The 47,500-nt window shown below is 58.1% G+C and carries 41 protein-coding genes, 1 tRNA gene, 2 rRNA genes and 1 pseudogene (2 of these 45 cut by a window edge); 30 read left to right on the top strand and 15 right to left on the bottom strand.

From position 1 onward, the window contains the following. From I6L37_RS03785 to tcdA, 4 genes are all read left to right on the top strand, one after another. A 23S ribosomal RNA gene (locus tag I6L37_RS03785) occupies window positions 1–1,313 on the top strand (it extends 1,576 nt beyond the left edge of the window). A gap of 107 nt (window positions 1,314–1,420) precedes the next feature. Beyond that, window positions 1,421–1,535 (top strand): 5S ribosomal RNA (gene rrf / locus I6L37_RS03780). A 97-nt stretch (window positions 1,536–1,632) separates the two neighbouring features. After that, window positions 1,633–1,709, top strand: a tRNA-Asp gene (locus I6L37_RS03775). Between the two features lie 165 nt (window positions 1,710–1,874). Further along, window positions 1,875–2,699: a tRNA cyclic N6-threonylcarbamoyladenosine(37) synthase TcdA gene (gene tcdA / locus I6L37_RS03770; RefSeq protein ID WP_216993316.1), complete on the top strand. Its 825-nt coding sequence runs from the start codon at window positions 1,875–1,877 to the stop codon at window positions 2,697–2,699. Between the two features lie 27 nt (window positions 2,700–2,726). Here the strand turns inward: tcdA and I6L37_RS03765 are convergent, their stop codons facing one another. Further along, window positions 2,727–3,161, bottom strand: coding sequence for a SufE family protein (locus tag I6L37_RS03765; RefSeq protein WP_216993315.1), 435 nt, complete (start codon window positions 3,159–3,161; stop codon window positions 2,727–2,729). Between the two features lie 13 nt (window positions 3,162–3,174). After that, window positions 3,175–4,395, bottom strand: coding sequence for an aminotransferase class V-fold PLP-dependent enzyme (locus I6L37_RS03760; RefSeq protein WP_216993314.1), 1,221 nt, complete (start codon window positions 4,393–4,395; stop codon window positions 3,175–3,177). A gap of 165 nt (window positions 4,396–4,560) precedes the next feature. Between I6L37_RS03760 and rep the strand changes: the two genes are divergently transcribed. Further along, on the top strand, window positions 4,561–6,573 hold the full coding sequence (gene rep, locus I6L37_RS03755; protein ID WP_042072437.1) for a DNA helicase Rep: 2,013 nt from the start codon (window positions 4,561–4,563) through the stop codon (window positions 6,571–6,573). On the opposite strand, the gene I6L37_RS03750 is transcribed toward rep, so the two are convergent. From I6L37_RS03750 to I6L37_RS03730, 5 genes are all read right to left on the bottom strand, one after another. Further along, window positions 6,570–8,852 carry a bifunctional diguanylate cyclase/phosphodiesterase gene (locus I6L37_RS03750; RefSeq protein WP_042072439.1) on the bottom strand — a complete coding sequence of 761 codons (2,283 nt, stop codon included), beginning with the start codon at window positions 8,850–8,852 and terminating at the stop codon, window positions 6,570–6,572. The two genes, rep and I6L37_RS03750, sit on opposite strands and share 4 nt — an antisense overlap. Before the next feature lie 84 nt (window positions 8,853–8,936). Next, the gene (locus I6L37_RS03745; RefSeq protein WP_216993313.1) at window positions 8,937–9,392 is read right to left on the bottom strand and encodes a cytochrome c5 family protein; all 456 of its coding nucleotides are present in this window, start codon (window positions 9,390–9,392) and stop codon (window positions 8,937–8,939) included. 196 nt (window positions 9,393–9,588) lie between these two features. Then, window positions 9,589–10,617, bottom strand: coding sequence for an L-threonine 3-dehydrogenase (gene tdh / locus I6L37_RS03740; RefSeq protein ID WP_042027022.1), 1,029 nt, complete (start codon window positions 10,615–10,617; stop codon window positions 9,589–9,591). Window positions 10,618–10,673: 56 nt separating this feature from the next. Beyond that, a complete protein-coding gene (locus I6L37_RS03735) occupies window positions 10,674–11,864 on the bottom strand; it encodes a glycine C-acetyltransferase (RefSeq protein ID WP_216993312.1) in 1,191 nt (396 codons plus the stop codon). 115 nt (window positions 11,865–11,979) lie between these two features. Continuing rightward, a complete protein-coding gene (locus tag I6L37_RS03730; protein WP_216994111.1) occupies window positions 11,980–12,624 on the bottom strand; it encodes a TetR/AcrR family transcriptional regulator in 645 nt (214 codons plus the stop codon). 156 nt (window positions 12,625–12,780) lie between these two features. Between I6L37_RS03730 and rfaD the strand changes: the two genes are divergently transcribed. From rfaD to I6L37_RS03680, 10 genes are all read left to right on the top strand, one after another. Next, the gene (rfaD, locus tag I6L37_RS03725; RefSeq protein WP_124239144.1) at window positions 12,781–13,737 is read left to right on the top strand and encodes an ADP-glyceromanno-heptose 6-epimerase; all 957 of its coding nucleotides are present in this window, start codon (window positions 12,781–12,783) and stop codon (window positions 13,735–13,737) included. Between the two features lie 107 nt (window positions 13,738–13,844). Beyond that, complete coding sequence (locus I6L37_RS03720; RefSeq protein WP_216993311.1) at window positions 13,845–15,605, top strand: polysaccharide deacetylase family protein; 1,761 nt, start codon at window positions 13,845–13,847, stop codon at window positions 15,603–15,605. A gap of 3 nt (window positions 15,606–15,608) precedes the next feature. Then, window positions 15,609–16,820 (top strand): O-antigen ligase, encoded by a 1,212-nt coding sequence (locus I6L37_RS03715; RefSeq protein WP_201983390.1) that lies wholly within the window; start codon window positions 15,609–15,611, stop codon window positions 16,818–16,820. After that, on the top strand, window positions 16,817–17,503 hold the full coding sequence (locus tag I6L37_RS03710) for a glycosyltransferase family 25 protein (RefSeq protein ID WP_216993310.1): 687 nt from the start codon (window positions 16,817–16,819) through the stop codon (window positions 17,501–17,503). Before I6L37_RS03715 ends, I6L37_RS03710 begins: the two co-directional genes overlap by 4 nt. 18 nt (window positions 17,504–17,521) lie before the next feature. Beyond that, window positions 17,522–18,541: a glycosyltransferase family 9 protein gene (locus I6L37_RS03705; RefSeq protein ID WP_216993309.1), complete on the top strand. Its 1,020-nt coding sequence runs from the start codon at window positions 17,522–17,524 to the stop codon at window positions 18,539–18,541. 28 nt (window positions 18,542–18,569) lie between these two features. Further along, window positions 18,570–19,667 carry a glycosyltransferase family 9 protein gene (locus I6L37_RS03700; protein WP_216993308.1) on the top strand — a complete coding sequence of 366 codons (1,098 nt, stop codon included), beginning with the start codon at window positions 18,570–18,572 and terminating at the stop codon, window positions 19,665–19,667. A gap of 152 nt (window positions 19,668–19,819) precedes the next feature. Next, window positions 19,820–21,022 carry a 3-deoxy-D-manno-octulosonic acid transferase gene (locus tag I6L37_RS03695; protein WP_216994110.1) on the top strand — a complete coding sequence of 401 codons (1,203 nt, stop codon included), beginning with the start codon at window positions 19,820–19,822 and terminating at the stop codon, window positions 21,020–21,022. 145 nt (window positions 21,023–21,167) lie between these two features. Continuing rightward, window positions 21,168–22,298 carry a PotD/PotF family extracellular solute-binding protein gene (locus I6L37_RS03690; RefSeq protein WP_216993307.1) on the top strand — a complete coding sequence of 377 codons (1,131 nt, stop codon included), beginning with the start codon at window positions 21,168–21,170 and terminating at the stop codon, window positions 22,296–22,298. Window positions 22,299–22,552: 254 nt separating this feature from the next. Then, the gene (locus I6L37_RS03685) at window positions 22,553–22,915 is read left to right on the top strand and encodes a cystatin domain-containing protein (protein WP_216993306.1); all 363 of its coding nucleotides are present in this window, start codon (window positions 22,553–22,555) and stop codon (window positions 22,913–22,915) included. Window positions 22,916–23,041: 126 nt separating this feature from the next. Further along, the gene (locus I6L37_RS03680) at window positions 23,042–23,554 is read left to right on the top strand and encodes a cupin domain-containing protein (RefSeq protein ID WP_216993305.1); all 513 of its coding nucleotides are present in this window, start codon (window positions 23,042–23,044) and stop codon (window positions 23,552–23,554) included. Between the two features lie 104 nt (window positions 23,555–23,658). Here I6L37_RS03680 and I6L37_RS03675 read toward each other — a convergent pair whose 3' ends face one another. Then, complete coding sequence (locus I6L37_RS03675) at window positions 23,659–24,159, bottom strand: DUF1993 domain-containing protein (protein ID WP_124239135.1); 501 nt, start codon at window positions 24,157–24,159, stop codon at window positions 23,659–23,661. A 267-nt stretch (window positions 24,160–24,426) separates the two neighbouring features. Between I6L37_RS03675 and ydfZ the strand changes: the two genes are divergently transcribed. Next, window positions 24,427–24,624, top strand: a complete 198-nt coding sequence (ydfZ, locus tag I6L37_RS03670; protein WP_026456493.1) for a putative selenium delivery protein YdfZ — start codon at window positions 24,427–24,429, stop codon at window positions 24,622–24,624. A gap of 149 nt (window positions 24,625–24,773) precedes the next feature. On the opposite strand, the gene I6L37_RS03665 is transcribed toward ydfZ, so the two are convergent. Then, window positions 24,774–25,115 (bottom strand): SH3 domain-containing protein, encoded by a 342-nt coding sequence (locus I6L37_RS03665; RefSeq protein ID WP_216993304.1) that lies wholly within the window; start codon window positions 25,113–25,115, stop codon window positions 24,774–24,776. 197 nt (window positions 25,116–25,312) lie between these two features. Here I6L37_RS03665 and I6L37_RS03660 point away from each other — a divergent pair, with 197 nt between their 5' ends. After that, a complete protein-coding gene (locus tag I6L37_RS03660; protein ID WP_216993303.1) occupies window positions 25,313–25,750 on the top strand; it encodes a DUF2846 domain-containing protein in 438 nt (145 codons plus the stop codon). 80 nt (window positions 25,751–25,830) lie between these two features. Continuing rightward, window positions 25,831–26,103, top strand: a pseudogene (locus I6L37_RS03655) (DUF2846 domain-containing protein); the annotation flags it as partial. Window positions 26,104–26,273: 170 nt separating this feature from the next. Here I6L37_RS03655 and I6L37_RS03650 read toward each other — a convergent pair. After that, window positions 26,274–27,281: a hypothetical protein gene (locus I6L37_RS03650; RefSeq protein ID WP_216993302.1), complete on the bottom strand. Its 1,008-nt coding sequence runs from the start codon at window positions 27,279–27,281 to the stop codon at window positions 26,274–26,276. A gap of 657 nt (window positions 27,282–27,938) precedes the next feature. Here I6L37_RS03650 and I6L37_RS03645 point away from each other — a divergent pair. Continuing rightward, entirely contained in the window at window positions 27,939–28,967 is a 1,029-nt protein-coding gene (locus I6L37_RS03645; protein WP_216993301.1) for a hypothetical protein, read from the top strand. Window positions 28,968–29,161: 194 nt separating this feature from the next. Here the strand turns inward: I6L37_RS03645 and uvrD are convergent, their stop codons facing one another. Beyond that, a complete protein-coding gene (gene uvrD, locus I6L37_RS03640) occupies window positions 29,162–31,333 on the bottom strand; it encodes a DNA helicase II (protein WP_216993300.1) in 2,172 nt (723 codons plus the stop codon). 510 nt (window positions 31,334–31,843) lie between these two features. Here uvrD and I6L37_RS03635 point away from each other — a divergent pair. The 6 genes from I6L37_RS03635 to I6L37_RS03610 all read left to right on the top strand — a co-directional run bounded on the left by I6L37_RS03635 (window position 31,844) and on the right by I6L37_RS03610 (window position 38,990). Then, window positions 31,844–32,842 (top strand): BMP family protein, encoded by a 999-nt coding sequence (locus I6L37_RS03635; RefSeq protein ID WP_216993299.1) that lies wholly within the window; start codon window positions 31,844–31,846, stop codon window positions 32,840–32,842. An 86-nt stretch (window positions 32,843–32,928) separates the two neighbouring features. After that, the gene (locus I6L37_RS03630; protein ID WP_216993298.1) at window positions 32,929–34,509 is read left to right on the top strand and encodes an ABC transporter ATP-binding protein; all 1,581 of its coding nucleotides are present in this window, start codon (window positions 32,929–32,931) and stop codon (window positions 34,507–34,509) included. A gap of 180 nt (window positions 34,510–34,689) precedes the next feature. Then, a complete protein-coding gene (locus I6L37_RS03625; RefSeq protein WP_216993297.1) occupies window positions 34,690–35,808 on the top strand; it encodes an ABC transporter permease in 1,119 nt (372 codons plus the stop codon). A 2-nt stretch (window positions 35,809–35,810) separates the two neighbouring features. Next, window positions 35,811–36,776 (top strand): ABC transporter permease, encoded by a 966-nt coding sequence (locus tag I6L37_RS03620; protein ID WP_042027341.1) that lies wholly within the window; start codon window positions 35,811–35,813, stop codon window positions 36,774–36,776. A 223-nt stretch (window positions 36,777–36,999) separates the two neighbouring features. Further along, the gene (locus I6L37_RS03615; RefSeq protein WP_124238647.1) at window positions 37,000–37,632 is read left to right on the top strand and encodes an SCO family protein; all 633 of its coding nucleotides are present in this window, start codon (window positions 37,000–37,002) and stop codon (window positions 37,630–37,632) included. Next, a complete protein-coding gene (locus I6L37_RS03610; RefSeq protein WP_216993296.1) occupies window positions 37,629–38,990 on the top strand; it encodes an MATE family efflux transporter in 1,362 nt (453 codons plus the stop codon). Before I6L37_RS03615 ends, I6L37_RS03610 begins: the two co-directional genes overlap by 4 nt. A gap of 10 nt (window positions 38,991–39,000) precedes the next feature. On the opposite strand, the gene trmL is transcribed toward I6L37_RS03610, so the two are convergent. The 3 genes from trmL to I6L37_RS03595 form a co-directional block, all read right to left on the bottom strand. Then, a complete protein-coding gene (gene trmL / locus I6L37_RS03605) occupies window positions 39,001–39,465 on the bottom strand; it encodes a tRNA (uridine(34)/cytosine(34)/5-carboxymethylaminomethyluridine(34)-2'-O)-methyltransferase TrmL (protein ID WP_042072469.1) in 465 nt (154 codons plus the stop codon). A gap of 63 nt (window positions 39,466–39,528) precedes the next feature. Next, entirely contained in the window at window positions 39,529–40,899 is a 1,371-nt protein-coding gene (locus tag I6L37_RS03600; protein WP_216993295.1) for an ATP-binding protein, read from the bottom strand. Then, window positions 40,881–41,576 carry a response regulator gene (locus I6L37_RS03595; protein WP_201943094.1) on the bottom strand — a complete coding sequence of 232 codons (696 nt, stop codon included), beginning with the start codon at window positions 41,574–41,576 and terminating at the stop codon, window positions 40,881–40,883. Before I6L37_RS03595 ends, I6L37_RS03600 begins: the two co-directional genes overlap by 19 nt. Before the next feature lie 85 nt (window positions 41,577–41,661). On the opposite strand from I6L37_RS03595, the gene I6L37_RS03590 reads away from it, so the two are divergent. The 4 genes from I6L37_RS03590 to I6L37_RS03575 all read left to right on the top strand — a co-directional run bounded on the left by I6L37_RS03590 (window position 41,662) and on the right by I6L37_RS03575 (window position 45,064). Next, window positions 41,662–42,573, top strand: a complete 912-nt coding sequence (locus tag I6L37_RS03590) for a cation diffusion facilitator family transporter (RefSeq protein WP_216993294.1) — start codon at window positions 41,662–41,664, stop codon at window positions 42,571–42,573. Between the two features lie 10 nt (window positions 42,574–42,583). Continuing rightward, window positions 42,584–43,363: a serine O-acetyltransferase gene (cysE, locus tag I6L37_RS03585; RefSeq protein ID WP_124238642.1), complete on the top strand. Its 780-nt coding sequence runs from the start codon at window positions 42,584–42,586 to the stop codon at window positions 43,361–43,363. A gap of 21 nt (window positions 43,364–43,384) precedes the next feature. Beyond that, on the top strand, window positions 43,385–44,665 hold the full coding sequence (locus tag I6L37_RS03580; protein ID WP_216993293.1) for a hypothetical protein: 1,281 nt from the start codon (window positions 43,385–43,387) through the stop codon (window positions 44,663–44,665). A 189-nt stretch (window positions 44,666–44,854) separates the two neighbouring features. Further along, a complete protein-coding gene (locus I6L37_RS03575; RefSeq protein ID WP_005307594.1) occupies window positions 44,855–45,064 on the top strand; it encodes a cell division protein ZapB in 210 nt (69 codons plus the stop codon). Window positions 45,065–45,136: 72 nt separating this feature from the next. Here I6L37_RS03575 and elbB read toward each other — a convergent pair whose 3' ends face one another. After that, the gene (gene elbB / locus I6L37_RS03570) at window positions 45,137–45,787 is read right to left on the bottom strand and encodes an isoprenoid biosynthesis glyoxalase ElbB (protein WP_216993292.1); all 651 of its coding nucleotides are present in this window, start codon (window positions 45,785–45,787) and stop codon (window positions 45,137–45,139) included. A gap of 399 nt (window positions 45,788–46,186) precedes the next feature. Here elbB and polA point away from each other — a divergent pair, with 399 nt between their 5' ends. After that, window positions 46,187–47,500: the 5' portion of a DNA polymerase I gene (gene polA, locus I6L37_RS03565; protein WP_216993291.1), read on the top strand. It continues 1,437 nt past the right edge of the window; only the first 1,314 of its 2,751 coding nucleotides appear in the window; the start codon lies at window positions 46,187–46,189; the stop codon falls past the right edge of the window.

Genomic DNA, 47,500 nt, shown 5'->3' with positions numbered 1-47,500 from the left:
ACAAGTCATCGTACCCCAAACCGACACAGGTGGTCGGGTAGAGAATACCAAGGCGCTTGAGAGAACTCGGGTGAAGGAACTAGGCAAAATAGTACCGTAACTTCGGGAGAAGGTACGCTCTTGTTGGTGAAGTCCCTTGCGGATGGAGCTGACGGGAGTCGCAGTGACCAGATGGCTGGGACTGTTTATCAAAAACACAGCACTCTGCAAACACGAAAGTGGACGTATAGGGTGTGACACCTGCCCGGTGCCGGAAGGTTAATTGATGGGGTTAGCGCAAGCGAAGCTCTTGATCGAAGCCCCGGTAAACGGCGGCCGTAACTATAACGGTCCTAAGGTAGCGAAATTCCTTGTCGGGTAAGTTCCGACCTGCACGAATGGTGTAACCATGGCCATGCTGTCTCCACCCGAGACTCAGTGAAATCGAATTCGCCGTGAAGATGCGGTGTACCCGCGGCTAGACGGAAAGACCCCGTGAACCTTTACTACAGCTTGGCACTGAACATTGAACCTACATGTGTAGGATAGGTGGGAGGCTTTGAAGGCGTGACGCCAGTTGCGCTGGAGCCGTCCTTGAAATACCACCCTTGTATGTTTGATGTTCTAACGCAGGCCCCTGAATCGGGGTCGCGGACAGTGCCTGGTGGGTAGTTTGACTGGGGCGGTCTCCTCCCAAAGAGTAACGGAGGAGCACGAAGGTTGGCTAATCCTGGTCGGACATCAGGAGGTTAGTGCAATGGCATAAGCCAGCTTAACTGCGAGACGGACAGGTCGAGCAGGTACGAAAGTAGGTCATAGTGATCCGGTGGTTCTGAATGGAAGGGCCATCGCTCAACGGATAAAAGGTACTCCGGGGATAACAGGCTGATACCGCCCAAGAGTTCATATCGACGGCGGTGTTTGGCACCTCGATGTCGGCTCATCACATCCTGGGGCTGAAGTCGGTCCCAAGGGTATGGCTGTTCGCCATTTAAAGTGGTACGCGAGCTGGGTTCAGAACGTCGTGAGACAGTTCGGTCCCTATCTGCCGTGGGCGTTGGATGATTGAAGGGAGTTGCTCCTAGTACGAGAGGACCGGAGTGAACGAACCTCTGGTGTTCGGGTTGTCACGCCAGTGGCACTGCCCGGTAGCTAAGTTCGGAATCGATAACCGCTGAAAGCATCTAAGCGGGAAGCGAGCCCTGAGATGAGTCATCCCTGACCCCTTGAGGGTCCTAAAGGGCCGTTGGAGACCACAACGTTGATAGGCGGGGTGTGTAAGTGCAGCGATGCATTGAGCTAACCCGTACTAATTACCCGTGAGGCTTAACCATACAACACCCAAGAAGTGTTCTGGGCCTTGTAGCGAATGAGCGAACTACTAATTCAGTGATAGCGACCAGTCGTTATTCACGTCAGCTTTCCAAGATTGAAGAATTTGCCTGGCGGCCATAGCGCCGTGGAACCACCTGAACCCATGCCGAACTCAGAAGTGAAACGCGGTAGCGCCGATGGTAGTGTGGCATTCGCCATGCGAGAGTAGGACACTGCCAGGCACCCAATTAAACAGTGATGTGCAAAATCACGTTACTGGCTGCGAGGATGACACCTCAGAATAAGCAGCAAATGATTTAGCGAAAGCTAACCGAATGCGGAGCGGTAGTTCAGTCGGTTAGAATACCGGCCTGTCACGCCGGGGGTCGCGGGTTCGAGTCCCGTCCGCTCCGCCACTAACAAGAAGCCCAGTCGATTGACTGGGCTTTTTTCATTTCAGTTTGCTCCCATCTCATCTTTATTTGCCCGCTTATGCTGTACGACCCAGATTCACAGCCATCTGACATTCGCCGCCGTCCATGGTTGTCGCTATAATGGCCGCCCTCAAGCAAGGTGGTGGTATGAAAGCAGAGTATCTACAGCGATTCGGGGGCATTGCCCGTCTTTATGGTCAGAGCGCGCTTCGCTCCTTCAGCCAGGCGAGAGTCTGCGTGGTCGGGATCGGTGGCGTCGGCTCCTGGGCGGCGGAAGCCTTGGCCCGTGCCGGCATCAACCAGATCACTCTGATCGACATGGACGATATCTGCATCACCAACACCAATCGCCAGATCCACGCCATGCAAGGGACAGTTGGCCGCCTCAAGACAGAGGTGATGGCCGAGCGTATCCGAGCCATCAACCCGGATTGCGAGGTGATCGAGGTGGATGACTTCGTCACAGCAGACAACCTGGCTGAGTACATCAAGCGGGAGTTTGACTATGTGGTGGATGCCATCGACTCGGTCAAGGCCAAGGTGGCGCTGATTGCCTTCTGCAAGCGCAACAAGATCCCGGTGATAGTAGCGGGTGGTGCAGGCGGGCAGATGGACCCTACCCAGATCACCGTGGCCGATCTGGCCAAGACCATTCAAGATCCACTGGCCGCCAAGGTGCGCTCAGATCTGCGTCGGCTGCACAACTTCAGCAAGAATCCGGCGCGCAAGTTCGGTGTGGAGTGTGTCTTCTCAACCGAGCAGCTGAGCTACCCGGATGGCAATGGCGGTACCTGTCAGGCCAAGGCGGCCAGCGATGGCAATATGAAGATGGATTGTGCCTCCGGCTTTGGTGCCGTGACGCCGGTGACGGCGACCTTTGGTCTGGTGGCCGCGTCCCGGGTATTGAAGAAGATTTCCGAGCGCGGGGCTCGCGCCGAGAAAGAGATGGTCGGGCCGGTTAGCGAGGCGTAATCGGCCATTGAAGCCAGGAATGTGCGGCTATACCACTTGCTCCCGGATTGCCAAGACGATTGCCCTGAGCCCGTTGCCCCGCGACGGGCTCAGGTGTTTCTCGAGCCCTAGCTCGCTGAAATAGGCATCCATATCGAAAGCCTGGATAGCGTCGGCAGTCTGATGATTGAGCGCTGCCAGTACGATGACGATCAGGCCGCGCACGATGCGGGCGTCGGAATCGCAGGCAAAGTGCCAACGGCCATCCTCGCTCTTCTCACCCTTCAGCCAGGCCTGGCTCTCACACCCTTTCAGGCGGTGCTCTTCGGTCTGCCATTCTGCGGGCAAGGCGGGTAGTAGCTTGCCTAGCTGGATGATAAGCCGGTACTGGTTCTCCCAGCCATGGGTGGTGGCGAATTGCTGGCGTATAGTGTCAGCGTTGGGTTCCAGGCCGATCTGGGTATAGGTTGCGAGGCTACTCATGAAATTGTCTGCCTTAAAAGAAGTCGCTTAACTTATGCAGGGCGGCCAGCAGGGCGTCCACATCGTCCCGGTTGTTGTAGCAGGCCAGCGAGGCACGTATGGTGCCGCCAATACCGAGCGAGTCCATCAGCGGCATGGCGCAATGGTGGCCGACTCGCAGGGCGATCCCCTGCATGTCGAGCAGGGTGGCGGCATCCTGCGGGTGGATATCCTCCAGCAGGAAGGAGACCGCACCGGCACGCTGACCGGGTTCGCCGACCAGATGCAGCCCCGGCACCTGACGCAGGCCGGCGACCAGATAGTCGGTCAGCACCGCTTCATGGCTGGCCAGCAACCCCCGGTCTTGCTCCATCACAAAGTCGATGGCGGCGGCCAGGCCAATGGCCCCGGCGATATGGGGGGTGCCTGCCTCGAACTTGAAGGGCAGGGTATTGAAGCTGGTGCCGCTGAAGCTGACCCGATCGATCATCTCGCCGCCGGCCTGCCAGGGGGGCATCCGCTCCAGCAGCTCGGAGCGCCCCCACAGCACGCCGATACCGGTCGGGCCGTAGAGCTTGTGGCCGGAGAAGGCATAAAAGTCGCAACCGATGGCCTGCACATCCACGTCGAGATGGGCCACTGCCTGGGCACCGTCGATCAGGGTCAGGGCGCCGACTGCCTTGGCTGCCGCCACTATCTCGGCAACAGGGTTGACGGTACCGAGGGCGTTAGAGACATGGGCCACGCTCACCAGTCGGGTACGTGGTCCCAGCATGGTCAGATAGGCGGCCATATCGAGATCGCCCCGCTCATCGAGGGGAATGACCCGGAGCACGGCGCCGGTGCGCTGGGCGACCAGCTGCCAGGGGACGATATTGGCGTGATGCTCCAGGGTACTGAGCAGGATCTCATCCCCAGCCTTAAGCTCGCTCATCCCCCAGCTCTGGGCCACCAGATTGATCGCCTCCGTGGTGCCGCGGGTCCAGATCACTTCGTGACTGCGAGGCGCATTGATAAAGCGGGTCACCGTCTCGCGGGCGGCCTCGAAGGCCCGGGTGGCCCGGCCGCTCAGCGCGTGGGCGGCACGGTGCACGTTGGCGTTGTCGGCCCGATAGTAGTGATTGATCGCATCCAGCACCGCCAGCGGCTTCTGGGTGGTGGCGGCGTTGTCCAGATAGACCAGCGGGTGGCCGTTGACCTCCTGCGCCAAAGCCGGAAACTGGCTGCGCAGCCGGTCGTGCTGTTGCTGGTTCATGCTCCCCTCACTGTCTGGAAAAGTGGTCATCATCTCGAAAAGTCGGTCATGATCCTGAAAACCGCCGCCGAACACAAGGCATCTGGCGAGCTATTGCTCGATGGGGCTGGCCGGGTGATTTCTGTTACAATGCCGCCCCTCATCATAAGCCAAGAGATCCGGCCCATGAAGCTCAACCCCAATCAGAACGAAGCGGTCAAGTATGTCTCCGGCCCTTGCCTGGTGCTGGCGGGTGCCGGATCGGGCAAGACCCGCGTCATCACCAACAAGATCGCCTATCTGGTGCAGCAGTGCGGCTACAATGCGCGCAACATCGCTGCCGTCACCTTTACCAACAAGGCGGCGCGAGAGATGAAGGAGCGGGTCGGACAGACCCTGGGCCGCAAGGAGGCTAGGGGGCTGATGGTCTCCACCTTCCATACCCTGGGCCTCGAGATCATTCGCCGCGAGCACAAGAGCCTGAATCTGAAAGCGAACTTCTCCCTGTTCGACGATACCGATCAGCTGGCTTTGCTCAAAGAGCTGACGGAAGCCGAACTCGACAACGACAAGGACAAGCTCTCGGCCCTCATCAGCCAGATCTCCAACTGGAAGAACGACCTCATCCTGCCGGCCAGAGCCATGCGCATCGCCCGCGGGCCGGAAGAGGTGTTGATGGCCCAGCTCTACGAGCGTTATCACCGCCAGATGGTGGCCTACAACGCCCTGGATTTCGACGACCTCATCGTGATGCCGACCCTGCTGCTCAAGAGCAACCAGGAGGTGCGCGAGCGCTGGCAGAACAAGATCCGCTACCTGCTGGTCGACGAATACCAGGACACAAACACCAGCCAGTACGAGCTGGTGAAGCAGATTGTCGGCGAGCGGGCCCGCTTCACCGTGGTGGGGGATGATGACCAGTCCATCTACTCCTGGCGTGGTGCCAAGCCGCAGAACCTGGTGCTGCTGAACGAGGATTTCCCCAATCTGCGGCTCATCAAGCTGGAGCAGAACTACCGTTCCAAGCGGCGCATCCTCAAGTGCGCCAACATCCTGATCGCCAATAACCCCCACGTCTACGACAAGGCGCTCTTCTCCGAGCTGGACGAGGGGGTGAAGCTCAAGGTGCTGTTCGCCAAGAACGAAGAGCACGAGGCGGAGCGCATCGCCGCCGAGCTGATGGGCCACAAGTTCATGAACCGCACCCGCTTCAAGGATTACGCCATCCTCTACCGGGGCAACCATCAGTCGCGCATCTTCGAGAAGGCGCTGATGACCAACCGCATCCCCTATCGCATCTCGGGGGGCACCTCCTTCTTCTCCCGCACCGAGATCAAGGACATCATGGCCTACCTCAAGTTGCTGGTGAATCCGGACGAGGACACCGCCTTCCTGCGGGTGGTGAACCTGCCACGCCGCGAGATAGGCCCCACCACGCTCGAGAAACTGGGCCAATATGCCAATCAGCGCGGCAAGAGCCTGTTTGCCGCCAGCTTCGAGCTGGGGCTGGAGCAACACCTCTCCGGGCGTGGCCTCACCGCGCTGCAGGTCTTCACCAACTGGTTGGTGCGGCTCGGCGATCAGGCCCAGCGTGGCAATCCGGTGGAGGCCGTGCGGGACATGATCAAGGAGATCCACTACGAGGAGTGGCTCTACGAGACCTCTCCCAGCCCCAAGGCGGCCGAGATGCGGATGCAGAATGTTTCCACTCTCTATCGCTGGATCACCGAGATGCTGGAGGGGGACGAGCTGGAAGAGTCGATGACACTCGCTCAAGTCGTGACCCGTCTCACCCTGCGCGACATGATGGAGCGCAACGAAGGGGAGGACGAAGCGGATCAGGTGCAGCTGATGACATTGCACGCCTCCAAGGGGCTGGAGTTCCCCTATGTCTACATGGTGGGCATGGAGGAGGGGTTGCTGCCTCACCAGACCAGTATCGACGAGGACAACGTGGAAGAGGAGCGGCGTCTCGCCTACGTAGGCATCACCCGGGCCCAGACTGAACTCACTTTTACCCTTTGCAAGGAGCGGCGCCAGTTTGGTGAGTCGGTGCGACCGGAGCCGAGCCGCTTTCTGCTGGAATTGCCCCAGGATGATCTGGAGTGGGAAAACCAGAAGAAGGTGACCGCCGAGGAGCGCCAGCAGAAAGGACAGATGGCAGTGGCCAACCTGAGGGCCATGTTCAAGAAGGATTAGGCCTGCGGGCTGTCCGGGGTCAACAAGGGGATGATGTCCGTTCCCGGCATGGGGGGAGATATATAGCGGCCTTGCCCCATCTGGCAGCCGATATCGATCAGCTTCTGCAACTGCTGCTGGTTCTCGATCCCCTCGACTACCATGGTGTAATCGAGATCCTGACAGATATCCCTCATGGCGCGGATCAGGGCCAGATCCTTGGGGGATTGCAGCATGCGCTGGGTGAAGCTGTCATCCACCTTGATGTAATCCACCGGGAAATGGAACAGGGCGTTGAGGGAGGAGAAGCCGGTCCCGAAGTCATCCAGGCTGATCTGGATTCCCTTGGCCCTCAGATCGTGCAGTGATGCCAGGGCGTCCGAGTCTTGCCGCGACAGCTCCCGCTCATTGAATTCAAAGATGAGGTAGCCGTGGGAGATCCCTTCCTCCTCGATGATCTTCATCAACCGCATGATGTGCTCATGGTTGACCAGATGCTTGCCCGAGAGATTGATCGCCACCTTGAACTTGCCTTGCCCTGACAACGGCAGCCAGTTTTTCAGCTGTTGGCAGGTGTGGCGCAGGATTTGGTAATCCAGCTCCAGGATCAGGCCGCACTGCTCTGCCAGCGGGATGAAGTCGAAGGCATCCTTGATAACCCCCTCTTCGGTCAGCCAGCGGGCCATCACTTCCAGCCCGGTCAGGCGGCTGTCCTGCAACCGGATCACCGGCTGGAAATAGGGTACGATCCGCCCGTCCCGCAGGGCCCTGGCCAACATCTCTTCCGGCGAGTTCCAATTCTGGCTGATGCACTCTTCCGAGTAGGTGACGATGCGGCTGCGACCATTGCGTTTGGCCTGATACATGGCGAGATCGGCCTGATGGAGCAACTGGCTGATGTCCGTGGTCTGCTCGGATACGCTTGAAACTCCCAGGCTGACGGTGATGCCCAGTTCGTTGCCCATCAGCCGGAACGGGTAGGAGAGCCGGCTGACGATGCGGTTGAGTACCGGGCTGATGTCATCTTCGTGCCTGCTGTTGTCCAGATAGATGACGAACTCGTCTCCCCCCAGCCTGGCCACCATGTCATTTTGCCGGATGCAGGTCTGCAGGCGGCGGCTGATCTCCTTGAGCAACATGTCTCCCGCGCTATGGCCTAGGGTGTCGTTGATCTGCTTGAAATGATCCACATCGATGAAAATCAGGGAAAATCCCGGCGACTTGTAGCGATTGAAGTGGGTCATGGCGTGGTTGAGGTGGTTCATCAGCAGCGCCCGGTTGGGTAGCTGGGTCAGCGGATCGTGGAGGGCGTCGAATTGCAGGCGCCGTTCCAGCTCCTGATGCTGCTTGAGCTGCTTCTGCAGCCTTATGTTGGTTTGGCGCAGCTGTTGTAGCCGCTGGTTGATGGACTCTTCCGAATTGATTTCATGGAGCTGCTGACGGATCCGCTTCAGTTCCAGCAACAGGGTCAGTTGAGCGCGAAGGAAATCGAGAAACAGCTTGTCGTCTGTCTCCAGTGGCTGGGATGTGCTGATGATGAAATGAGCGAAATATTGTTGCTGTAGCCGCAGCGGCATGCTGTGCCAATAGTGTGACTCCCGGTTGACCTCGATATTGCTGGTGCCATGGCACAGTCCGCTGATGAAGGCGTCACTCTGGTGAGGGTGAGCGGGGTAGATCCGTTCCAGCTTGTGGTTGTTGAGCCGTACCAGCAGCATGTCATCGATGGCCAGCATTTGGCGCAAAACGGCTTCCAGCTGGGAAAAGAGCGCCTGACCGGGTAGGGTATTGGCCAGTCGCATGATGCGGCTGATGCTCTCTATCTTTTTTTTCCAGTTCGGATCCTTGCGGATCAGGGGGGAAGGAGGCTCGGCAAGGTGGGTGCCCGCCTGGGTTTCGGTCAACCGCTTGGCCAGACACTCCAGCAACAGACGCAGAGTCGGGAGATCGGCCGGGGTGCCCCGTGCCAGCAGCCACTGCACCTGGCCATGTTCGATAGGGAATACGCACCAGCCTTCCACTTCGTCCAACTGGGTGAGCTGTTCCGTGATGCGGGACTGCTCCCGCCCCAGCTGCTGTTTGAAGGCGTTGCTGATCTTGTAGGCATAGAGCCAGTGCAAGCCTGAGCCAGAGAGGCCCAGCATGCCAAAATGCTGCAGTGGGCAAAGCTCGTCGATCTGGTGGATGAGGGCGTCGTAATCCTGGGTCGTGGCGGTATGGGGCGCAGGGAAGTCCATGATAGTGGAAACCAACGCCAGCAAGGGAGTCGAATAATGGGGTTCGATGGATTGGGCCGACATGAGCAACTCCCGAGGTATCTACCCTACAAGAGTAGCCGGAAGCCGAGAGATTAAAAGGGCCGCAATTGCGGCCCTTTCAAATACTTAGAGGCTGTCGGTCATGTAATGAATCGCGTTTTCAATCTCTTCATCGCTACAATTCGCGCAAGTCCCTCTCGGCGGCATCATACCGGATTTGCCGGTGAAGCCTTCGATGGCATGTTTCTTCAGTGTGTCTATCCCCTGGGCAACGCGGGGTTCCCAAGCGGCTTTGTCACCGCGTTTGGGGGCACCGGCAGCGCCCGTATCGTGGCAGGCAAAGCAGGCGCCCTTGTAGACGGCTTCACCATCACGGGGGCCGGATGCGGCCGCCGCGGCCGGGGCTGCACCCGCACCGGCAATGCCTTCCAGGTCCTTGGCGGTATAGACTTCACCGACCGGTTTGATCCGCTCGGCAATCGCTTCCGGTGACAGTTCATCGGCAGCCAGTACGGCACCAGACAAGCTGGCGGCCGTCATCCCGACAGCCAGCAAATAGCTCAGTTTTTTCAACACGCTCATATACTCCCAGCAGTCTTTTATTATCCCTGTAAACGACGGGATTATAACCGAATAGTTACAGCCATTTAAACGCTTGTGTGTGAAGTGTTAAACACTCTGCGTACAAAGTTTTGCCCGTATCGGGTCGTGTCAGGGAGCCCTGATCGTAAAAAACCCGGCATTGAGCCGGGTTTCGTGGTCACAGGCGTAGAAACGCTTATTTGTCCCAGCTCAGGATCACTTTGCCGGATTGGCCAGACCGCATGGCATCGAAGCCTTGCTGGAAGTCGTCGATGTGGAAGCGATGGGTGATGATGGGGGAGAGATCCAGCCCGGACTGGATGAGGCTCGCCATCTTGTACCAGGTCTCGAACATTTCGCGGCCGTAGATCCCCTTGATGAACAAGCCCTTGAAGATCACCTTGCCCCAGTCGATGGCCATGGTGGAGGGCGGAATGCCGAGCATGGCGATTTTGCCGCCGTGGTTCATCTTGTCGATCATGTCCTGGAAGGCGGAGGGAACGCCGGACATCTCCAGCCCCACGTCGAACCCCTCGGTCATGCCGAGCTCGCTCATCACATCGGAGAGCTGCTCCTTGGCCACGTTGACAGCGCGGGTCGCGCCCATCTTGCGAGCCAGTTCGAGTCGGTACTCGTTGACGTCGGTGATTACCACGTGGCGGGCACCGACATGGCGGCAGACGGCGGCCGCCATGATGCCGATAGGGCCGGCGCCGGTGATGAGCACGTCCTCACCCACCAGGTCGAAGGAGAGGGCGGTGTGCACCGCATTGCCGAACGGATCGAAGATGGCGGCCAGGTCATCCGGGATGTTGTCCGGCAGCTTGAAGGCGTTGAAAGCGGGTATCACCAGATACTCGGCAAAAGAGCCGGGACGGTTGACGCCGACACCTATGGTGTTGCGGCAAAGATGGGTGCGACCGGCACGGCAGTTGCGACAGTGACCACAGGTGATGTGACCCTCACCTGAGACCCTGTCGCCGACCGCGAAGCCGCGCACTTCCTGACCCACGGCGACCACTTCGCCTACGTATTCGTGGCCGACCACCATGGGGACCGGGATGGTCTTCTGGGACCATTCGTCCCAGTTGTAGATGTGGATATCGGTGCCGCAGATGGCGGTTTTGCGGATCTTGATCAGCAGATCGTTATGGCCGAGTTCGGGGGCCGGGACGTCCGTCATCCAGATGCCGACTTCTTTCTTGAGCTTGGAGAGGGCTTTCATGGTTGTTCCTTCACGATGAATACAGAAAAAGGGGCGCTTGGCCCCTTTTGTTCAAATCAGATGACGCCGAGTTCGCGGCCGATGCGGATAAAGGCATCGATAGCCTTGTCCAGCTGCTCACGGGTGTGGGCGGCAGACATCTGGGTACGGATACGGGCCTGGTCCTTGGGTACCACGGGGAAGGAGAAACCCACCACATAGATGCCGGCAGCCAGCATGCGACTTGCCATCTCGGACGCCAGTTTGGCATCCCCCAGCATCACCGGGATGATGGCGTGATCGGCACCGGCCAGGGTAAAGCCGGCGGCGCTCATCCGCTCGCGGAAGTAGCGGCTGTTCTCTTTCAGACGGGCGCGCAGGTCATGCCCTTCGGCCAGCATGTCGATCACCTTGATGGTGGCCGCGACGATGGAGGGGGCCAGGGAGTTGGAGAAGAGGTAGGGACGGGAGCGCTGACGCAACCAGTCGATCATCTCTTTCTTGCCGGAGGTATAGCCACCGGAGGCACCGCCCAGGGCCTTGCCCAGGGTGCCGGTGATGATGTCTACCCGATCCATGACGCCACAGTATTCGTGGGTGCCGCGGCCGTTTTCGCCGATGAAGCCGACGGCGTGGGAGTCATCCACCATCACCAGGGCGTCGTATTTGTCGGCCAGATCGCAGATGGATTTCAGATCGGCGATGACGCCATCCATGGAGAAGACACCGTCGGTGGCGATCAGCTTGAAGCGGGCGCCATCGGCGTCGGCCTGCTTGAGCTGTGCTTCCAGCTCGGCCATGTCGTTGTTGGCATAGCGATAGCGCTTGGCCTTGCACAGGCGCACGCCATCGATAATGGAGGCGTGGTTCAGGGCATCGGAGATGATGGCATCTTCGGCGCCAAACAGGGTCTCGAACAGACCGCCGTTGGCATCGAAGCAGGAGGAGTAGAGGATGGTATCCTCGGTGCCGAGGAAGACGGACATCTTCTTCTCCAGCTCTTTGTGCTGGTCTTGGGTGCCGCAGATGAAGCGCACTGAAGCCATGCCGAAGCCGTGGCTATCGAGCCCCTGATGGGCCGCCGCGATAAGGTCAGGGTGATTGGCCAGCCCCAGGTAGTTGTTGGCACAGAAGTTCAGAACCTGTTCGCCCGCGACGGCAATGCTTGCCTGCTGGGCGGAGGTGATGACGCGTTCCTGCTTGTACAGGCCCTCGGTTTTGACCTGGTCGAGCTGCTCGGTCAGGTGACGATAGAATCCGTTAGACATCCTCGATCCTTATTGGCTATTTCAGCTGCGTATCAACAGAGAGCAACATTTTACTGCAATTTGTTGCGCGTAATTCAAATGATTGTGCTGATTTTCAACAAATGTGAAAAGGATCTCACCTAGCTGGTTGGGCCAGCTGGCGGTAATGGTGCTCCAGCTGACGGATCTGGTTAGCCGCCTGGGGCTGTACGTAGGGACGCAGCAGGAACAGCACCTTCAATACGCCCTGATAAAGCAGGGGCTTGGTGATGCGGGTATTGGGGGCCTGGGCGATCTGGAACGGGATCCAGCAGGTGACCACCATCTTGATGGTCTGACCGAGATCCGGCAGGTCCTCGTCGTTGACGTCTATGATGCCGCCCTCGCGCAGGCTCTTTAGCAGGGCGACCACGGAGGCGCGCATCTGCTCCTGGGCCTTGAGGTACTTCTGCTGCAGCGGCTCGTCGCGGCTCAGGATGTCCGGCAAGTTGGCGTAGAAGAAGCGGAACTGCCACATCAGGTAGAAGATAGCATCCAGATAGCCCATCAAATCCTGCAGGGTAATCTCGCGGTTGCGCGCCGGGACGAAGCTCTCGCTCAGGTGGCGGGCATATTGATCGAAGATGGAGTGGATGATGTCTTCTTTATTGCGGAAGTGGTAATAGAGGTTTCCCGGGCTGATGCCCATGTGTGCCGCAATGTGGTTGGTGGTGATGTTGGGCTCACCCTGATCGTTGAACAGCTCGGTCGCGCTGTGAATGATCCTGTCTCTGGTTTTCATCACGCCTCTCTCCTGCGGGATTCGCCCGGGTCTGCTTAACGTGGTCGAATCCCCTGACTGCCCATGATAAACTTTTCGGCAATTTCAAATTGGCTCACTATACACAGCTTTAACAAGCAGTCACATGTAGCCATCAACGTACGCGAGGCAAACTCCATGATCGTAGTAACTGGCGGTGCTGGCTTTATCGGCAGCAATCTGGTCAAACAGCTGAACGCTCAAGGACGGACCGATATCGTGGTCATCGACGACCTGACCGACGGCACCAAGTTCGTCAACCTGGTCGACCTGACCATCGCTGACTACATGGACAAAGACGAATTCCAGGCGCGGATCGTCTCCGGTGATGAGTTTGAAGAGTGGGATGACGGTATCGAGGTGATCTTCCACGAAGGTGCCTGCTCTGCTACTACCGAGTGGAACGGCAAGTTCATCATGGAGGTCAACTACGAGTACTCCAAGGATCTGTTCCACTACTGCATCGAGCGGGAAATTCCCTTCATCTACGCGTCCTCCGCCGCTACCTACGGTGGCCGCAACGACAACTTCATCGAAGATCCCAAGTTCGAACAGCCGCTCAACGTCTATGGCTACTCCAAGCAGTTGTTCGATCAGTACGTGCGCCGCCTGATGCCGGAAATCAATTCACAGGTGGTGGGTCTCAAGTACTTCAACGTCTATGGCCCGCGCGAGCAGCACAAGGGTTCAATGGCTTCCGTTGCCTTCCACCTCAACACCCAGGTGAAGAAGGGTGAAAATCCCAAGCTGTTTGAAGGCTGCGATGGTTTCCCGAATGGCGGCCAGATGCGCGACTTCATTTATGTGGATGACGTCTGCAAAGTGAACCTGTGGTTCTGGCAGAACCCGCAGCACTCAGGCATTTTCAACTGCGGTACCGGCCGCGCCGAGCCGTTTCAGAACGTGGCAGAGGCGGTGATCAAGTATCACCAACAGGGGTCTGTCGAATACATCCCCTTCCCGGATCACCTGAAAGGCCGCTATCAGAGTTTCACCCAGGCCGATATGACCAAGCTGCGCAGCGTGGGTTATGACGCCGAGTTCATGACGGTGGCCGAAGGGGTGGCCGATTACATGGCCTGGCTCAATAGATAACGCGTAATAGCAATATATTGATACTGTTAGTGAAACCGGAAGCGGACTCTACTCCGCTTCCGGTTTTTCTGGGCTGACTTTCCCTTTCTGCAACGAGTAACCACGCAATGAATATCTTGATGGCACTCTCCCAGCTCGAAGTAACGGGCGCAGAGGTCTATGCCACCACGGTCGGTAACGAACTCACCCGGCGTGGTCACAATGTTTTCTATGTGTCAGATACTCTGACCAAGCCCACGTTGGGCCCGGTATTCAAGCTGCGGTTCAACAAGCGCAGCATTCTGCGCCGTTTCTGGCACGTTTTTTACCTCATCTATCTCATCAAGAAGCATCACATCCAGCTGGTTCATGCCCACTCTCGCGCCTCCGGCTGGAGCAGCTATGTGGCTTGCAAGCTGATCGGTACACCCATGATCACCACTGTGCATGGCCGCCAGCCGGTGCATGCTTCCCGCAAAGCCTTCCATGCCCTCGGCTATCGGGCGGTGGCGGTGTGCGAAGATATCGCCAGCCAGATTATCGACAATCTGGGAGTCGATCCCGCCATCGTTCAGGTGCTGCGCAACGGCATCGAGACCGACAAATTTCAGCCCGTCCCCGTGCCCGCCAATGACAAGCCGGTGATTGCCATCATTGGTCGCCTGAGCGGTCCCAAGGGTGAGCTCTGTTATCGTCTGCTGGACGAGGTGCTGGATCTGGATGCCAGCCAGGTGCGGGTAGTGAGTGGTAGCCAGGTGCCCGAGCGCTTCGCGCGTTTTCGTGACAGGGTCGATTTCGTCGGTTACGTGGACGATGTTCCCGCCCTGATGGCGCAGTGCGATCTGGTGATCGGTGCCGGCAGGGTGGCGATGGAGGCCCTGCTGTGCGGTCGCCCGGCATTTGCCATTGGCGAAGCCAAGGCCATCGGCCTGGTGACGGAAGAGAATCTGGCCGAGGCGCTCGCCAGCAACTTCGGCGATATAGGCCCCAAGGATCTGGCGATCGATTTTGTCGCCCTCAAAGCCAGTATTGCCCCTGCGCTTGCCAGCAAGGAGGTGCCGGAGGCGATCCGCCAGCGTATCCAGGACGAGTATAGCTTGCAGGGGGTTGTCTCCGGGCTGGAGTCCATCTACCAGGATGCAGTGGTCGAAACCCTGCGCCGGGAGATGCCGGTCATCATGTATCACCGCTTTATCGAGCATGAGAGCGAGAAGGGGGTACACGGTACCTGGATGCCGATCACCATGTTCGAGAAGCACCTTCGTTTAATGAAGTGGCTCGGCTATGAGACTCTGACGTTTGGCGATTTGGCAGACAAGGGCTTTATCCATCGTCTGCAGTACGGCAAGAAGTATCTGATGATCACTGCCGATGACGGCTATCAGGACAACCTGACCCGCATGCTGCCGCTGCTGGAAAAATACGGTTATAAAGCTGTGGTATACGTGGTCACGGGGGAGGGCTATAACCGCTGGGATGTGGAACATGCAACCAACCCGGATACCCGGGTGTCCCTGATGAATGGTGAGCAGATCAAGGCGCTGGCGGCCAGCGGCCATGTGGAGATCGGGGGCCATACCCTGACCCATCCCCGCCTGAGCCAACTGTCTGTGGAGCAGCAAGCCCATGAAATTCAGGAAAATAAGCGTCAGCTTGAGGCCCTGCTTGGTTATCCGTTGATGTCGTTTGCCTATCCTTACGGGGATATGAACGAGAGTGCCAAGGAACAGGCCAAAAATGCTGGTTATTGCTTTGCCGTTGCCACCAACAGCGGCCCCAAAGCCATGCACCAGGACCCTTTCCAGATCCGCCGGATCGCCATCTTCCCTCGTACCGATGTGTTCGGGCTATGGCGCAAAATCCGCGGGAATTATGTATTCAGGAAGTAACCCATGCTGTCAGCTATTCAGGTTTTTTTCGACCGTCTGACCACAGTGCTTTTTTCCTCAACGTTGGCATTTACATTTTGTGGGCTTTTTTTGCTACCAAATGGTAAGACTATTCTTGCCAATATGTTGGTTATCTCGATTTTGAGCGGCATCGTTAATCTTATCATCGGGAAGAACTGGGATATTGGGCTACATGATCGTCGCATTCTTTGGCTCTTTCTTGGGTATGCTGCCTTTATTTTTATCAACCGTCTCATTCATGGTGACCAGTATGGTGTAATGCGTAGTTTGGTCTATGTCGTCTTATTTGGCCTTTTGGTACCGAGAAAAGAAATCGTTCTAAAAGTTAGTCGATACGCCATCATGGTAGGTGGCGTGGGAATGGGCTGTATCAGCATGTGGCAACAGCATCAGGGCATCTATAGGGTGGAAGGATTCACCAATGCAATACTGTATTCACAAGCAGCTTTGGCGATAGCACTGCTGGCTTGGGAAGTGCATAAAAAAAAGTCTCTCCCCGGCTGGGTAAAGGGTGGATCCCTGTTGTCTATCATGATGGCGATATATAGCCTCTATGCGTCGCAGAGCCGCGGTGTTTGGCTTGCATTTATAGCAATTGTTGGTTTGATTGTGCTTGTTAAGGCGATGAAAAAACCGCTCAAATATATTGTTTTTTTTATTCTAATATTGGGCGGTGGTGCAGTTTTTTACAACCAGAGTTCCGTGTTGCAAGAACGAGTTAAGGCCAGCATTTCCGATCTCAGTAATGCAGAGAGGGGCGTTTATGGTACCTCTTGGGGGCTACGCCTAGTCGCATGGCAGGGAGCATGGCAAGGCTTTCTTACTTCACCCATCCTTGGGGTGGGAACGGATGGGTTTGATGCCACAAAAAAATCACTGGTAGCATCTGGTGTTAGCTCCCCTTTGTTACTAGATCCTGCCTTGGCCCATTCCCACAATCAATATATGCAAAATTTGATCATTCGTGGGGCGGTTGGTGGTGTAGCACTCCTAATGTTTTTAGGGTGGCCTATATGGTGGGCGGTAAAGCGCTGGGGTGTGACTTCGGTTGGCGTATTATTACCACTTTCCTTTGCCATTGATGGCTTGAGTGATGTTCCTTTTGAACATCAAAGTACTCTATTTATATATGCGTTGGGGCTGGTGTTTGTATGGCTCCATGCGCAAGAAACACAACGAGTGATTATTAAATGATTCCAGTTTTTGTCATCAGTCTGACGCGCAGTCAGGAGCGGCGTGCAGCGGTAGTGCGTCAAATGCAACGTTTGAGCATAGAGTTCACTTTCTGGGATGCTGTGGATGGGAAGAGTCTAACTCAAGAGGAGTTGAAGTCGGTCGATTTCCCACTTGCCGAACAAACGAGTGGACATGTACTTAGTCACGGAGAGGTAGGTTGTGCCTTAAGTCATATTCGTCTTTATGAGCATATGGTTGAAAATGGGATCGCCAGAGCCATTGTGTTGGAAGACGATATCTACTTGCATACTCACATCAAAAGGCTTGTTGAGAAAGCGTGTTCTCTCAGTCGGGCAGATATTATCTTTTTACATCATGGCAAGGCCAAGAGTTGGCCATTCAAAGTTCATTTGGCAGAAGGTTATCGTCTAGCACGTTATATTTCTCCCAGCAAGCGTTCCTTGCGCGGAGTACTCTCGACCGCTGGTTATATCCTTACTCAGGAAGGGGCTCGTAAGTTGCTTAACAAAGCCTATCCAGTTCGTATGCCCTCAGACTATCTTACCGGTCGCCTGCAAATGACTGGCCTGAGCGCCGCCGGTGTCGAGCCCTGTTGTCTGGATGTGGATCTGTTTGCCACGACCATAGAGGACCGTGCCTATGGCCACTATCTCGAGCAAAACGAGAGTGACAAGGGTTAAGAGCAAGGCTGTTGCGTTATGAATCTGAAAAGATGGGTTAAATACCGGGTTGCTCGCCGTCTGATGGCGGCGCAGTCGGCTGCCGCCGAGATAAATGAGCCGGTCAAATCTCTGCTGGTGATCTGTTTCGATGCCATCGGGGATTTCGTGCTCTCCCTGCCGGCGCTTGATGCGCTGCGGCGTCGTTACCCTGATGCACAGATGGAGTTGCTCTGCAGCCCGCGCAATCTGGTGCTGGCCAGACAGGTGGATGGCGTGGTGGCCTGCCATCCGGTGACGCTCAATGATCGTCTGTTTGATCGTGCCGGTTGGAATACGCTTTGTGAGCTGAAGGCTCGGCGGTTCGATGCGGTAATTAACCTATTCGATGAACCGGACGAGCTGGCGATGGCCAGAATGCTCTATGTGGCCAATGGCCGCCTGCTTTCCCTGCCGCTGCGTCGAAAGAGCGACAACCAGCAAAAACTGTTACCGCTTTTTCGCCAGTGTGCGCGTGAGGTGGCCGCAACGACCCAGCCCCATTTCGTCTACCGGATGCTGGCCATCGTGGAGGGAGAGGGGGCCTTGCCTGCCAATATTCCCTGCCCATACAGCCCGGACTATGACACGCGCCGGTTTGGGCGTTATGTGGTCGTCAACCTGGCGGGAAGTCAGAGCGGCAACTCCATCAGCCGGGAGCGGCAAACGGCCATTCTGGCCGCCCTGCCGATATTGGAGGATGTGCGCTATCTCTGCTTCAGCTCTGAGCCGCTGACGGTCGAGCGTTCCGACCTCACTGCGTTCTACCCCGATTCGATCCTGGATGCCGCCAGCCTGGTGCGTGATGCGGTGGCGGTCGTCTCGACAGATACCTCGATTGTCCATATCGCCGCCTCCCATGAAGTGCCGACCTTGATTCTGATGAACGACGAGCCCTGGCGCGAGGCTTTCATTCCCCTGCACGGTCCTCACCGCATTATCAAGGTGCCTGGCAACAGTCTGGATGCACTCAAGTCTGGTGAAGTGGCTGCCGCCCTGAGTGACATGCTGGTATCCTGAGCCCCCTTTCTCTGCATTCGAGGATCCCATGGCGTTGATTAACAAGCTGCAGCTGGCGCGCGATGTGCTGCGTCGCCGACTGGGGCGCTGGCTGTTTGACAAAGCCAGCTCGCGTCCTGCCGATGATGGCAAGAGCAAGGTCGTATTGTTGCGCTGGGATGCCAAGCTGGGAGACGCCATCGTCTCCTCCTGGGTAGCGCGGGAGATCCACAAGGCCCAACCCGGCCGTGAGGTCTGGGTGGTGACGACACCGGCCATGGCACCGCTGTTTCGCGAGCATTTCGGAGTGGACAGGGTGGTCGAAATACCAAAACGTCCCGGTTATGGTGAACTCAAGCGGTTGGCTCGTTCCCTGGGGCGGGTCGGTTATCTGGTGCATCTGGGCAAATCGCTGAAGATGAAGGATATCTACTTCCTGAGCCAGGTTGATGCTTGCCACGTGGCCGGGATGGATGACGAGCTTGCCTGCATCGATATCAAGCTGGGAGCCCGCACCGCGGGGCGCCATTTTGCCGACAAGTTCGCCGCGCTGCTTGCCTGCATGGGGATAGCATCCCCTGACACTCGCTACATCATCCCGGCAAAAGCTGAATGGGAAAGTGCCCTGGCCGTATGGTGGCCGACGGATCGACCCGTTATTGCCTTCAATCCCTACGGTAGCGGTGGTGCCCGTCGGCTACGGCCGGATCGTATCGCTTCCATGCTGGAAATCATGCTGGCTGGCTGCTCGCAATCCATCTGTCTGTTGTTTCCACCCGGGTTGGAACAGGAAGTTGCCGGCCTCAAGGCCGGCGTTTCTGCGCCAGAGCGGATCCTGCTCTCTCCCGAGCAGCCCTCACTTGGCGGCCTCTTTACCCAGCTTCGGCACAGTGCCGCGCTGGTGTCGGTCGATACGGCAACTGTGCATATCGCTGCCGGGCTGGGTCTGCCCATCCTCGGGCTCTACAACCCGGACTTGGGTGGTGGAGGCGAAAATTACGCCGAATGGCATCCGAACACACCGGATGCGATGATCCTGTTTTCAACATCGCTGGAGACCCAGGATATCAACTCGCTGGATATGCAGGCTTTCGAGCAGGCATTTGCCAGATGGGTTGTCACCATGGGAGGGGAAAATCGTGCTTAACACCGCAGTGACAACCAACCGAGCCACAGGGGCTGAATGACATGAATGAGACAGCGAAGTCGGACAGACTTTTTTATCTGGGGGTTATCGGGGGCTTGCTGATGTCCCTTGTCTTCTTCCAGTTTCAGATCCTCACCGGCGACCAGACCCAGATGCTCTACAAGGGCTATCTCGGTGCCTATGAGGGAGTCTGGCTCAGCTACGGCAACGCGGCGAGTGCGGTGGGCAATGTGCCGGGCAGCTTGTCGGCCTGGCTGATCGGCGGGCCGCTGCTGCTGTGGGATTCGCCCTACGCGCCCGTGTTGTTGCTGCTGGCGATGCGGCTGGTGGGTTTCCTGCTGTTTGATGCGGTGATCCGTCAGGTGTTTGGTGACAGGGTTCGGCTGCTGTTTCTGGTGCTCTGCTGGCTCAACCCCTGGTTCCAGTACGAGAGCCTGCTTTACAACCCTTCCTATCTCTTCCTCTTCTCGGCCATGCACTGCTGGTCGGCCTGGCATATGCGCGAGCGGGCCTCCTTCTGGCACATGATCGTCCATCTGCTGGCTATCGGCATGGCGATGCAGCTGCACTACTCCTGGCCGCTGCTGGCTGTGATGTCGACCTACCTGTTCTGGCGTCGCATCCTCAAGGTGAGTTGGAGCGGCGTGGCGGTGGCGGCCCTGTTGATCGGCGCCTCCCTGATCCCCTACGCCATGGAGGTGATGAGCAACAGCCAGATCACCCAGAACGTCGACCCCGAGGCTCGCCAGCGCTACATCGGCTGGGGTCTGGTGCACGTCTATCCGGTGCTTAAATCCGTGCTCTACTGGCTGCGTTACGGCTCCTGGCTGTTTGCCAGCAAGCTGGTCAACGATACCCAGTTCATCTGGCTGGCGGGCCACGAATATTTGCAACTGGCCGCAGTCTGGCTGTGGCGCCTGGTGATCTACGGGGTAGGCTCGGCCACCGTGCTGCTGGCAGCCAAGGCCAACTGGCAGTTGTGGAAGAGGCTCAAACCGCGTCTGATGCGCAGCGACCGCGCCCCCGTGGATGGCGAAAGCTGGCTCGGCCTCTATGCCGTCGCGGCCGTGTTGGCGGTGCTGGTGAGTGCGGCGCTCTCGCCCATCATCTTCAACTACTGGCACCTGATGCTGATATTCCCCTATGCCCTGTTCCCCATGCTGTTGTTGCTGGTGGAGTGGAGTCGCCGTTATCCCCAGTGGATGGGCAAGGGGCTGCTGGCGGCGACCCTGTTCTGCACGGTCGTCAACCTGATCGCCGCCACCGACAGCACCAAGTTCTCCTATCAGGCGGATTATCAGCAGCAGGTCGAGACCTATCTGCAAGAGGAAGGCCTCGTCCCTCGCCAACCCTGATAGCCCATCAGCCCCGCTCTCGTGCGGGGCTGATGCTATTTGGGAACGTGCTGGCTGGGCCGGTTATCTCTTCACATACATCAAAGGTGCGGTCGCGCCGCGCTCCTATACTCCATCAAGAGGCTCATCTCAGGAGTAAACGGCCATGCGTCTACTGTTTCTCTGCTGCTTGATCGTAGGGACTCCGCTGCTGGCGGCGCCGATCCAGCTCAAATTGCTGGAGTGGGGTTATCTGCCAGCCGGGTATGAGCAGCAGTTTGCCGACTATGCCAGGGCCAACGGGATGGAGGTGACGGTCAGCCGGGTCGAACCACTGCTGACCGACTTTGACAGCGTTTACCGGGCCTTGCGGACCCGCTCTGCCGACGTGGTGATGCCGACCAGCTACTTTTACAAGGCGCATCATCACCCCTTGTTCAAGTTGCTGCTGCCCATCGACTTCAGCCGTTTGAGCCACTATCCGGAGCTGAGGCCGACCCTCAGGAATACCGAATATGACAAGCAGGGGGAGCGCAACTACTCGGTCCCGTTCACATACGCCATGTTCAGCCTGGCCTACGACAGCAAGCAGATTACCCAGGCGCCGACCAGCTGGCAGGTGCTGGCTGACGATCTGCCCCAGGGGCAATTTGCCGTGTTTTGCGATCAGTTCGAGCCCCTGTTGTTCTCCGTGCTGCTCTCCCTTGGCAAATCGCCGGCCCTGTTTGCCAGTGGCGAGATGCTGGCCGATCAACCATTGCAGCGGGAGGTGGAGCGGCTCCTGACCCGGCGTCTGAAGTCCAGTCGCGGCTTCTGGTTCAATCAGACCAATAGCTGCGAGGCTCTGCGCCAGCAGCGGCTGGCCACCACCTGGGGATTGGAGCTGGTGGAGTGCAACCGGCAAAATGGCCAGCAGTGGCGGATCGCCATGGTGCAGGAGGGGGCCATCTACGCGCTGGATGCGCTCTCCATCGCCCGCCATGTGAAGGATGATCCGGACAAGCTCAAGGCCGCCTACCTGCTGATCGACTTTCTGCTGAGTGCCCCGTTGCAAAGCCGGATGCTGGTGGGCACCCCCACCATATCGGGCAGCAACAGGGCTGCCCGTCCTCCGCTTACTCCCGAGGAGCAGGCTGTGCTGCCCGAACGTGCTTTGCCTGAATTTGATGAACGGCTGCTGGTGCCCGCATTGCCCGCCCATATCAAAAACCGTTACAAGCGGATGGTGCAGCAGGCGCTGGTCGCCAGCGGCAAGGCGGAACTGGCCAGGCAGTGTCCCTGGGATGTGGAGAACTGACGTCTGCCCCGTGATTGACCGCTATCGTGGGAGCGCCAAAACAACACAACGGCAATGCTGGCTTTTTCTTGAACCGAGTGGCCTTCCCGTCATCCCGAGGCTTGGCTGGTTCACGCCTCTTTCTTTTCCCGGCCTTTTCCCGGCGTTTATGCCGGATCGATCTGCGCTCTCTTGCCTGTCTGGCCGTGACCGCTGCGACAATATTGTGCGCGCACTCTTGATAGAGTGGTCATTTTGAAACTGGAGAACACCAGATGAAGCGAGTGCTATTTCCCATCCTGATGGCAGGCATGCTGGGGGCCTGCAGCAGCGCGCCGCAGCAACCGCAGTGTGCCGCGCTGGCCGGTGGCTGGCAGGTTCAGGCCCTGCCCAATACCCAGGCCGACGCCGCACTGGCCAGCGTGCTGGCTCGCATGAACACGGCCGCCAAGCTCGAGAGCATCCGCGAGGTGCGCGGCCAGGTGGTGTCCGGGGTCAACTACGATATCGAATTCCAGCTCGACAACGGCGAGGTGTGGAACACCCGCGTCTATCGGGATCTGCAGGGCAATTACCAGATGACCCGGGTTGCCCAACAGGGCGAGCTGCCACCGCTGCCTTGCATCAAGGGGAAGTAACAACGACTCCCATCGAGCTCCTCGCCTGAGGGGCTCATCTGGCCAGCCGACTTCCGCTTTTCCTGTGCCCTGCGGCAAAGGTAGGATGAACATCCACCTTTAGCACCCGTGCCACAGGAGCCCGCCATGAGCCGCCACCCCTGCATCAAACACTGGAGCGAACTGCAAGATCCGGAGCCGGGTTGCTACGCCGGCAGCCAGGAGCGACTGTCCCAGGGTAGTCCCCTCGGCAGGCACTACGGCTTTGCCCGCATTGGCATTCACCACGAACTGCTGGCCCCGGGTCATCGCACCAGCTGGCCTCACGCCGAAGAGACCGAGGATGAATTTATTCACGTGCTGGAAGGCACCCCGGATGTCTGGCTCGATGGCACCCTCCATCGGCTGCAGCCCGGCGACTCGGTCGGCTTCAAGGCGGGCGACGGTCTGGCCCACACCTTTATCAATAACACCGACAAGCCGGTGCGGCTGCTCTGTGTCGGCGACAGGGATCGGGATGACAATCGCATCCACTATGCCCTGCACCCCGAGCGCAATCGCCAGATCGGCGAGCGCCACTGGGACGATGTACCTGCCCGCGAGCTGGGGGATCACGATGGCCTGCCCGACCAGCTGCGCGAGAGCCAGGGGCCGTTTTAACGCCTGGCTGCCCCTCTGAAACGCAACCGCCTGCCGGATGGCAGGCGGTTGGTTATCTGATAGCTTGTTCCCGCGACGGTGATCCGATGTGGTGCCGGCAATCCTTACTGCAGCTTGATCCCGCCCAGATAGTCGCGCTTGCCGAGATCGACTCCCGCCTGGCGCAGCAGGGCATAGGTCATGGTGAGGTGGAAGTAGAAGTTGGGAATGCCGTACTCATGAACGCAGGTATGGCCGTCCATCCCCTTGCCACCGGCCCAGTAGGGGAAGTAGTGGCCGCTTTCGTAATCGCTGTAGTCGGCATCCAGCCTGCTTTGCAAAAAGGCGATGGTGTTGCCGATATGGGCGCGCAGATCCGCCATGGTTTTGGGGTCGTCCCCCATGGCCGGTGTCTCGCTGTGGCTGGCGGTGGCCACCACGGCGCGGGCCGAATCGCAGCAGATCAGTACCTGTTTGGCGAGCGGTAGCATGTCGACGATAAGGCGCTCGTTGAAGAAGTTCTCCACATTGAACTGTTTCGCCTCGGCGTGGGATTGCGCCTTGGCCAGGCAGTGGTCGAGGTTGGTCAGCATCTTGATAAACTGGGCTGTGATATCGCGATTCATGGTGCATTCCCTGTTGGTTGAAAGCGGCTCGGTGCGAGCGAGGTTCACTATAACGGATCCGCCTTTTGCTTCGAGCCCATGGCGGCAGAAAGCGCAGCTCGCGCGCGTGTAGCGCGACAGGCTCTGCCTGCGCCCCCGGGTTTCCTCGCCGTGATGAGTCCCTCTTTGCCCCTTTTTTGATCTGTGACATACATCCCGTTTTTTCAGGGGCGTAGTCTGGCTCCGTTGTCCCGGGCATAGGTCCGGACACAAGAAAAGGAGAAAGCAATGAAGATCTATGATCGCAACAGAAACGTGCTGAACATCGGCCAGCGCGTGATGATTGCCGCCACCGGCGCCGTCGATACCCTGAAGGAGGCCCACACCGACAATATGACCCCCTATGAGGCAGAGCATGAGAAGTGCGTGCTGCTGGCCAACTCTCAAGAGCGTTACGCGCCCATCGAGTTGATTAGACTAGGCTGATAACCCGCTTTATCTGTCACCCTACTCTTTACAATTCACCCGGCCGCAGCACCCCGTATGACGGCCGGGTTTCTGACTCCCCTACTGGCTTTACCACCAACGTTTATTACGTGGATGTGAGTCTGCGCCCCGGCCTTATCCATGGCCTCTTATGATGCCAATACGATGCAACTGGCCGGTATCCAGCCGGCTTCACCCCGTTCCCCTTGCACCCAGAGCCAGCCGGCCAGCTCACGTACTACCGTGACCAGCTCCCCCACCGCCACATCCAGCTCGCGGGCGGTGTAATCCTGCAGCGCCAGCGCCTCTCCCTCGCCGATGGGGGTGAGCAGCGACAGCGGGGCCCACCCCTCGTTGCCATCGGCCGTGACGGTACGTACCCAGCCTGGAAATTCGTCGTCTTCATGGCCGATACGCACCAGCTCTCCGGCCTGAAAGCCGATGGGATTGGGGTAACTGGTTTGGTGAGCAGTGGTGATCAATGCCTGCATGGTCTCTCTCCAGATGAGTCATCCTCTCGCCACTATCGCAGCAACCGATCAGCTTGGGGGAGAGAAGCTGCATATTGGCCTCGATTAATTCCCGAAAAAGAGAAGCGGGTCACGGCTTGAAGGGCAATGGGTAATTGCCTGCCAACCAAGCTCCATGCGAACCTTTACCTTCCTTTAATCCAATAAAAACAAAGACTATGTTCAGGAAAATAATGGTAACCGCCGCCCTGCTGTCGGCGGGTCTGATGTCTGGTTGTGCCTCCGTGCCCATGGCCGACACCTCGGCGGATGCTCAGGCTAAGCAGTTTGTCGCCCCGGCCAATGCCGCCAACCTCTATATCTATCGCAATGAAACCTTCGGGGCTGCCGTCAAGATGCCGGTACTGGTGGATGGCATGGCGGTCGGTGACACCGTGGCCCACACCTATATCCTCAAGCAGGTGACACCGGGCAGCCACACCATCACCTCCAAGTCGGAGAACGACGCCACCCTGACCCTCAGCACCGAGGCGGGTAAAAACTACTACGTCTGGCAGGAGGTCAAGATGGGCCTGCTGATGGCCCGCTCCAAGCTGAGTCAGGTCAGTGAAGAAGAAGGCAAGAAAGGGGTGATGGAGAGCAAGTTGGTTAAGTGACCAGATATCTTCACCTAACAAATACGGCGTAGCCTCATCAGCTACGCCGCTTTCAGAAAGGTGGGTGTCCCATATTTCGTGCCGCCGTCAAGATGCCGGTGCTGGTGGATGGCATGGCGGTCGGCGATACGGTGGCCCGCACCTATATCCTCAAGCAGGTGACGCCAGGCAGCCACACCATCACCTCCAAGTCGGAGAACGATGCCACCCTGACCCTCAGCACCGAGGCGGGTAAAAACTACTACGTCTGGCAGGAGGTCAAGATGGGCCTGCTGATGGCCCGCTCCAAGCTGAGTCAGGTCAGTGAAGAGGAGGGAAAACAAGGGGTGAAGGAGAGCAATCTGGTTAAGTGAATAGTTAGCTATCCTGTTGTTAAGGAAAGGTGTAGTTGTATCAACTACACCTTGCTCAGAAAGATGAGCGATCCAGTTTGCTTAGAGCAGATTGGATTGCATCTATTGAACGATTTTCAATTTATTAGTTAGAACGCACTACAATCATCATATTTTTGTGCGTCATTAGTTCAAGGCAGTATTTTTTTTGAATGTGAGCGCATCGCTTTACTTATTTTATCTAACCCAATAAGTAAAATTGATTTTTTGTTTTTGGTTGTTTCTTTTTCAACTTCATGTTTACTTTCCATATTTGTATTTATTTTTTCATACTCAGAGAAGTCAAAAAGAGATGCTGTTTCTATAATGCTTGAATCAATGACAATTTCAAAGTCATTTTCCTTTAAGCCACTTTCGCTTGTAGATTCTTGGTAATTATAATTATTCGTGAACATTATGTTCAACGTATCTTTTTCTCTATATCCAGACATTAAAGGCATAAGAGATATTTCTTGATTTGTTCCATTTGATTCAGTTGGTTCACCCATGGATTTGATGATGCCAACATATACTTTTCTACTTGACAATGAAATTAGAACAACTTTCTTTTTCAAAAGTGAATAAAAGAAAATTCTGTCTAATGGGCTATCCTTGAATATCTCATTCATAGCTGTCAAGTCAGCTAGGTTCTTTTGTTTATATATATAAGATGCGGTTATGTTTTTTATACATGAACTAAGTTTAGTTAATGATGATACCGTAAATGCACTAACTATAGACATGAACGAAATACAAATCAGCCAAGCCAATTCAATGTTTCTTATTTTTGTGTTGTTAGTAGGTGACGCACTTTTAGTAGATGACGTGTTGTTAGTAGGTGACTTTTTTTCATTTTTATGAATATTTTCTATAGACTCAGCCAGAATTGATGCTAAGGCAGGATCAATATGGTAGTGGATTCTACATTGCTCTTTGTAAATTTGTGCAACTCTAGTATCAATAATACTTGCCCCTGAATAAGGGATGGTAAAAAAGCATAAGGGGGACGGTATTTGATGTGAAAAATTGAGGCTGATATTTTTTAGAAGAAAACTAAGTACCATGGCAATCAATAAATGATACATACCATGTTGTGCTGCTTTTAGGTACAGATATTGGCCATCATAACGATGAAGACGCCAGTAGTTTTTCTTTTGCATGGTTAGGCAGATAAATCCGCTAACCAATATTGGAAGTATAAGAAGTGCATACATAAAAAAAGGGTCCGACTTAGTGCCAAAACCCTTTTATTTTAAGTGCCGTTCGAGAAACTGTCTACTAGGCCTGTGTATGACTTGCTGTGTTTCTTGAATTTACTATTCTGCGAGCCGATTCTTGTAGGCGTTTAAACTCACTAGAGGAAGCAATAACCTTACCGTCCACTACAATAGTTCCGCGTCCGACAACTTCAGCTCCGCTAGAGCCAGTCTCGACAAGATCCTCGCCTAACTCTCGCATGTCTTTGGACAAGATCAAATGCCCGAGAAAAAGTTTCAGATAGTGTGACATTTGTGCGTCTCCAGTGTTAGCAGTCCATGCCTTGTTCAACATATATACTTAAAAGCATACAAAAATCCACTTAAAGACCGTTATTTTTTAGGAAAACATCGTAAAGATCACAATAAGCATATTTTTAAGGCGCATAATTATACGCCTATTATAATTGTAAGACAAGCATTTTTTTGCTGTTTTTTTGTACAGCCTGTTTGTTATATTTCGTTGTTATTGGTTGTGTCAGTAAGGTATTATGAGGGAGATTCTTCATTGCCTTTTTGACATTTATATTGTGGTTGAGTCTTTGCGAGGTGAATATAATAATGGATGGGGAAAATACTGAATTAATTGATGGTGATGTCGCTGATTGTTTATCGCAAAACCCACATAATCCTTTAGTTGAAAATAATAAGGAAATTTCTGAGAATGACATAGATATTTGCGATGTATATATATATATAGGTGTAATCGATAAAGAGGGGTATCTAAAGGTATCTGAGTTAATAGATAATAAGATACAGAGCGAAACTAAATCAAATAAAGTGATGCTAATTTTGACTACTCCTGGGGGGGATCCTGATTCTGGCTTTAGAATTGGAAGAGCACTAAGTCACCATTATAAACATGTGACAATATTGATTCCTGATATTTGTAAAAGTGCAGGGACACTGATCACTGTATCTGCGCATCAGCTTATCATTGGTGATCTTGGTGAGTTAGGCCCATTAGATATACAGCTGAGAAAGTCAGATGAAATTGGTGAGTTAAGCTCTACTTTAGATATTTTTAAAGCTGTTGCAGAAATACAATCTAGGACATTGGATGTCTTTAAAAATTACCTAACAGATATTAAGTATGGTGGTGGCATTGGCACTAAATTGGCTGCTGAGATTGCCTCTAATCTTGCAAAAACAGTTATTAGCCCTATAGCGGCACAAATTGACCCCATTAAGTTAGGTGAGCATCGTCGAGCTCTGCAAATTGCTAATCAATACGCCGTGAGACTAAATAACTATTCGGATAACTTGAAGCCAGGAATGCTTTCTACTTTAGTAGAGGGATATCCATGTCATAGTTTTGTGATCGATCGTAGGGAAGCAAAGCGAATCTTCAAAAATGTCAGGGGCACAGCAACAGAGGCAGAGGAAACATTATATAGAATATCTAGAATGTATCTCTCTCGTAGGTTGAACGAAGACCGGTATCTTTTAAGTCGAGGTGCAGATGTCAAAGACTTTAGCTCGATATTAGAATATTTGAAGATAGACTGTGGAGATGAAGAAAATCAGGTTGTTTCTGATATAGAATCAATAGTAAAAAAAGAAGATGATTCTGTTGGGAGTGAAAGTTAGGTAATGTTTTTTAATTAAAAATATATGGCGAATAGAAAAATGTAATCAAGAAAAATTATCGCGATATCGTTGATTTTAAATGATTTAATACATAGTGCCTAGTAGAAAATTAATTAGAATGTACGTGTGATAAATGTTAGATATAACAACCAACCCGGCCTAAGCCGGGTTGGTTTTATTAAAAGGCAGGAAAATCAGAGCGCTTCCAATCTCGCATACGCCGTCACCAGCCACTTGGCGCCGACGTCGTCGAACTGGATCTGCACCCGGCTCTGCTGGCCGACCCCTTCGAAGTTGAGCACTATCCCTTCGCCGAATTTTGGATGGAGCACCCGCTGGCCGAGCTTGATGCCGCTGGCGTCGAAGCTCTGCTGCACCTCGTTCTGGCTAAAGCGGCCGTACTGGGTGGGTCGGCTGACCTGGGTGCGCAGCCGGATCTCTTCCAGGCACTCGGCGGGCATCTCGCGGATAAAGCGGCTCGGCTTGTGGAACATCTCGCGGCCGTAGATGCGGCGGCTCTCGGCATAACAGATGTAGAGCTTCTCCATGGCGCGGGTCATGCCCACGTAACAGAGGCGCCGCTCCTCTTCCAGGCGGCCCGATTCCTCGGTCGATTGCTGGCTGGGGAACATGCCCTCTTCGACGCCGACCAGCAGCACCAGCGGGAACTCCAGCCCCTTGGCGCTGTGCAGGGTCATCAGCTGCACCGCGTCGGCATATTCGTCCGCCTGATTCTCGCCGGACTCCAGCGCCGCGTGGGCGAGGAAGGCGGAGAGATCGCTCATGTCCTCCAGCTCGTCCGGGCGCTGGTACTGGCGGCAGGCGGTGACCAGTTCGTCCAGGTTCTCTACCCGAGCCTGGGATTTCTCGCCTTTTTCCGCCAGATACATCGCCTTGAGGCCGGAGTGCTGGATAGCGATATCCGCCTGCTGGTGCAGCGGCAGCAGGGAAACCTGTTCCTCCAGCCCGTCGATGAGATCAACAAAGCCGCGCACCGCGTTACCGGCGCGACCGGTCAGCACCTTGTCATTGAGCAGGGCCTTGGCCGATTGCCACAGGTTGAGCCCCTGATCGCGGGCGTTGCCGCGCAGGATCTCGAGGGTGCGATCGCCGATGCCGCGGGTCGGCGTGTTGACCACCCGCTCGAAGCTGGCGTCGTCGCCACGGTTGTTGATAAGGCGCAGGTAGGCCATGGCGTCCTTGATCTCCTGGCGCTCGAAGAAGCGCAGGCCGCCGTAGATGCGATACGGCATGGCGTCCTGCATCAGCGCCTCTTCCAGCACCCGCGACTGGGCGTTGGAGCGATAGAGGATGGCGCAGTCGGCCAAGAGGCCGCCCTTTTCCTTCCAATCCTTGAGACGGCCAACCACGAAGCGCGCCTCGTCCACCTCGTTGAAGGCGGCGTAGAGGGAGATGGGCTCGCCTTCGGCACCCTCGGTCCACAGCTCCTTGCCAAGGCGCTCGGCGTTGTTGGCGATGACGCAGTTGGCGGCCTTCAAGATGTTGGCGGTGGAGCGGTAGTTCTGCTCGAGGCGGATGGTCTCGGCGCCCTGATAGTCGGTCAGGAAGCGCTGGATGTTCTCTATCTTGGCGCCACGCCAGCCATAGATGGACTGGTCATCGTCGCCGACGATCATCACCTTGCCACTGTTGCCAGCCAGCATCCGCAGCCAGGCGTACTGGATGCCGTTGGTATCCTGGAACTCGTCCACCAGGATGTTCTGGAAGCGATCCCGGTAGTGCTCGAGGATGTGCGGCTTGTTGAGCCACAGCTCGTGGGCGCGCAACAGGAGTTCTGCAAAATCCACCAGCCCGGAGCGATCGCAGGTCTCCTGATAGGTCTTGTAGATCTGCTGATAGGTGCGGGTGACGGGGTCGCCGTAAAGGTCGATGTCGCCGGGGCGCAGCCCCTCGTCCTTCTTGCCGTTGATGTAGCCCATCACGGCACGCGGGGCCCAGTGCTTCTCGTCGAGGTTGAGCGCCTTGAGCACCCGGCGAATGAGGCGGTACTGATCGTCGGAGTCGAGGATCTGGAAGTCCTGCGGCAAGCCCGCATCCAGATGGTGGGCCCGCAGCAGGCGGTGGGCGATGCCGTGGAAGGTGCCGATCCACATGCCGCGCACGCCGTCACCGATCACCTTCTCGACCCGGCCGCGCATCTCGGCCGCCGCCTTGTTGGTAAAGGTGACCGCGATGATGGAGAAGGGTGAACAGCGTTCCACCTGCATCAGCCAGGCGATACGGTGCACCAGCACCCGGGTCTTGCCCGAACCGGCACCGGCCAGCACCAGCAGGTTGCAACGGGGGGCCGCTACCGCGTCTCTTTGCTTGTCATTGAGCCCGTCGAGCAGGGTTGAAACGTCCATCACCACTCCTGTTTATTTATACAGGCGGCGATTATACGGCCATCCCCCCGTCAGACCAAACCCAAAGTCAGGGGGGCGGGCATCGGGGGAGGGGTCAGCATTCCGATGTGATGCCGACCTCGGGCGTAAACCGTAAGAAGGGGATGAAGGGGGGCGGCGGGCCACACTGTCGTCACAGCCCCGGCGCAACTCGGGAATTTGCGATCCGGATCACGGCTGGACAGGGGGGAGAGATGAATCGGGGAGGAAAACGGTTTACATTAACTCGTTGAACAATAAGAGAAATGTCGTTTGGGTCTTTTGTTGCTCAGAATAAAAATCTGAAAAACCACTAAAAAACAATCAGTTATAAGGTTATTTGCTTATAATTCAAACCGTTAGCGCAAACGTTTTTCTCTTATCATTTGCTTGACCCCCACCCGGGCTGACTTAGAGTAAGCCTGCGTGCTAGTTGGCCTGCCCGGGCAGGCAAGCAGGTTCCCTCACTTAATAACAATCAAGGATACGATCGTGACTAAAGTGCTCAAGCTGGCCACCGTGGCCACCCTCACCCTCGCCGCTCTCTCAGCTCAGGCTGCTTCCGAGCCCGCCGTGATCTACGACACCGCCGGCAAGTTTGACAAATCATTCAACGAAGCCGTGTTCCGCAACGGCGTCGAAGTCTACAACAAGGACAAGGGGGTCAAGGTCAAGGAGTTCGAACCCCAGAACGAAGCTCAGCGCGAGCAGGGCCTGCGCCGTCTGGCCAGCCGTGGCAACGGCCCCATCGTGGCGGTCGGTTTCAACATGGGCTCGGCGGTAGAGAAGGTCGCGACCGAATTCCCGAACACCCAGTTCACCATCATCGACATGGTGGTCGACAAGCCGAACGTGCAGTCCGTCATCTTCAAGGAGCATGAAGGCTCCTTCCTGGTGGGCGCGCTGGCGGCCATCGCCTCCAAGAGCGGCAAGGTCGGCTTCGTGGGCGGCATGGATATCCCGCTGATCCGCAAGTTCCAATGCGGCTACGAGCAGGGCGCCAAGTACGTCAACCCGAAGATCGACGTGTTCCAGAACATGACCGGCTCCACCCCGGCGGCGTTTGCTGACCCGGCCAAGGGGGCGGAACTCGCCAAGTCCCAGTTCGCCAAGGGCGCGGACGTGGTCTATGCCGCCGCCGGCGGTACCGGCATCGGTGTTTACCAAGCTGCCAAGGACGAGGGCAAGCTGGCCATCGGCGTGGATTCCAACCAGAACCACCTGCAACCGGGCACTATGCTGACCTCCATGGTCAAGTCGGTCGGCCTGGCCGCCTACCAGACCTGGGATGACGCCGCCAAGGGCGAGTGGAAGCCGGGCATCAAGAATCTGGGCCTGGCCGAGGGCGGTGTGGATTGGGCACTCGACAAGGATAACGAGAAGCTGATCACTCCGGAAATGAAGGCCAAGGTAGACGCCATCAAGGCCGACATCATCGCCGGCAAGATCAAGGTTCATGACTACATGAGCGACAACTCCTGCAAATACTAATCAGAACCTGGCTACGACTCTCAACGCACCGACCGGCCCGCACGGGCCGGTTTTTAGTCTTACTTCATGACACGCAGGGCTGCATCATGGACCAGACAGATCGCTATGCCATCGAATTAAGAGGTATCGATAAGCGGTTTGGCGACGTATACGCCAACAAGCTGATTGACCTCCAGGTTCGTAAAGGCAGCATTCACGGCATTGTCGGCGAGAACGGCGCCGGCAAATCCACTCTGATGAGCATCATTTACGGTTTCTACCATGCCGACAAAGGCGAGATGCTGATCGACGGGAAACCCTTCAAACCCCATGGCTCACAAGATGCGATTGCCGCAGGGGTGGGCATGGTGCACCAGCACTTCATGCTGGTGAACAACTTTACTGTTTTGGAAAACGTCATCCTCGGCGCCGAAAACGGCTGGCACCTGCGCCAGAGCGTGGCGGCGGCGGAAAAGCTGCTCGGCGAGCTGGCCCGGGACTATGGTCTCGAAGTGCCGCTGCACGAGAAGGTGGAAGATCTGCCGGTGGGCCTGCAGCAGCGGGTCGAGATCCTCAAGGCGCTCTATCGCGGCGCCCGCATCCTGATCCTCGACGAGCCGACCGGGGTACTGACCCCGCAAGAGGCGGATCACCTGTTCGAGGTGCTGAAAAAACTGCGGGATCAAGGGGCGACTATCATCCTCATCACCCACAAGCTGCGGGAAATCCTGGCCATCACGGATCAGGTCTCCATCATGCGCCGTGGCGAGATGGTGGCCCACGTGGCCACCAAAGACACCGACAAGGAACAGCTCGCCGAGCTGATGGTGGGGCGCAAGGTGCGTCTCAAGGTCGACAAGGGACCGACCCAGCCGGGCGAGGCCAAACTCAAGGTCGAGGGGCTTTGTTATGTCGACGCCAGCAAGGTGGAGCGGGTCAAATCGGTCAGCTTCGAGGTGCGGGCCGGTGAGGTGGTCGGCATCGCCGGCGTCTCCGGCAACGGCCAGTCCGAACTGCTCAGCCTGCTGGGGGGTATCCTCAAGCCGAGCAAGGGGGGCTTTACCATCAGCAGTCGCGATGGGGTGCACCGGGTGAGCGCCGAGCATCCCGCCGATCCCGAGCGGGTGCGCAACTATGGCCTCGGCCATGTGCCGGAAGACAGGCACAAGATGGGTCTTATCAACCGCTTCGAGGCGAAAGAGGCCTTTATCCTCGGCTATCACCGCCGCACGCAATACAACAAGGGGTGGCTGCAGGACAAAGACGCGATCCAGCAGGATTGTCAGACCAAGATGGAGAAGTGGGACGTGCGCCCGCCCAGCCCCGAGCACAAGACCGCCAACTTCTCCGGCGGCAACCAGCAGAAGCTGGTGATCGCCCGTGAGGTGGAGCAGGACCCTGACGTGCTGCTGATCGGTCAGCCGACCCGGGGCGTCGACATCGGCGCCATCGAGTACATTCACCAGCAGGTGATCGCCATGCGCGACAAGGGCAAGGCGGTGCTGCTGGTATCGGTGGAGCTGGACGAGATCATGAGCCTGTCGGATCGCATCCTGGTCATCGCCGACGGCCGCATCGTCGGCGAGCTGGATGCCGCCAGGGCGGATGAGCGCACCATCGGCCTGATGATGGCGAATATCGTTCCCGATGAAGTGGCTGCCAGCCCGACACAAGGAGCGACGCCATGAGGATCACCTCTGTTTGTCGTCAGCACGATCTGATGATGGTCAATATATCCGTGCCCGATGACGTGGCGGCCAGCCCGACACAAGGAGCGACGTCATGAGGATCACATCTGTTTGTCGTCAGCACGATCTGATGATGGTCAATACATCCGTGCCCGATGACGTTGCCAAGGAGGCCAGCTGATGAGCCAAGTTCGTGTCCCTGCCTGGGTCTCCGTGGGCGTCCTGTCTGCGGTCAATATCCTGCTGGCCTTCCTGGTGTCGGCCATCCTGTTCTACTACCTCGACATCAACCCGGTCGATGCCGCCGAGATCATGTGGTACGGCGCCTTCGGTACTGGCGAGGGGATAGGTTTCACCCTCTACTACGCCACCGGTTTCATCTTCACCGGTCTGGCGGTGGCGGTGGCCTTTCACGCCGGTCTGTTCAACATCGGCGGTGAGGGGCAGGCCTACATCGGCGGTCTCGGCGTCGGTCTGGTCTGTCTGCTGCTCGGCGATGTGCTGCCGTTTGCCCTGCTGCTGCCGCTGGCCATCATCGCCGGCGGCCTGTTCGGCGCGGCCTGGGCTTTCATTCCGGCCTGGCTGCAGGCCAAGCGCGGCAGCCACATCGTCATCACCACCATCATGTTCAACTTCATCGCCGCCTCCTTGATGGCCTATCTGCTGGTGGAGGTGTTCAAGCCGTCCGGATCCATGGCCACCGAGAGCCGGGTGTTTGCCGAGGCGAGCTGGCTGCCCAAGCTGAGCACCATGGCGGCCAGCTTCGGGATGGAAGTGCCCAACAGCCCGCTCAACATCAGTTTCGTCTGGGCGTTGATCTGTGCGCTCCTGGTGTGGGTCTTTATCTGGCATACCCGCTGGGGTTACGAGATCCGGGCGGTGGGGGCGAGCCAGAGTGCCTCCGCCTACGCGGGCATCTCCTATCCCAGAGTGGTGATCCTGGCCATGGTGATCTCCGGCATGCTGGCGGGCTTCTTTGCCCTCAACGTGCTGCAGGGGGAGCTGCACCAGATCAAGCTCAACTTCGTGGAAGGGTTTGGCTTCACCGGCATCGCGGTGGCCCTGATGGGGCGCAACCACCCGGTCGGCGTCATCATCGCCAGCCTGCTGTTCGGCTTCCTCTATCAGGGGGGCGCCGAGCTCAGCTTCGAGTTCGGCGTTGACCGCAACATAGTGGTGGTGCTCCAGGGGCTGGTGATCCTGTTCTGCGGCGCGCTGGAGCACATGATGCGCCCGCGCATCGAGCAGCTCTATCTGGCGTTTGCCAGCCGCTCAACTGCACAAGTGAAGGGGGTCTGATCATGTTTGAACTGCTGATCCTGATGCTGGATGCCACCATCCGCACCGCGCCGCCCCTCATCCTGGCGGCCATGGCGGGCATGTTCTGCGAGCGCTCCGGGGTGGTCAACATCGCCCTGGAGGGCAAGCTGCTGGCGGCCGCCTTCGCCGGCGGTGCCGCCGCCGCGGTCTCCGGCTCGGCCTGGGTCGGGCTGGGGGCCGGGGTGCTGGTCTCGGTGCTGTTTGCCCTGATGCACGGCTTTGCCACCATCACCCACCGCGGTGATCAGGTGGTGAGCGGCATGGCCATCAACATACTGGCGGCCGGCCTGACCGTTACCCTGGGCCGTTACTGGTTCGATCAGGGGGGCCAGACTCCGGCGCTCTCCGGTGATGCCCGCTTCGCCCCCATCGATCTGCCCTATGCCAAGGAGCTGTATGACGTGCCCGTCATCGGCCAACTTTACAGCGAGCTCCTGAGCGGCCACTCCCTGCTGGAGTACCTGGCGTTTGCCGCCGTGCCGCTGGCCTGGTGGGTGCTGTTTCGCACCCGCTTCGGGCTGCGGTTGCGGGCGGTGGGCGAGGCCCCGGCGGCGGTCGATACTGCCGGCATCTCTGTGGTGCGGATGCGCTACACGGCGCTCATCATCGGCGGTCTGCTGGCGGGGTTGGGCGGCGTCTACCTGTCGGTGGCCCAGACTGCCCAGTTCATCCCCAACATGAGCGCGGGCAAGGGCTTCATGGCGCTGGCAGCGCTGGTGTTCGGCAAGTGGCGCCCCTGGAATGCCATGGCTGCCTGCCTGCTGTTCGGCTTCCTCGATGCGGTGGCCATCCGCCTGCAAGGGGTGAGCGTGGGGGGCTTTGCCATCCCGGTACAGGCCATCGAGGCGCTGCCCTATATCCTGACGGTGTTCCTGCTGGCCGGTTTTATCGGTCGTGCGGTGGCGCCCAAGGCTCTCGGCACCCCTTATGTGAAGGAGCGGGAGTAGCGTTTACGCGTTCTCTATGCCCGGGGCCCCCATTGGCGGGCCCCATCCCAAAGCCCCCTCGTTATAGAGGGGGCTTTTGTTTTTACAGGATCTAGCGCTGGCAAATTGCCTGATAAGAGGTTGATGCGCGATGACGACCCGTTTCCGGCCCATTGGAGTTACAATACCGGCCTCCATGTGACCACTGCAGGTCAGATGCACCGAACTGAAAGGGTCTCTTGTTATGATGAAGCTTCGTTATCCCCTGATTTTTCTGCTGTTGACAAGCTGCCTCATCTTCGTGTTCTACGCCACCCGGCCAGAGATGCCGGAGCATGCCGACTACTATCCCGCCGCACGGGACATCAATGACTTCTCCTTTACCGACGCGCACAATCAGCCCTTTACCCCCGCCAATCTGCTGGGACACTGGACCTTCCTGTTCGTCGGCTACACCTTCTGCCCCGATATCTGCCCCACCACCATGGCCGATTTGCGTTCCATCTACGGCGAGCTCAAGCAGCTGGCACCCAACAGCCAGGTGGTGTTCGTCTCGGCGGATCCCCAGCGGGATACCCTGGAGCGCCTCAAGACCTACACCGCCTTCTTCAATCCCGAGTTCAAGGCGGTGACGGCGGATCACGACAAGCTGTTTCCCTTCGTGCGCAACCTGGGGCTCATCTACTCCATCGCCAATCAGGGGGAGAAGGATTACCTGATCGATCACTCCGCCTCCATCGTGCTTATCAACCCCAAGGGCAAGCTGCAGGGAGTGTTTCGCCCGCAGGTTGCGCCAGGTCAGGTGCCACGGGTGCAGATGGCGACCCTGCTCTCTGACTTCTCCCGCATTCTGAAGCTGTCGGGCAACCGGGAGTGACCCGTCCGGTTGCGCCCTGGTGGCGGGATCCCGCTCGCCACGGCGCCGTCTTTGCCCTCGCCTTGCCCATGGTGTTTTCCAACATCACCACCCCCATGCTGGGGCTGGTGGACACCTGGGTGATCGGTCATCTCGGCGAGGCCTGGTTTCTCGGCGGCGTGTCGGTCGGCTCGACCCTCATCAACCTGATCTTCTGGCTGCTCGGCTTCCTGCGCATGTCCACTACCGGGCTCACGGCCCAGGCCCATGGCGCCGCCGATCAGCGCGCCCAGCTCGATGCCCTGGTGCGGGCGCTGGGGCTGGCCATCGTCATGGGATTGGGGCTGCTTGTGCTGCTCTTTCCCCTGTTGCCCTGGCTTATCGCCCTGAGTGGCGGTTCCGCCGAGGTGCAGCTCTATGCCGGTCAGTACGTGGCGGTGCGGGTCTGGAGTGCGCCGGCGGCGCTGTGCAATCTGGTGATCATGGGCTGGTTGCTGGGGATGCAGGATGCCCGCAGTCCCATGGTGATGCTGATCCTCACCAATCTGGTCAACATGGTGCTGGATGCCCTGTTCGTGCTGGGGCTGGGCTGGCAGGTGCGCGGCGTGGCGGCGGCCTCGGTGCTGGCGGATTACGGCGCGCTGGCGGTTGGCATCTGGCTGGTTCGCCACCATCTGCGCCAGTTGTTGCCCGAGGTGTGGCAGGACGGCTGGCTGCGCTGGCGGCGGCTCGCCCCCCTGAAGCGGCTGCTCGGGCTGAACCGGGACATCTTCCTGCGGGCGCTCTGCCTGCAGCTCTGTTTTGCCTTCATGACCCTGCAAGGGGCCAGGTTGGGGGACGTGGCGGTGGCCGCCAATGCGGTGTTGCTCAACTTCCTGATGCTGATCTCCTACGGGCTGGACGGCTTTGCCTACGCGGTGGAGGCCATGGTGGGCCGCGCCATCGGCCAGCGGGATCGCCAGAAGCTGCGGGAGGCCATCCTGCTCAATCTGGGCTGGGCCGCCCTGATTGCGGCCGGATTTACCCTGGGATTTGCCCTGCTGGGCAGCCAGTTTATCGGCCGGATCACCGATATCCCGGAGGTGGTGGTCGCGGCCAATGGCCAGCTGCCCTGGCTGGTGGCCATGCCGCTGCTGGCGGTCTGGTGCTTTCTGCTGGACGGGGTCTTCATCGGTGCCACCCGGGCGAAGGAGATGCGCAACAGCATGCTGCTGGCGGTCTTCGGCGGTTTCTTCCCGGTCTGGTGGCTGACCCAGTCGTGGGGCGTGGCCGCCCTGTGGGCGGCGATGGCCGCGCTCATGGTGGGGCGTGGCCTGACCCTGGGGTTCCTGTGCTGGCAACTGGAGCGCAGCGGCCGCCTGCTCGACGCCCGCCACTGATTTTCCAACCTTAGAGGGCGCCTTCGTAGCCCAGCTGGCGCCAGCTTTCGTAGACGAACACCGACACCGCGTTGGAGAGGTTCATGCTGCGGCTCTGGGGCAGCATGGGGATGCGCAGCCGCTGTTCGAACGGCAGGCTCTCGATAAGATCCGCAGGCAGGCCGCGACTCTCCGGGCCGAACAGCAGGGCATCACCCAAGGCAAACTGAGCCGCCGAGTGGGCGGTGCGCCCCTTGGTGGTGCAGGCGAACACCCGCTTCGGCGCCACCGCCGCCAGGAAGGCTTCAAAGTTCGGCCAGCGCTTCACCTCTGCAAATTCGTGATAGTCGAGCCCCGCCCGCTTCACCCGCTTGTCATCCCACTCGAACCCCAGCGGCTCTATCAGGTGCAGCCGGTAACCTGTGTTGGCACAGAGCCGGATGATGTTGCCCGTATTGGGCGGAATTTCGGGTTGGTAGAGCACGATATCGAGCATGGCAGGGCTCCTGCTGGGACGGAAAGGGCGCCAGCATACCCAGCGCCCGTGGCGTTGAAAAGATCAGGCGATGGGCAGGCGGATGGTAATGGTCAGTCCGGTCGGCTGGTTGCTGCTGGCCTGGATGGTGCCGCCGTGGCGATGGATCGCCTCCGAGGCGATGGCAAGTCCGAGCCCTGTGCCCCCTGTCTTGGCGTTGCGGGCATCGTCGACCCGGAAGAAGGGCAGAAACAGCTGCTCCTGCTGCTCCGGCGGCACGCCTGGGCCGTCGTCGCGGATGATCATCACCCACTCCCGCCCTTCCCGATACCACTCCACCTTGATGAATTCACGGGCATATTTGAGCGCGTTGCGCAGGGGATTCTCCACCGCCCGCGCCAGCAGCTCGGGCCACATCGGCAGCGACTCGGCAGGCAGTGGCGGCAGACGCAGCTGCTTGCCGCTCTGGTTGGCCTCGAACATGGCGTCTTCCAGAATGGGCTCCAGCAGCTCGGCCAGCGGTTGCACCACGGGGGCCTCCACATGCTGCTGCACCCGCGACAGATCCAGCAGGTCGCCGATCAGCTTGTCCAGCCGGCCAATCTCCGACTCGATTCGCGCCAGCTCGGCGCTGTCGCCCTGCTTGCGGCGGATCAGGGCCTGGGCCAGTTGCATCCGGGTGAGCGGGCTGCGCAGCTCGTGGGAGATGTCGGAAAGCAGCTGTTTCTGCTTCTGGATCATGCTCTTGAGGGTATCCACCATGTGGCTCACGTTGTCGGCCAGCTGGCCTATCTCGTCACCCCGGCCGAGGTTGGGGATCTGGGTCTCCAGGCTGCCGGCAGCCAGCAGGGAGACCGCTTTTTGCAATTGCAGTATGGGGCGGGTCAGGCGCCAGGCGAGCAGCAGGCAGAGCGGGGTGCTGACCAGCATGGCGACCCCGAGGATGCGGATCGGGTGATCCAGGATCTGGATGAACAGGAACAGATAGGGGGTATCGACATTGAGCCCGAAATAGACGTGGTATTGCTGGCCGCGATGCTCCATCAGGAAGGGGCCGGCGATGGCCTTGCGATCCTCGTGACCCAGCATGGGATGGTTGGGGTTGTCGGCATCCACCATGAAGCGAACCACGAACTTGCGGGGATGGACGGTGGACTGGATCTGGCCGTTGGCACCGCGCACATAGACGTTGTCCACCGGCAGCATGGTGATCTTCTCCATCGCCTTTGCCAGCTCGAAATCCCGCGCCGGGTCTGCGGCATCCTTGAGGATCTGCACGTTGTGCTGCATTCGCATCACCTCGTGGGCAGGCAACGGGAGCTGGTTGCGCGGATCCAGGTTGGGCAGGCTGATGACGGCGGCCATCATCACCAGCAGGATCAGCCAGAACCAGACGAAGATCTGGGTGGAGAGACCGCTGATCGAGGGCGCCTTGATTACTCCTGTTCTAGCCACAGATAGCCGCGCCCCCGTACAGTCTTGAAGCGGGGCTGGCCATCGAGCCGTTCCGGCAACTTCTTGCGCAGGTTGCTCAGGTGCATGTCGATGGCGCGATCGAAAGGCTCCAGCTTCTTGCCGAGCACCTGTTCCGAGAGGTGACTCTTGCTGATGATCTGGCCCGGGTTGCGCAGCAGGCACTCCAGCAGGCCGAATTCGGTGGCGGTCAGCTCCAGCGGCTGGTCGCCGCAGCACGCCTGCTGCAGGCCCGGTTGCAGTACGATGTCCATGAAGTGGATTTCGTCGGAGCCGTGGCCGCGTTGGGGCTGATGATTCTGGGTGCGGCGCAGGATGGCCCGCACTCTCGCCAGCAGCTCCCGATCATCAAATGGCTTGGCCAGATAGTCGTCGGCGCCGGCCTCCAGGCCGTTGACCCTGTCCTGGCTGTCGCCGCGGGCGGTCAGCATCAGCACCGGGGTGTCGTGGGTCTTGCGCAGCTGGGTCAGCATGGCAAAGCCGTTCAGTTTGGGCATCATCACGTCCAGCAGCACCAGATTGAAGCGTTGTTCCGCCAGGCGCTGCAATCCCTCTTCACCATCCTCGGCGACCGTGACCTGAAATCCTTCCAGGGTCAGAATTTCGGTGAGCAGCTGGGTCAATTCAAGATCGTCATCGACCAGGAGTATTCTGTTCATCGGGTGTTCTTCCGCAGATTTTCGCGCCAAACTGACGCCGGGGTGAAGGTATAATAATTTTTTACGCGATAGAGGAAAGCCGGATTTGAGCCATCAACACTATTCCCGTTGGGTGACCTTTGCCAGTATGGCGGCGGTTGCCACCGCCACCTTGCTAATCATCGGCAAGCTGATCGCCTGGATCATGACCGACTCGTCGACCCTGCTGGCCTCCCTCACCGACTCCTTTATGGATGTCAGCGCCTCCATCATCAATTTGCTGGCGATCCGCTATGCGCTGGCTCCCGCCGATGACGAACACAGCTTCGGCCACGGCAAGGCGGAATCCCTGGCCGGGCTCATCCAGGCGGCGTTCATCTCGGGCTCGGCCCTGCTGCTGGTGATGCACGGCATCTCTTCCCTGCTCAACCAGACGCCCATTCTGCGGCTGGAGGCGGGGATCTGGGTGACGGTCGGTTCCATCGTGCTGACTTTGCTGCTGGTCAGTTTCCAGAGTTTTGTCATTCGCAAGACCAACAGCGTGGCCATCAAGGCGGACATGCTGCACTACCGCTCCGATCTGCTGCTCAACGGCGGCGTGTTGCTGGCGCTGGTGCTGGCGGGACAGGGCTGGTATTGGGCAGATGGTCTGTTTGCCGTGCTGATCGGTGGCATTTTGCTGTGGGGAGCCGCCCATATCGGCTACGAGTCGGTGCAGGCGCTGCTCGATCGTCAGTTGCCAGCGGAAGAACAAGCGAGAATAATGACCCTCTGCTGTGCCGTAGATGGCGTTCACGGCGTCCACGATCTGCGTACCCGTCAATCCGGGCCGACCCGATTCGTCCAGCTGCATTTGGAGCTTGACGATCAGATCCCCCTGGTCAAGGCCCATCAGATAGCCGATGAAGCCGAACAGGCGATACGCCAGGCATTCGAGCGAATGGATGTCATCATCCACATGGACCCCATCTCGGTACTGATAAAAGAACAACAGAGTCCTCACCCCGAACAACAGTAGGTTGCACCACATGGATGATCTGGTTGCCAAAACCTGGCAAAAAATTCAGCAAGAAGCGCTCTGCATGGCGGCCGAAGAGCCCATGCTGGCCAGCTTCTTCCACTCCACCATTCTCAATCACAAGAATCTGCGTTCGGCTCTCAGCTTCCAGCTGGCCAACAAGCTCGACAGTGCCACCATGCCCGCCATCGCCCTGCGCGAGGTGATCGAGCTGGCCTTGCGCAGCGAACCCGAACTGCTGGCCATGGTGGCGGCCGATATCTGCGCGGTGCAGGAGCGCGACCCGGCGGTCGATCTCTTCTCCACCCCGCTGCTCTACCTCAAGGGCTTTCATGCCCTGCAGGGTTACCGGGTCGCCAACTGGCTGTGGCGCCAGGGGCGCCGTTCCCTTGCCCTCTATCTGCAAAACCAGATCTCCGTGGTGTTCGGGGTGGATGTGCACCCGGCGGCGCGCATCGGCAAGGGCATCATGTTTGACCATGCCACCGGCATAGTGGTGGGTGAGACGGCTGTGATTGAGGATGATGTCTCCATCCTGCAGAGCGTGACCCTGGGCGGGACCGGCAAGGAGAGCGGCGATCGTCATCCCAAGATCCGCGAAGGGGTGATGATAGGGGCGGGCGCCAAGGTGCTCGGCAATATCGAAGTGGGCAGGGGCGCCAAGATAGGCGCCGGCAGCGTGGTGATCAACCCGGTGCCGCCCCATACCACGGTGGCCGGGGTGCCGGCCAGGATTGTGGGCCACCCGGAGTGCGACAAGCCTTCCCTGGATATGGATCAGTGCCTCTGATCCCCTGACCGAGACGATTCGATGGCCAAGCGCTGGTCAGGTTATCTGATCCTGGGGATGTGGCTGCTCAACCTGCTGCATCTCTATCTGGGATTCTCCCCCTGGCCCGCGGCCATCGCGGCCTGGGCAGCCTCTCTCCTCACCTGGCCCTGGCTGGTGGGGGCGGCCAGACGCCAGGCGCTGGCCCTGTACGGAGCGGCCCTGCTGCTGTTGTTTTTCGCCTGGTGGCAGGGGGCCAGCCTCAAGGCCGGCGACTGGCTGCTGCCCAACATCAACATGCTCACCATGTTTGCCGCGGTGAGCACCCTCAACCTCGCCACTTCCGGCCTGCTCACCGGCACCACCTCCTGGTCCGGTCGCAAGGGGTTGTGGAGCACCATGGCCAGCCTCAACCTGCTGGGGGCCGTCATCAACCTCTCGGTGCTCTTCATCATCGGCGATCGGCTGGAGCGAGGTGGCACCCTGGAGCGGCGCCAGGTGATGGTGCTGAGCCGGATCTTCTGCGCAGCCGCCTTCTGGTCCCCCTTCTTCGTCGCCATGGCGGTGGCGCTCACCTACGCTCCCGGCCTGCAGCTCTCGGCGATCCTGCCCTTCGGCATCGTCGGCGCCCTGTTGGCGATGGGGCTGACTGCCTGGCAGGTGGAGCGCCTCGGTGTGCAGGATTTTGCCGGGTATCCGCTGCGCCTGCAGACCCTGGGGCTGCCGGTGGCGCTGGCCTTGCTGGTGCTGCTCATCAAGCAGATCTGGCCAGAGCTCGGCATTCTGGCTGTGATCGCCCTGGTAGCGCCGCTGCTGGCACTGATCTTCATGCCAAACGCCGGCCGCAAGGCGGCCCTCAAGCGCCAGGTGGTGGAACGCTTCCCCGCCATCGGCGGTCAGCTGGTGCTGTTTCTCGGGGCGGGTCTGCTGGCTGCCGGCATCAACAGCGCCCTGTCGGTGATCGATCTGGGAGGCGGCCACGGGCTGCCGTTCTTCAACCACTTCGGCTGGCTCGAAGCCTCCCTCACCCTGCTGCTGATCCTGCTGGTGGCCATCGTCGGGGTGCACCCCCTCATCAGCATCTCGGGGTTGGCTCCCCTGCTCTGGCCCCTGGCGCCGGATCCCAGCCTGCTCGGCATGAGCTTTTTGCTGGGGTGGGGGCTCGCTACCGGCACCAGCCCGCTCTCTGGATCCAACCTGGCGCTGGCCTCCCGCTATAACCTGAGTGCGGGGTCTATTCTGCGCTGGAACCTGGGTTATGGCCTGTCGATGTACTGTGTCGCCTGCCTGCTGCTGGGGGCCTATATCGCCCTGCACGGCTGATGGTCGGGGCTGGCCCAGTCTTGGGGAGCAGGATGCGAGAAAAATAGACGCATATTTGGACAATACCTCTACGGAAGGCGCATTTTACAGCGTGCTGGCTTGTTTGTGCCGATGTGCTCGGGGTATGCTGGCTTCACGCGCTTGAATCGCCCTTTGTGGGGCATCGCAATTGAACAAACAGGTATGCATATGTCACTAGAAGTCCTTGAGCAACTCGAATCCAAAGTACAATCCGCCGTCGACAACATCTCCTTGCTGAAGATGGAGCTGGACGAGCTGAAAGAGCAGAACAGCAAGCTGCAAGACGAGAACCATCAGCTGCGCAACGAGCACGTTGCATGGCAGGAGCGTCTGCGTGCCCTGCTGGGCAAGATGGATCAGATGGGCGAAAGCATCTAATCCGCCGCTATACGCGAGAATTGAAAACGGGCCGCTCCATGAGCGGCCCGTTTGTCTTGGCGTAGCGGGAGATCATAGGGCAAGCAGTTGCTTGACTGTCTTCTCGATGCCGTCCGCGGCCTCCACTATGTTGCTGGCCAGCATATAAGCGGGGGTGGAGATCACCTTGCGCTCCTGATCCACCACGAACTCGTTGACCGGGCAGTTGAGATGACTGCCGCCCATCGCCTCGATGGCGTTGGCGGTACCCTCGTCGTGACCTATGGTGGCCAGGGTGCCGGCGCCGTAGATAAGCGGGATCATGGCCGGTGCGATGCAGATATAGGCCGCCGGTTTGCCGGCCCTGGCAAAGCTCTGGCAGGCCTTCAGCACATCCGGCTGGATCTGGCACTCCGCCCCCTTGATGGCGAAGTCGCACAGGTTCTTGGCGGCGCCAAAGCCGCCCGGCACCAGCAGGGCGTCATAGTCGGCTGCATCCAGTTCGGCAACATCCTTTATCTGGCCGCGGCAGATGCGGGCGGCTTCGACCAGCACGTTGCGGCTCTCCCCCTCGCTGACCTCGCCGGTCAGGTGGTTGATCACGTGGAGCTGTGCCACGTTCGGGGCAAAGCATTGGGTGGTGGCACCATGGCGAGCCAGCGCCAGCAGACTGATGACGGCTTCATGGATTTCGGCCCCGTCGAAGACGCCGCAGCCACTCAGAATCACGGCCACTTTTTTCATGGAAAACTCCTCGTTGTTGAAAATGTGAGCCAAGATAGATTGTTGTACTTTTGTATGGTTATCGCTCGTCCTCCGCTGGTCAAGTCATCTTGCTGTGCTAGGATTGTTTCGTTTTGGATCCTGCCGTACCTACTCCCTTAAAACTTTTTCCACATTGATCGAGATCATTCTAACGGTCTATCGATCTGTTCTTTTGTTTATACCTCGTTGTTTTTAATGGGTTTTTTATTTTTGCGCACAGCTTTGTCACTGCTGATAATAATTCTCCCCATTTTTGAGCACAGAGTTATCCACAGATTCTTATCCCGTCAGCAGCCATGCAGGCTGTTACCAGGCCCCTTGGTGTGAAGGGGGCCCTGTGGCATCCTAGCGGCTGTTTATCTCTGGCAGGACGATTTCATGGCCCCTAGCAATCCCCTTATTCTGGTCGACGGCTCCTCTTATCTTTACCGCGCTTTCTTCGCCTCTCAGCAGGCCGATCTGCGCACCTCGACCGGTTTGCCGAGCGGCGCTGTCCGTGTCATGGCCAATATGATGCGCAGCCTGCGCAAGCAGTACCCCGACTGCCATGTGGCCGTGGTGTTCGATGCCAAGGGCAAGACCTTCCGCGACGACATCTATCCTGAATACAAGGCCAACCGGGCCAGCATGCCGGATGATCTGCGCAGCCAGGTGGCCCCCATTCACCAAATGATCAAGGCGATGGGTTTCCCCTTCCTGATGGTGGAGGGAGTGGAGGCCGACGACGTGATCGGCACTCTGGCCCGCCAGGCGACCGAGAAGCAGCTGCCTGTGCTCATCAGCACGGGGGACAAGGACATGGCGCAGTTGGTCTCCGACCATGTCACTCTGATCGACACCATGAAAGATGTGAAGACCGATCGGGAAGGGGTGATCGAGAAGTTCGGCGTACCGCCCGAGCTCATCATCGACTACCTGGCCCTGATGGGGGATAAGGTAGACAACATCCCCGGCATGACAGGTGTCGGCGAGAAGACAGCCCTGGCACTGCTGCAGGGGATCGGCAGCATCGACGAGATCGCCGCCAACCTCGACAAGGTAGCGGCGCTCGGCTTCCGTGGTTCCAAGACCTTTGCCGACAAGTTCCGCGAACAAGAGGAGCAGGTACGCCTCTCCTATACCCTCGCCACCATCAAGACAGATGTCGTGCTGGAGCAGGAGCTGGAACAGCTGACTCTGGGGCCGGTCGATAAGGAATCCCTGCTGGCGGTCTATCGCGAGTATGAGCTGCGCAACCTTATCAAGGAGCTGGAGTCTGGCGACGCAGAGAACGACAGCGAGGAAGAGGGGGAGGACGCGACGCCGGCTGCCGCCATCGAAACCGACTATCGCTGCATCCTGGACGAGGCCGAGTTAGACGACTGGCTGGCGCGTTTGCAGGCGGCGCCGCTGTTTGCCTTCGATACCGAGACCACCAGTCTCGACTATATGGAGGCGCGGATCGTCGGTGTCTCCTTCGCGGTTGAACCTGGTAAGGCCGCCTATGTACCGTTTGGCCACGACTATCTGGGGGCGCCGGTACAGTTGACCGAGGCCGTGGTACTCGGCAAGCTCAAACCGCTGCTGGAAGATCCGGTCCGCCTCAAGGTGGGGCAGAACCTCAAGTACGATCGCAACGTGCTGCTCAACCACGGCATCGAGCTGCAGGGTATCGCCTACGACACCATGCTGGAATCCTATGTGCTCAACTCC

Origin of the sequence: Aeromonas sp. FDAARGOS 1407 (assembly GCF_019048725.1) — a bacterium.
In the GTDB taxonomy this organism is placed as follows: domain Bacteria; phylum Pseudomonadota; class Gammaproteobacteria; order Enterobacterales; family Aeromonadaceae; genus Aeromonas; species Aeromonas enteropelogenes.
This window is presented reverse-complemented; position numbering and strand designations above follow the sequence as displayed.

What these genes read in the sequence shown, in the direction of transcription:
- I6L37_RS03575 (WP_005307594.1), top strand. Translation starts at nt 44,855, where the DNA reads ATGTCACTAGAAGTCCTTGAGCAACTCGAATCCAAAGTACAATCCGCC.
- I6L37_RS03680 (WP_216993305.1), top strand. Translation starts at nt 23,042, where the DNA reads ATGAGCCGCCACCCCTGCATCAAACACTGGAGCGAACTGCAAGATCCG.
- I6L37_RS03615 (WP_124238647.1), top strand. Translation starts at nt 37,000, where the DNA reads ATGATGAAGCTTCGTTATCCCCTGATTTTTCTGCTGTTGACAAGCTGC.
- I6L37_RS03625 (WP_216993297.1), top strand. Translation starts at nt 34,690, where the DNA reads ATGAGCCAAGTTCGTGTCCCTGCCTGGGTCTCCGTGGGCGTCCTGTCT.
- tdh (WP_042027022.1), bottom strand. Translation starts at nt 10,617, where the DNA reads ATGAAAGCCCTCTCCAAGCTCAAGAAAGAAGTCGGCATCTGGATGACG.
- tcdA (WP_216993316.1), top strand. Translation starts at nt 1,875, where the DNA reads ATGAAAGCAGAGTATCTACAGCGATTCGGGGGCATTGCCCGTCTTTAT.
- I6L37_RS03580 (WP_216993293.1), top strand. Translation starts at nt 43,385, where the DNA reads ATGGCCAAGCGCTGGTCAGGTTATCTGATCCTGGGGATGTGGCTGCTC.
- I6L37_RS03765 (WP_216993315.1), bottom strand. Translation starts at nt 3,161, where the DNA reads ATGAGTAGCCTCGCAACCTATACCCAGATCGGCCTGGAACCCAACGCT.
- I6L37_RS03650 (WP_216993302.1), bottom strand. Translation starts at nt 27,281, where the DNA reads ATGCAAAAGAAAAACTACTGGCGTCTTCATCGTTATGATGGCCAATAT.
- I6L37_RS03690 (WP_216993307.1), top strand. Translation starts at nt 21,168, where the DNA reads ATGCGTCTACTGTTTCTCTGCTGCTTGATCGTAGGGACTCCGCTGCTG.
- I6L37_RS03685 (WP_216993306.1), top strand. Translation starts at nt 22,553, where the DNA reads ATGAAGCGAGTGCTATTTCCCATCCTGATGGCAGGCATGCTGGGGGCC.
- I6L37_RS03735 (WP_216993312.1), bottom strand. Translation starts at nt 11,864, where the DNA reads ATGTCTAACGGATTCTATCGTCACCTGACCGAGCAGCTCGACCAGGTC.
- I6L37_RS03695 (WP_216994110.1), top strand. Translation starts at nt 19,820, where the DNA reads ATGCTCTACAAGGGCTATCTCGGTGCCTATGAGGGAGTCTGGCTCAGC.
- I6L37_RS03730 (WP_216994111.1), bottom strand. Translation starts at nt 12,624, where the DNA reads ATGAAAACCAGAGACAGGATCATTCACAGCGCGACCGAGCTGTTCAAC.
- I6L37_RS03620 (WP_042027341.1), top strand. Translation starts at nt 35,811, where the DNA reads ATGTTTGAACTGCTGATCCTGATGCTGGATGCCACCATCCGCACCGCG.
- I6L37_RS03630 (WP_216993298.1), top strand. Translation starts at nt 32,929, where the DNA reads ATGGACCAGACAGATCGCTATGCCATCGAATTAAGAGGTATCGATAAG.
- cysE (WP_124238642.1), top strand. Translation starts at nt 42,584, where the DNA reads ATGGATGATCTGGTTGCCAAAACCTGGCAAAAAATTCAGCAAGAAGCG.
- I6L37_RS03760 (WP_216993314.1), bottom strand. Translation starts at nt 4,395, where the DNA reads ATGAACCAGCAACAGCACGACCGGCTGCGCAGCCAGTTTCCGGCTTTG.
- I6L37_RS03705 (WP_216993309.1), top strand. Translation starts at nt 17,522, where the DNA reads ATGAATCTGAAAAGATGGGTTAAATACCGGGTTGCTCGCCGTCTGATG.
- ydfZ (WP_026456493.1), top strand. Translation starts at nt 24,427, where the DNA reads ATGAAGATCTATGATCGCAACAGAAACGTGCTGAACATCGGCCAGCGC.
- elbB (WP_216993292.1), bottom strand. Translation starts at nt 45,787, where the DNA reads ATGAAAAAAGTGGCCGTGATTCTGAGTGGCTGCGGCGTCTTCGACGGG.
- I6L37_RS03750 (WP_042072439.1), bottom strand. Translation starts at nt 8,852, where the DNA reads ATGTCGGCCCAATCCATCGAACCCCATTATTCGACTCCCTTGCTGGCG.
- I6L37_RS03745 (WP_216993313.1), bottom strand. Translation starts at nt 9,392, where the DNA reads ATGAGCGTGTTGAAAAAACTGAGCTATTTGCTGGCTGTCGGGATGACG.
- trmL (WP_042072469.1), bottom strand. Translation starts at nt 39,465, where the DNA reads ATGCTCGATATCGTGCTCTACCAACCCGAAATTCCGCCCAATACGGGC.
- I6L37_RS03675 (WP_124239135.1), bottom strand. Translation starts at nt 24,159, where the DNA reads ATGAATCGCGATATCACAGCCCAGTTTATCAAGATGCTGACCAACCTC.
- uvrD (WP_216993300.1), bottom strand. Translation starts at nt 31,333, where the DNA reads ATGGACGTTTCAACCCTGCTCGACGGGCTCAATGACAAGCAAAGAGAC.
- I6L37_RS03700 (WP_216993308.1), top strand. Translation starts at nt 18,570, where the DNA reads ATGGCGTTGATTAACAAGCTGCAGCTGGCGCGCGATGTGCTGCGTCGC.
- rep (WP_042072437.1), top strand. Translation starts at nt 4,561, where the DNA reads ATGAAGCTCAACCCCAATCAGAACGAAGCGGTCAAGTATGTCTCCGGC.
- I6L37_RS03660 (WP_216993303.1), top strand. Translation starts at nt 25,313, where the DNA reads ATGTTCAGGAAAATAATGGTAACCGCCGCCCTGCTGTCGGCGGGTCTG.
- I6L37_RS03715 (WP_201983390.1), top strand. Translation starts at nt 15,609, where the DNA reads ATGCTGTCAGCTATTCAGGTTTTTTTCGACCGTCTGACCACAGTGCTT.
- I6L37_RS03665 (WP_216993304.1), bottom strand. Translation starts at nt 25,115, where the DNA reads ATGCAGGCATTGATCACCACTGCTCACCAAACCAGTTACCCCAATCCC.
- I6L37_RS03645 (WP_216993301.1), top strand. Translation starts at nt 27,939, where the DNA reads ATGGATGGGGAAAATACTGAATTAATTGATGGTGATGTCGCTGATTGT.
- I6L37_RS03720 (WP_216993311.1), top strand. Translation starts at nt 13,845, where the DNA reads ATGAATATCTTGATGGCACTCTCCCAGCTCGAAGTAACGGGCGCAGAG.
- I6L37_RS03710 (WP_216993310.1), top strand. Translation starts at nt 16,817, where the DNA reads ATGATTCCAGTTTTTGTCATCAGTCTGACGCGCAGTCAGGAGCGGCGT.
- rfaD (WP_124239144.1), top strand. Translation starts at nt 12,781, where the DNA reads ATGATCGTAGTAACTGGCGGTGCTGGCTTTATCGGCAGCAATCTGGTC.
- I6L37_RS03595 (WP_201943094.1), bottom strand. Translation starts at nt 41,576, where the DNA reads ATGAACAGAATACTCCTGGTCGATGACGATCTTGAATTGACCCAGCTG.